The sequence below is a fragment of the Enterobacter sp. 04-C-12-SI-ECC genome, assembly GCF_047530715.1.
GTDB lineage: Bacteria > Pseudomonadota > Gammaproteobacteria > Enterobacterales > Enterobacteriaceae > Enterobacter > Enterobacter bugandensis.
In genome coordinates, this window is the sequence record NZ_JBLKDI010000002.1 from 115,344 (window position 1) to 167,753 (window position 52,410).

Annotated in this window: 77 protein-coding genes, 2 tRNA genes and 1 other annotated feature (2 of these 80 running past the window's edge); of the genes, 33 read left to right on the forward strand and 46 right to left on the reverse strand. The window is 48.2% G+C overall.

What is annotated here, in order from left to right; all coding sequences use genetic code 11:
* The 28 genes from terL to ACMWL8_RS03830 form a co-directional block, all read right to left on the reverse strand.
* Positions 1–191: the beginning of a phage terminase large subunit gene (gene terL / locus ACMWL8_RS03695; protein ID WP_353433607.1), read on the reverse strand. Its footprint begins 1,369 nt before the window's first position; the window shows 191 of its 1,560 coding nt (coding positions 1–191); it begins with the start codon at positions 189–191; its stop codon lies off the left edge, out of view.
* Positions 188–631, reverse strand: coding sequence for a hypothetical protein (locus tag ACMWL8_RS03700; protein ID WP_032667338.1), 444 nt, complete (start codon positions 629–631; stop codon positions 188–190). Before ACMWL8_RS03700 ends, terL begins: the two co-directional genes overlap by 4 nt.
* Positions 632–701: 70 nt before the next feature.
* Positions 702–968 carry a hypothetical protein gene (locus ACMWL8_RS03705; protein WP_353433608.1) on the reverse strand — a complete coding sequence of 89 codons (267 nt, stop codon included), beginning with the start codon at positions 966–968 and terminating at the stop codon, positions 702–704.
* Positions 969–1,218: 250 nt separating this feature from the next.
* On the reverse strand, positions 1,219–1,740 hold the full coding sequence (locus tag ACMWL8_RS03710; RefSeq protein WP_353433609.1) for a Rha family transcriptional regulator: 522 nt from the start codon (positions 1,738–1,740) through the stop codon (positions 1,219–1,221).
* A 179-nt stretch (positions 1,741–1,919) separates the two neighbouring features.
* On the reverse strand, positions 1,920–2,390 hold the full coding sequence (locus ACMWL8_RS03715; protein ID WP_045259828.1) for a lysis protein: 471 nt from the start codon (positions 2,388–2,390) through the stop codon (positions 1,920–1,922).
* Positions 2,387–2,827: a lysozyme gene (locus ACMWL8_RS03720; RefSeq protein WP_045259827.1), complete on the reverse strand. Its 441-nt coding sequence runs from the start codon at positions 2,825–2,827 to the stop codon at positions 2,387–2,389. Before ACMWL8_RS03720 ends, ACMWL8_RS03715 begins: the two co-directional genes overlap by 4 nt.
* Positions 2,814–3,119: a phage holin family protein gene (locus ACMWL8_RS03725; RefSeq protein ID WP_122008274.1), complete on the reverse strand. Its 306-nt coding sequence runs from the start codon at positions 3,117–3,119 to the stop codon at positions 2,814–2,816. The genes ACMWL8_RS03720 and ACMWL8_RS03725 overlap by 14 nt, the downstream gene beginning before the upstream one ends.
* 446 nt (positions 3,120–3,565) lie before the next feature.
* Positions 3,566–3,641, reverse strand: a tRNA-Arg gene (locus tag ACMWL8_RS03730).
* A gap of 3 nt (positions 3,642–3,644) precedes the next feature.
* Positions 3,645–3,719, reverse strand: a tRNA-Asn gene (locus ACMWL8_RS03735).
* Positions 3,720–3,816: 97 nt separating this feature from the next.
* On the reverse strand, positions 3,817–4,314 hold the full coding sequence (locus ACMWL8_RS03740; RefSeq protein WP_155020009.1) for an antiterminator Q family protein: 498 nt from the start codon (positions 4,312–4,314) through the stop codon (positions 3,817–3,819).
* Entirely contained in the window at positions 4,314–4,430 is a 117-nt protein-coding gene (locus tag ACMWL8_RS03745; protein WP_286783846.1) for a hypothetical protein, read from the reverse strand. Before ACMWL8_RS03745 ends, ACMWL8_RS03740 begins: the two co-directional genes overlap by 1 nt.
* On the reverse strand, positions 4,427–4,810 hold the full coding sequence (locus tag ACMWL8_RS03750; RefSeq protein ID WP_164954839.1) for a hypothetical protein: 384 nt from the start codon (positions 4,808–4,810) through the stop codon (positions 4,427–4,429). Before ACMWL8_RS03750 ends, ACMWL8_RS03745 begins: the two co-directional genes overlap by 4 nt.
* Complete coding sequence (locus tag ACMWL8_RS03755; RefSeq protein WP_129324739.1) at positions 4,807–4,992, reverse strand: hypothetical protein; 186 nt, start codon at positions 4,990–4,992, stop codon at positions 4,807–4,809. The genes ACMWL8_RS03750 and ACMWL8_RS03755 overlap by 4 nt, the downstream gene beginning before the upstream one ends.
* Positions 4,980–5,177 carry a protein ninH gene (locus ACMWL8_RS03760; protein WP_200523636.1) on the reverse strand — a complete coding sequence of 66 codons (198 nt, stop codon included), beginning with the start codon at positions 5,175–5,177 and terminating at the stop codon, positions 4,980–4,982. The genes ACMWL8_RS03755 and ACMWL8_RS03760 overlap by 13 nt, the downstream gene beginning before the upstream one ends.
* Positions 5,174–5,779, reverse strand: a complete 606-nt coding sequence (locus ACMWL8_RS03765) for a recombination protein NinG (RefSeq protein WP_414751557.1) — start codon at positions 5,777–5,779, stop codon at positions 5,174–5,176. The genes ACMWL8_RS03760 and ACMWL8_RS03765 overlap by 4 nt, the downstream gene beginning before the upstream one ends.
* On the reverse strand, positions 5,772–6,074 hold the full coding sequence (locus tag ACMWL8_RS03770; RefSeq protein ID WP_414751558.1) for a hypothetical protein: 303 nt from the start codon (positions 6,072–6,074) through the stop codon (positions 5,772–5,774). The genes ACMWL8_RS03765 and ACMWL8_RS03770 overlap by 8 nt, the downstream gene beginning before the upstream one ends.
* The gene (locus tag ACMWL8_RS03775; RefSeq protein WP_368526246.1) at positions 6,064–6,240 is read right to left on the reverse strand and encodes a protein NinF; all 177 of its coding nucleotides are present in this window, start codon (positions 6,238–6,240) and stop codon (positions 6,064–6,066) included. The genes ACMWL8_RS03770 and ACMWL8_RS03775 overlap by 11 nt, the downstream gene beginning before the upstream one ends.
* Positions 6,233–7,177, reverse strand: coding sequence for a DNA cytosine methyltransferase (locus ACMWL8_RS03780; protein WP_414751559.1), 945 nt, complete (start codon positions 7,175–7,177; stop codon positions 6,233–6,235). Before ACMWL8_RS03780 ends, ACMWL8_RS03775 begins: the two co-directional genes overlap by 8 nt.
* A 204-nt stretch (positions 7,178–7,381) precedes the next feature.
* Complete coding sequence (locus tag ACMWL8_RS03785; RefSeq protein WP_414751560.1) at positions 7,382–8,047, reverse strand: hypothetical protein; 666 nt, start codon at positions 8,045–8,047, stop codon at positions 7,382–7,384.
* Entirely contained in the window at positions 8,044–8,481 is a 438-nt protein-coding gene (locus ACMWL8_RS03790; RefSeq protein WP_414751561.1) for a recombination protein NinB, read from the reverse strand. The genes ACMWL8_RS03785 and ACMWL8_RS03790 overlap by 4 nt, the downstream gene beginning before the upstream one ends.
* Positions 8,462–8,626 carry a hypothetical protein gene (locus tag ACMWL8_RS03795; protein ID WP_200895775.1) on the reverse strand — a complete coding sequence of 55 codons (165 nt, stop codon included), beginning with the start codon at positions 8,624–8,626 and terminating at the stop codon, positions 8,462–8,464. Before ACMWL8_RS03795 ends, ACMWL8_RS03790 begins: the two co-directional genes overlap by 20 nt.
* A gap of 2 nt (positions 8,627–8,628) precedes the next feature.
* Entirely contained in the window at positions 8,629–8,895 is a 267-nt protein-coding gene (locus tag ACMWL8_RS03800) for a hypothetical protein (RefSeq protein WP_414751562.1), read from the reverse strand.
* Positions 8,896–9,347: 452 nt separating this feature from the next.
* The gene (locus tag ACMWL8_RS03805; RefSeq protein WP_414751563.1) at positions 9,348–9,644 is read right to left on the reverse strand and encodes a hypothetical protein; all 297 of its coding nucleotides are present in this window, start codon (positions 9,642–9,644) and stop codon (positions 9,348–9,350) included.
* Positions 9,641–10,486, reverse strand: coding sequence for an ATP-binding protein (locus ACMWL8_RS03810; protein WP_414751564.1), 846 nt, complete (start codon positions 10,484–10,486; stop codon positions 9,641–9,643). The genes ACMWL8_RS03805 and ACMWL8_RS03810 overlap by 4 nt, the downstream gene beginning before the upstream one ends.
* Positions 10,487–10,488: 2 nt before the next feature.
* Complete coding sequence (locus ACMWL8_RS03815) at positions 10,489–11,334, reverse strand: replication protein (RefSeq protein ID WP_414751565.1); 846 nt, start codon at positions 11,332–11,334, stop codon at positions 10,489–10,491.
* Complete coding sequence (locus ACMWL8_RS03820; RefSeq protein WP_414751566.1) at positions 11,321–11,965, reverse strand: GIY-YIG nuclease family protein; 645 nt, start codon at positions 11,963–11,965, stop codon at positions 11,321–11,323. The genes ACMWL8_RS03815 and ACMWL8_RS03820 overlap by 14 nt, the downstream gene beginning before the upstream one ends.
* A 34-nt stretch (positions 11,966–11,999) precedes the next feature.
* Positions 12,000–12,290, reverse strand: coding sequence for a CII family transcriptional regulator (locus tag ACMWL8_RS03825; RefSeq protein ID WP_062677034.1), 291 nt, complete (start codon positions 12,288–12,290; stop codon positions 12,000–12,002).
* A 114-nt stretch (positions 12,291–12,404) separates the two neighbouring features.
* Entirely contained in the window at positions 12,405–12,602 is a 198-nt protein-coding gene (locus ACMWL8_RS03830) for a Cro/CI family transcriptional regulator (RefSeq protein WP_013098070.1), read from the reverse strand.
* 100 nt (positions 12,603–12,702) lie between these two features.
* Between ACMWL8_RS03830 and ACMWL8_RS03835 the strand changes: the two genes are divergently transcribed.
* Positions 12,703–13,416, forward strand: a complete 714-nt coding sequence (locus tag ACMWL8_RS03835) for a LexA family protein (RefSeq protein ID WP_395121789.1) — start codon at positions 12,703–12,705, stop codon at positions 13,414–13,416.
* A gap of 142 nt (positions 13,417–13,558) precedes the next feature.
* Positions 13,559–14,506, forward strand: coding sequence for a P63C domain-containing protein (locus tag ACMWL8_RS03840; protein ID WP_032655965.1), 948 nt, complete (start codon positions 13,559–13,561; stop codon positions 14,504–14,506).
* 135 nt (positions 14,507–14,641) lie between these two features.
* Here the strand turns inward: ACMWL8_RS03840 and ACMWL8_RS03845 are convergent, their stop codons facing one another.
* Positions 14,642–14,839, reverse strand: coding sequence for a hypothetical protein (locus tag ACMWL8_RS03845; protein ID WP_414751567.1), 198 nt, complete (start codon positions 14,837–14,839; stop codon positions 14,642–14,644).
* A gap of 425 nt (positions 14,840–15,264) precedes the next feature.
* Here ACMWL8_RS03845 and ACMWL8_RS03850 point away from each other — a divergent pair, with 425 nt between their 5' ends.
* The 20 genes from ACMWL8_RS03850 to ACMWL8_RS03945 all read left to right on the forward strand — a co-directional run bounded on the left by ACMWL8_RS03850 (position 15,265) and on the right by ACMWL8_RS03945 (position 22,503).
* Positions 15,265–15,630, forward strand: a complete 366-nt coding sequence (locus ACMWL8_RS03850) for an antitermination protein (RefSeq protein WP_353433620.1) — start codon at positions 15,265–15,267, stop codon at positions 15,628–15,630.
* Positions 15,631–15,634: 4 nt separating this feature from the next.
* Positions 15,635–15,862, forward strand: a complete 228-nt coding sequence (locus ACMWL8_RS03855; protein WP_353433621.1) for a hypothetical protein — start codon at positions 15,635–15,637, stop codon at positions 15,860–15,862.
* A gap of 35 nt (positions 15,863–15,897) precedes the next feature.
* Positions 15,898–16,176: a hypothetical protein gene (locus ACMWL8_RS03860; protein ID WP_353433622.1), complete on the forward strand. Its 279-nt coding sequence runs from the start codon at positions 15,898–15,900 to the stop codon at positions 16,174–16,176.
* Complete coding sequence (locus ACMWL8_RS03865) at positions 16,176–16,394, forward strand: DUF551 domain-containing protein (protein ID WP_353433623.1); 219 nt, start codon at positions 16,176–16,178, stop codon at positions 16,392–16,394. Before ACMWL8_RS03860 ends, ACMWL8_RS03865 begins: the two co-directional genes overlap by 1 nt.
* A 150-nt stretch (positions 16,395–16,544) precedes the next feature.
* On the forward strand, positions 16,545–16,796 hold the full coding sequence (locus ACMWL8_RS03870) for a hypothetical protein (RefSeq protein WP_353433625.1): 252 nt from the start codon (positions 16,545–16,547) through the stop codon (positions 16,794–16,796).
* Between the two features lie 84 nt (positions 16,797–16,880).
* Positions 16,881–17,051, forward strand: coding sequence for a hypothetical protein (locus tag ACMWL8_RS03875; RefSeq protein ID WP_414751568.1), 171 nt, complete (start codon positions 16,881–16,883; stop codon positions 17,049–17,051).
* A complete protein-coding gene (locus ACMWL8_RS03880; protein ID WP_164474123.1) occupies positions 17,048–17,212 on the forward strand; it encodes a hypothetical protein in 165 nt (54 codons plus the stop codon). The genes ACMWL8_RS03875 and ACMWL8_RS03880 overlap by 4 nt, the downstream gene beginning before the upstream one ends.
* Before the next feature lie 81 nt (positions 17,213–17,293).
* On the forward strand, positions 17,294–17,602 hold the full coding sequence (locus ACMWL8_RS03885; RefSeq protein ID WP_353433627.1) for a hypothetical protein: 309 nt from the start codon (positions 17,294–17,296) through the stop codon (positions 17,600–17,602).
* Complete coding sequence (locus ACMWL8_RS03890; protein WP_353433628.1) at positions 17,599–18,510, forward strand: recombinase RecT; 912 nt, start codon at positions 17,599–17,601, stop codon at positions 18,508–18,510. Before ACMWL8_RS03885 ends, ACMWL8_RS03890 begins: the two co-directional genes overlap by 4 nt.
* Positions 18,494–18,976, forward strand: a complete 483-nt coding sequence (locus ACMWL8_RS03895; RefSeq protein ID WP_045259804.1) for a siphovirus Gp157 family protein — start codon at positions 18,494–18,496, stop codon at positions 18,974–18,976. The genes ACMWL8_RS03890 and ACMWL8_RS03895 overlap by 17 nt, the downstream gene beginning before the upstream one ends.
* Before the next feature lie 224 nt (positions 18,977–19,200).
* Positions 19,201–19,377, forward strand: a complete 177-nt coding sequence (locus tag ACMWL8_RS03900) for a DUF2737 family protein (protein ID WP_353433629.1) — start codon at positions 19,201–19,203, stop codon at positions 19,375–19,377.
* A complete protein-coding gene (locus ACMWL8_RS03905; protein ID WP_052682937.1) occupies positions 19,374–19,784 on the forward strand; it encodes a hypothetical protein in 411 nt (136 codons plus the stop codon). The genes ACMWL8_RS03900 and ACMWL8_RS03905 overlap by 4 nt, the downstream gene beginning before the upstream one ends.
* Positions 19,781–20,026: a hypothetical protein gene (locus tag ACMWL8_RS03910; protein WP_353433630.1), complete on the forward strand. Its 246-nt coding sequence runs from the start codon at positions 19,781–19,783 to the stop codon at positions 20,024–20,026. The genes ACMWL8_RS03905 and ACMWL8_RS03910 overlap by 4 nt, the downstream gene beginning before the upstream one ends.
* The gene (locus ACMWL8_RS03915; RefSeq protein WP_353433631.1) at positions 20,023–20,292 is read left to right on the forward strand and encodes a hypothetical protein; all 270 of its coding nucleotides are present in this window, start codon (positions 20,023–20,025) and stop codon (positions 20,290–20,292) included. Before ACMWL8_RS03910 ends, ACMWL8_RS03915 begins: the two co-directional genes overlap by 4 nt.
* Positions 20,289–20,771 (forward strand): ead/Ea22-like family protein, encoded by a 483-nt coding sequence (locus tag ACMWL8_RS03920; RefSeq protein WP_414751569.1) that lies wholly within the window; start codon positions 20,289–20,291, stop codon positions 20,769–20,771. The genes ACMWL8_RS03915 and ACMWL8_RS03920 overlap by 4 nt, the downstream gene beginning before the upstream one ends.
* Positions 20,768–21,262, forward strand: coding sequence for a hypothetical protein (locus tag ACMWL8_RS03925; protein ID WP_353433632.1), 495 nt, complete (start codon positions 20,768–20,770; stop codon positions 21,260–21,262). Before ACMWL8_RS03920 ends, ACMWL8_RS03925 begins: the two co-directional genes overlap by 4 nt.
* Complete coding sequence (locus ACMWL8_RS03930; protein ID WP_353433633.1) at positions 21,255–21,581, forward strand: hypothetical protein; 327 nt, start codon at positions 21,255–21,257, stop codon at positions 21,579–21,581. The genes ACMWL8_RS03925 and ACMWL8_RS03930 overlap by 8 nt, the downstream gene beginning before the upstream one ends.
* A gap of 133 nt (positions 21,582–21,714) precedes the next feature.
* Positions 21,715–21,954: a hypothetical protein gene (locus tag ACMWL8_RS03935; RefSeq protein ID WP_353433634.1), complete on the forward strand. Its 240-nt coding sequence runs from the start codon at positions 21,715–21,717 to the stop codon at positions 21,952–21,954.
* A gap of 146 nt (positions 21,955–22,100) precedes the next feature.
* The gene (locus tag ACMWL8_RS03940; RefSeq protein ID WP_045259798.1) at positions 22,101–22,301 is read left to right on the forward strand and encodes a hypothetical protein; all 201 of its coding nucleotides are present in this window, start codon (positions 22,101–22,103) and stop codon (positions 22,299–22,301) included.
* Positions 22,302–22,311: 10 nt separating this feature from the next.
* The gene (locus tag ACMWL8_RS03945) at positions 22,312–22,503 is read left to right on the forward strand and encodes a helix-turn-helix transcriptional regulator (protein WP_114191335.1); all 192 of its coding nucleotides are present in this window, start codon (positions 22,312–22,314) and stop codon (positions 22,501–22,503) included.
* Here ACMWL8_RS03945 and ACMWL8_RS03950 read toward each other — a convergent pair.
* Positions 22,484–23,662 carry a tyrosine-type recombinase/integrase gene (locus ACMWL8_RS03950; RefSeq protein WP_414751570.1) on the reverse strand — a complete coding sequence of 393 codons (1,179 nt, stop codon included), beginning with the start codon at positions 23,660–23,662 and terminating at the stop codon, positions 22,484–22,486. The two genes, ACMWL8_RS03945 and ACMWL8_RS03950, sit on opposite strands and share 20 nt — an antisense overlap.
* A gap of 181 nt (positions 23,663–23,843) precedes the next feature.
* On the opposite strand from ACMWL8_RS03950, the gene sbcB reads away from it, so the two are divergent.
* The gene (gene sbcB, locus ACMWL8_RS03955; protein WP_063942197.1) at positions 23,844–25,268 is read left to right on the forward strand and encodes an exodeoxyribonuclease I; all 1,425 of its coding nucleotides are present in this window, start codon (positions 23,844–23,846) and stop codon (positions 25,266–25,268) included.
* A gap of 57 nt (positions 25,269–25,325) precedes the next feature.
* On the opposite strand, the gene plaP is transcribed toward sbcB, so the two are convergent.
* The 4 genes from plaP to ACMWL8_RS03975 form a co-directional block, all read right to left on the reverse strand.
* Complete coding sequence (gene plaP / locus ACMWL8_RS03960; protein WP_028013759.1) at positions 25,326–26,684, reverse strand: putrescine/proton symporter PlaP; 1,359 nt, start codon at positions 26,682–26,684, stop codon at positions 25,326–25,328.
* On the reverse strand, positions 26,674–26,736 hold the full coding sequence (gene yoeI / locus ACMWL8_RS03965; protein WP_099458931.1) for a membrane protein YoeI: 63 nt from the start codon (positions 26,734–26,736) through the stop codon (positions 26,674–26,676). The genes plaP and yoeI overlap by 11 nt, the downstream gene beginning before the upstream one ends.
* Positions 26,737–26,955: 219 nt before the next feature.
* Entirely contained in the window at positions 26,956–27,885 is a 930-nt protein-coding gene (locus ACMWL8_RS03970; protein ID WP_045260392.1) for a LysR substrate-binding domain-containing protein, read from the reverse strand.
* A gap of 41 nt (positions 27,886–27,926) precedes the next feature.
* Positions 27,927–28,751: an SDR family oxidoreductase gene (locus ACMWL8_RS03975; RefSeq protein ID WP_028013761.1), complete on the reverse strand. Its 825-nt coding sequence runs from the start codon at positions 28,749–28,751 to the stop codon at positions 27,927–27,929.
* Positions 28,752–28,926: 175 nt separating this feature from the next.
* On the opposite strand from ACMWL8_RS03975, the gene hisL reads away from it, so the two are divergent.
* The 9 genes from hisL (at position 28,927) to hisIE (ending at position 36,143) form a co-directional block, all read left to right on the forward strand.
* Positions 28,927–28,977 carry a his operon leader peptide gene (gene hisL / locus ACMWL8_RS03980; protein WP_001364200.1) on the forward strand — a complete coding sequence of 17 codons (51 nt, stop codon included), beginning with the start codon at positions 28,927–28,929 and terminating at the stop codon, positions 28,975–28,977.
* Positions 28,953–29,076 (forward strand) — a sequence feature (His leader region). Its footprint overlaps the gene before it by 25 nt.
* A gap of 45 nt (positions 29,077–29,121) precedes the next feature.
* Positions 29,122–30,021, forward strand: coding sequence for an ATP phosphoribosyltransferase (gene hisG, locus ACMWL8_RS03985; protein WP_000886595.1), 900 nt, complete (start codon positions 29,122–29,124; stop codon positions 30,019–30,021).
* A 5-nt stretch (positions 30,022–30,026) separates the two neighbouring features.
* Positions 30,027–31,331 (forward strand): histidinol dehydrogenase, encoded by a 1,305-nt coding sequence (gene hisD / locus ACMWL8_RS03990; protein ID WP_045260436.1) that lies wholly within the window; start codon positions 30,027–30,029, stop codon positions 31,329–31,331.
* Complete coding sequence (gene hisC / locus ACMWL8_RS03995) at positions 31,328–32,389, forward strand: histidinol-phosphate transaminase (protein WP_045260393.1); 1,062 nt, start codon at positions 31,328–31,330, stop codon at positions 32,387–32,389. The genes hisD and hisC overlap by 4 nt, the downstream gene beginning before the upstream one ends.
* On the forward strand, positions 32,386–33,453 hold the full coding sequence (hisB, locus tag ACMWL8_RS04000; RefSeq protein WP_028013764.1) for a bifunctional histidinol-phosphatase/imidazoleglycerol-phosphate dehydratase HisB: 1,068 nt from the start codon (positions 32,386–32,388) through the stop codon (positions 33,451–33,453). Before hisC ends, hisB begins: the two co-directional genes overlap by 4 nt.
* Entirely contained in the window at positions 33,453–34,043 is a 591-nt protein-coding gene (hisH, locus tag ACMWL8_RS04005; RefSeq protein WP_028013765.1) for an imidazole glycerol phosphate synthase subunit HisH, read from the forward strand. Before hisB ends, hisH begins: the two co-directional genes overlap by 1 nt.
* Positions 34,043–34,780, forward strand: a complete 738-nt coding sequence (gene hisA / locus ACMWL8_RS04010; protein ID WP_045260394.1) for a 1-(5-phosphoribosyl)-5-[(5-phosphoribosylamino)methylideneamino]imidazole-4-carboxamide isomerase — start codon at positions 34,043–34,045, stop codon at positions 34,778–34,780. The genes hisH and hisA overlap by 1 nt, the downstream gene beginning before the upstream one ends.
* Entirely contained in the window at positions 34,762–35,538 is a 777-nt protein-coding gene (gene hisF, locus ACMWL8_RS04015) for an imidazole glycerol phosphate synthase subunit HisF (protein WP_045260395.1), read from the forward strand. Before hisA ends, hisF begins: the two co-directional genes overlap by 19 nt.
* The gene (hisIE, locus tag ACMWL8_RS04020) at positions 35,532–36,143 is read left to right on the forward strand and encodes a bifunctional phosphoribosyl-AMP cyclohydrolase/phosphoribosyl-ATP diphosphatase HisIE (protein WP_045260396.1); all 612 of its coding nucleotides are present in this window, start codon (positions 35,532–35,534) and stop codon (positions 36,141–36,143) included. The genes hisF and hisIE overlap by 7 nt, the downstream gene beginning before the upstream one ends.
* A gap of 41 nt (positions 36,144–36,184) precedes the next feature.
* Here hisIE and wzzB read toward each other — a convergent pair whose 3' ends face one another.
* Entirely contained in the window at positions 36,185–37,165 is a 981-nt protein-coding gene (gene wzzB, locus ACMWL8_RS04025) for an LPS O-antigen chain length determinant protein WzzB (RefSeq protein ID WP_045260397.1), read from the reverse strand.
* 192 nt (positions 37,166–37,357) lie between these two features.
* On the opposite strand from wzzB, the gene ACMWL8_RS04030 reads away from it, so the two are divergent.
* Positions 37,358–38,362: an NAD-dependent epimerase gene (locus tag ACMWL8_RS04030; protein WP_045260398.1), complete on the forward strand. Its 1,005-nt coding sequence runs from the start codon at positions 37,358–37,360 to the stop codon at positions 38,360–38,362.
* A 51-nt stretch (positions 38,363–38,413) separates the two neighbouring features.
* On the opposite strand, the gene ugd is transcribed toward ACMWL8_RS04030, so the two are convergent.
* From ugd to ACMWL8_RS04085, 11 genes are all read right to left on the reverse strand, one after another.
* A complete protein-coding gene (gene ugd / locus ACMWL8_RS04035; RefSeq protein WP_045260399.1) occupies positions 38,414–39,580 on the reverse strand; it encodes a UDP-glucose 6-dehydrogenase in 1,167 nt (388 codons plus the stop codon).
* A 225-nt stretch (positions 39,581–39,805) separates the two neighbouring features.
* Positions 39,806–41,212 (reverse strand): NADP-dependent phosphogluconate dehydrogenase, encoded by a 1,407-nt coding sequence (gndA, locus tag ACMWL8_RS04040; protein WP_028013772.1) that lies wholly within the window; start codon positions 41,210–41,212, stop codon positions 39,806–39,808.
* A 340-nt stretch (positions 41,213–41,552) separates the two neighbouring features.
* Positions 41,553–42,770: a transporter gene (locus ACMWL8_RS04045; RefSeq protein ID WP_045260400.1), complete on the reverse strand. Its 1,218-nt coding sequence runs from the start codon at positions 42,768–42,770 to the stop codon at positions 41,553–41,555.
* 2 nt (positions 42,771–42,772) lie between these two features.
* A complete protein-coding gene (locus ACMWL8_RS04050) occupies positions 42,773–44,101 on the reverse strand; it encodes a hypothetical protein (protein WP_045260401.1) in 1,329 nt (442 codons plus the stop codon).
* Between the two features lie 115 nt (positions 44,102–44,216).
* On the reverse strand, positions 44,217–45,587 hold the full coding sequence (gene cpsG, locus ACMWL8_RS04055) for a phosphomannomutase CpsG (RefSeq protein WP_045260402.1): 1,371 nt from the start codon (positions 45,585–45,587) through the stop codon (positions 44,217–44,219).
* Between the two features lie 70 nt (positions 45,588–45,657).
* Positions 45,658–47,094: a mannose-1-phosphate guanyltransferase gene (gene cpsB, locus ACMWL8_RS04060; RefSeq protein WP_045260403.1), complete on the reverse strand. Its 1,437-nt coding sequence runs from the start codon at positions 47,092–47,094 to the stop codon at positions 45,658–45,660.
* Entirely contained in the window at positions 47,076–48,095 is a 1,020-nt protein-coding gene (locus ACMWL8_RS04065) for a glycosyltransferase (protein WP_072049685.1), read from the reverse strand. The genes cpsB and ACMWL8_RS04065 overlap by 19 nt, the downstream gene beginning before the upstream one ends.
* Positions 48,092–49,252 carry a glycosyltransferase gene (locus tag ACMWL8_RS04070; protein WP_235428250.1) on the reverse strand — a complete coding sequence of 387 codons (1,161 nt, stop codon included), beginning with the start codon at positions 49,250–49,252 and terminating at the stop codon, positions 48,092–48,094. The genes ACMWL8_RS04065 and ACMWL8_RS04070 overlap by 4 nt, the downstream gene beginning before the upstream one ends.
* A 79-nt stretch (positions 49,253–49,331) precedes the next feature.
* The gene (gene rfbA, locus ACMWL8_RS04075; protein ID WP_045260404.1) at positions 49,332–50,198 is read right to left on the reverse strand and encodes a glucose-1-phosphate thymidylyltransferase RfbA; all 867 of its coding nucleotides are present in this window, start codon (positions 50,196–50,198) and stop codon (positions 49,332–49,334) included.
* A complete protein-coding gene (gene rfbB / locus ACMWL8_RS04080) occupies positions 50,198–51,283 on the reverse strand; it encodes a dTDP-glucose 4,6-dehydratase (protein ID WP_045260405.1) in 1,086 nt (361 codons plus the stop codon). The genes rfbA and rfbB overlap by 1 nt, the downstream gene beginning before the upstream one ends.
* Before the next feature lie 104 nt (positions 51,284–51,387).
* Positions 51,388–52,410, reverse strand: the 3' portion of a protein-coding gene (locus ACMWL8_RS04085; protein WP_052682980.1) for a polysaccharide biosynthesis protein. Its footprint extends 864 nt past the window's final position; the window shows 1,023 of its 1,887 coding nt (coding positions 865–1,887); its start codon lies off the right edge, out of view — the gene reads right to left on this strand; the stop codon is at positions 51,388–51,390.

Consider the following 52,410-nt stretch of genomic DNA (forward strand, 5'->3'; position numbering starts at 1 on the left):
CGGCGCTTGCCAGCGACGATATCCTCAATCACCTGCGCAATGTATCGGTGATGCCAGTTAACTGACCACTTCTCACCTTGCAACAGCTGAAAGAATATGCGGTTAAAGGCCAGAAATGAGCGCTCGGACAGGACTTTGATGGCTTGGCGTTCTGCTTCGCTCAAATCTTCCCATTCGAGTATTTGGCTCATAGTTTGCTCAATATGCTGTTAAGCGCCTTTTCGTCTACGGCTACGGAATGTGATTGCTGGATAGGTCCGCCGTCCTTGCCGACAAGCTCATTCACGACCTTGTCGCCATATTTCTTTGGTGCCATTCGAGAAAGCACCCACTTCCGCGTGTCTATCTGAAGGCGAGCTTTAGCAACCGCCGCGCCGTCCTCTTTCACATCATCAGCAAGCTCCAGCATCTCCTCGAAAATGGAGTCCGCTCTCGTGTCAGTGGCTTTTGCGTATTGGTCTCGAAACTCTTCATGTTCTTTTAGCCAACGAAATACTGTTGCCTTGCCAGGCATTCCTGGTCGGGAGCATACAGTGCGTAGGCTTTCACCTTCGGCTAGCTTTGCGCATATATCAGCTGCCACCTCTGGTAAATAGTCAGAAGGGCGGCCCGTTTTCTTTTTGGTCGCCATGTCGATTCCTTGTGGTTGTCATTATCGAAGCCCCTCGTAAGGAGCTTCTGTAATAACTGCTGCTATTCGCTTACCAGACTTCTGGATGAGGCATGTGCTTTTTTAATGCTTCAGCATCCACTTTGAATACACGAGGTGAATACATCGCCAGAAGAGAATCTGAAACCAACTTTGCTCTGTTGATGGCAGCCGTTCGAATTATGTCTTGCGTTTCTTTCTCAGCTTCGTATCTACTTGCCGCCTCAATGTCCTCATCGAGCTTTTGAAGAAGCCAGTCGAAAGCCTTTTCCTGAAACTTTGCTGGCACCATTTCAGCTAATTCGTTTTTATTACCCATTTCGAGTTCCTGTTAATTTGTTGTGATTTAGCCGTCTGTTCCGGCTGCCAGTGACTTTTCTTCTACCATCGCAGTCACCGCGAGCATGTGCGTAAACCCCGCCTCATGGATTAAGCGGGTAAATCGCGGTATGCCCTGTTATTGATTAACACCATCCACTCGCACGTAGGGAGACCGCTTAGGCGGCGTGGTCTTCGTTAAGATGGTGAGACAGCGACAGGACGACGCGGGAGAAAATTATTAGAGGTAGTTAGCTACCAATGAGGAGTTCTGGCTGAGTGACCTGCATGATGTGTTCATGCTCCAATGCCAAAACGCGCTTCTCTTTCTTCCGTTCGTTCATCAACCGGCTGCCGATCGTTCCTTTCAGCTTTGAGCGCGTTTCTTTGATGGCGTAGCGGTGCTGCATTTCTTCTCCCATCGCCATGCGTCGGTTTAGCTGCTCGGCCATCCAGTTAAAGGCATTGATATAACACTCCTTTACTGCGGCAGCTGTTTTGCCAGTGAATCCCATCACGAGCATCATGCATCCGTCGCGGGTGATGTTATACATAGGCTGAACATCGCCATTTTTATCAATAAAATCAATGGGCGCAAAATTGCGCCGGGTGAAGTCATCGGAGCATTTCAGGTTACGTATGGCGCGCAAAACGTCTTTATGTCGCTTACCAAAGTAGTCAGCCACCTTGAGTGATGTGGTGATTATCTTGTTATCGAGAGTCGTGACCATTTCACGAAAATCGAAAGCTGGAATAACTGACGGATTATTCATAGCGTGTACCTTTCTTTGAGATGAACCTTTGCCGCATAGGAAATCAGCCCGTCGAGGCTCGCCAGCACTAACTGACTTCCTCAAAGGCTCATTTCAAAGGGTATGGTTCGACGTAGTTGGAGTGCGCTGCGGTGTGCGGTGAAATACGGATACAAAAAAGCCCCGCTATTGCGAGGCTGTTATTTGAGGCACTGCTCTTTGATGTAGTCCTGCAGGTAGTCGACCTGCTTCGTCACTGTGACGATTCGCTCTCTGAGGGTGAAATAATCCCGTTCAGCGGAGTCAGTAAGTCGGGGGCCGGTAGCATCGCCCAGGCCGCCGGTGCTGGTCGTTCCGTTCGCGGGACAGTTTGCGTTGAGCTGCAGCCGCTTACGGCCAGCAATGACATCGCTATGCAGACGCTCAATGGTTTCTTTCGCATCAGCCAGTTCTCCGGTGTATTTGGCATCCAGCGCAGCCGCATCTCGCTGGCGCACCTGCATATCTTTGATGGTGGCGTTAGCTAAGCTGAGATTCTTGGTGGCTTTGTCTCGCTGGTCTTTGTAGGTGATGGCATTGTCGCGGTAGTGGTTCACGAAGAACGCCAGCACGCCGATTACCGCTATAACCAGCAACTGCAACCAGTAGCGTTTAACCAGCGCACCAATCACGACAGGAACAGAGCGCGCTCTGCCTCGCGGCGACGGGTAAGCCCGTTCAGGACTTTACCGCCAGCTTTATTCCAGCGCAGGAACTCATCGGCAGCACCAGCATAATCACCGGCGTTGAGTTTTCGTAGGAGAGTCGATGTCGACAATGACCGGGCGCCGAGGTTATACGTGAACGACACCAGAGCATCGAATTGCCCTTGAGTCAGCCCTACTTTAACCAGGCGGGACACGTCGCTTTCGTAGCTGACCAGTCCGGTCTTCAACAATCGCTCCGCAGTCTCCTGCTTAATCGTCATCCCGGCGCGGATCGGTTTACCGTCGACTGGGTGAGTCCAGCCATAGCCGATCGTCCACACTCCGACGCTGTCCTGGTACGCGGTGAGCTTGCAGCCTTCGGACTGCTTGATCAGGGCAATGCCTTTGTCACTGGTTTGCATTCTTCATCCCCGTCAGGCGTTCCCAGAAATAGGTCAGAGCCACGGAGCCCATCGCCCCGCTAATGCCTGACGTAACCAGAATCATGTAAAGGCTCAGCCCACTTTCTACGCTGATTAGGCCACCAATGAGACCGGTAAAGCCGGACACTGCAATTTGTGCCAGCGCATTAATCCAGCTCCAGGTAGCTTTGTTCTGCTTAACGTCAATAAGGTATCGGACCAGGCCGCCCCAGCATGACAGAGCAAGGACAATAAGCCATGACACTCCGGCAATGCTTTCTTTATCTTGCATACGTTTAGCCATATCACCTCCGAAAAACGGGGTGCTGTTTGTGTAGTGGGGAAAGGCCGTCAGACACGATAGATACGTGGCATCAGGAATTGATTGTCTGCGGCCTGAATAAAAAACCCGGCGACAGGCCGGGAAGATGAGGGTAAGGCAATGTCGGCTCTATGGCCGAAGGGTCCCAGGTAGTGGGTTTGGTTTGTGGTGGCCGGCGCTGCTATCCGGCATTCACGGCTATCGCTTTACGACGCCATCAGGACATTCACCACAACGGACAGAGCACTCATGACTCGCATCATGTGGCGCAACCCCACGGCAGGGAGTCGAACCCTACAAATGCTCTTTCCTGTTGTGCACTCCGTTTCGTGGAGCGGACGGCATAACGTATTCGCGAATTCAGTTATGCACCTGATGCAAGATAAAGCCGCCGAGATGACGACTTGTTTTGCTGATGGCTCGCCTGGCTGGATTCGAACCAGCGACCAACCGCTTAGAAGGCGGTTGCTATTTCCTCTGAGCTACAGGCGAATTTGGCGGGACAGGAAGGATTCGAACCTTCGACCATTCGGTTAACAGCCGAACGCACAACCGCTGTGCTTCTGACCCTGAAACGAAAAAGCCCCGCACGATGGCGGGGCTTGGTATTCATTCATGTCACACACAACAATGGCAACATATACGAATTAGTTTGCTCATTTGTTCATTAAATTGCAAGCACGTTGTGTGATTTATTTGCAATTTTCCTCACATTTTCGCGATTGTTAAACGCATTTTGCAGCGGTTGGTACAAACAGAACAGTGAGGCATTGATGATTTGCTTCACCTCTCTACGGATTGTCGAGATGCTTGGGTGTTTATACTGATTGCCGCCACGCGTCTTCATCAGGCGAGGCTTACTTACTGCATGCTGCCATGATGCAATTCGGATCTCGCTGGAGTTACAAACGTAGTAGGCGAAGACAACCCGCCATGCATTTTCATCCACATTCTTCAGATAGTGACGAATGACAGCATCAATGAGCATCCCGTCATCATCACTACATACCGGTCGTGATGCTTGCTGGGGCTCGACGGTAGCCATGAATCTGGCAATCATGTTGATCATCGCTTTATCAATCTTGCCGGTCTGGCACCATGCGCCCCACAACTGGAGCCACTGGTCTACCCATTGATGCTGGTCGTTGGTTAATTCCAGTTTCATTATGCGGCTTCCTTCTGTGGCTGATTGGTTTTGGTCTGGCTGTGCTTTGCTACTGGCGGCATGTTGGCGCGCTTAACGCTTTCTGCCTGGTATCGGATAATCTGGTCACGCGTCATTCGTCCACCCTCTCGTTCTGCCACAGAGGAAGTGGAGACTTATCACCGGCGCGGCGAATGCGGGACTTGGCGTTCTTCTCAATCTGAATGAGCTTTTCGATGTTCTGGCGGCGCTGCTTTTCCTCGCGGCGAAGATACTTAACGCTTTCCCAGTAGCGAGACTCCTGGTCGCAAAGTGTCATCAGGTAGTCGAATGGATCGATTAGCGTTTCGCATTTCCGGCAGCGTAGCGTTCGCTCTTTTCCGTTTATCGATACAGCCGAGTGCAGACACATGACCTTTTGGCCTTCTCGCTGAATGACCAGCCCATCCTGCATGTCTTTATTCTTTGACGGGAAAGCGACAACCTTGCCCAGTTCAATTTCGGTTTCTGTGCTCATGCTGCCTCCGGGTCATGGTCTGGCTTATTCGTACCAAGTCGATTGCGCACTTCCCTCAACTGCTCGCGCACATACTCAAGACTGCGTTCAAGCTCATGCTCTTTGCCAATAAGCACCTGCTCGGTATGTATATCGCGCTGACGCTGCCATTTGACTTGCTGGATGTTAGTTACTGAGCACATGTTTTACCTCGACCGCCTTGATGAACCATGAGAACGCCGTTAACGATGGCGTGGAATTGAGCTTTGGTGTCTCGTGAATACCTGAGGATGGTGTTTCGACTGCAAGCTAATTGCCTGGCTGCTTCTGACTGATTCCCGCGCACTTCAACGAGGATGTCAGGGATGGTTTTTATAGTGGGTGTCATGCGGCCTCACTTCTGCTTTCACGCAGGTCTTTAAGCTTCTGCTGATACTCTGCCTTAATCGCTTTGCACTCTTCAGTAGTCCAGCGATGGCGCTTATGGTCAGATTCGATTTCTTCTACAGCTGCATGCCCGATGCGTTCAATGAGCATCACGCGATATGGAACCAGGTTCCCGCTCTTGTGCTGATTGCATACGACGCATTGCTTATGGATATTGCGTTCATCAAATCGGAGTTGAGGTGCCGCAGCAGTTGTCCGGTAGTGCCCGGCATCCCACTGAGCAGACGTGAACGTTCCGCACGAGATACATGGTAAGTCGCGGTCTCTTTCTCTGATGAAGGCGTTTACTGCTTGTTGGGCTTGTTTAATCCAGTAACTGCGGGGCTTTAAGGCGAGCTTTCGAATCTTTAACTTGTCTTTCTGCTGCTGATATTCTCGTCGTCGTTTCTTGTCTGCTGCTTTCTCTGCTTTTTCTCTCTCCTTGCTTCTTCGCTCCAGTGCTAATTCAGTTCCGTGTTCCGGGCTACACCACCACTGATTAGAGAATGCCGGGTGAAACCATTCATTACAGACTTTGCATTTTCGCCGGGGCGATTTAGCCATTGGTCAATTCCTTCTGTCGCTCATCTTCGTGAGAAAAGTCTTCTCCGTCTATTGGCATTAGCCAGTTTGCCGGGCAGCTTACGCAATGCCATTTTGCAACCAATCCTCCCGGGAAAATCCCTTTTATCTCACCACCAGATGCTGGCTCAACATTCCACGCCTCAAGCTCTCTGCCATCTAAAATCCCCCTAACTATGCCAAGATATTTAACTAATCTGACAGTCACTCCTATGTTCTCAGGAATTCTGCTCTTTATGATTAGAGCTAGTCCTCCAACTCGCAATTCACTCATCATCTTCCTCCGTCATAAATCCGTTAGGGTCGCGATACGCTATTGCCAGTGATGCACATTCTTCACAGCAATGAACCTCGCCATCTGATAGCTCCTTCGTGCAGCCAGCGCACAACGTTCGACGTATGCTCTGCTGCTCGTAGGATTGGGCTTCTGATTGGCTAAGCATGAATAACCTCCATGCAACTTTTTACAAATGACGTTGCTACTTCTGCGTTTATTGCGTTCCCATATCCAATAATGCGCTGGTCTTGATTGCGCTTTGCCATTCCTCCCAATGTGGACTTGCCTCGTCCCAGGCTTTTGGCAATGCCATTAACCATCGGGAATGAGCCGGGTCTAACTGGACGATATTTTTCATCTCTACAGTAAAGCCAGTCTGCATCTCTCCAGTAGCCGTTAACCGGTAATGTGTGCATAGCTTCACCGTGCCTGGCAGTTTCAGGCAGATTCTCGGATTGCCCTCCTTGTCTTTCCCGCTGTAGCAATGTGTTGAACCAGTTGCATCGTTCGCCAAAGGCGTTTGCCAGCCCGCTAACCTCACGCATCCAGAGAGGTTCTGAATTCCCCTGCGCGTCTCTGGCTGAAAGTTGATGTTCGTCGTTGGAGTAGGCCATCCAATACAGTCGCTGCCTGATGTGCGGAGAACCGAAGCCCGCAGCGCAAATATCGGTGCCTGCCGAGGTGTAGTTCGCACCTTCCAGGTCAGTTTGTACAAGGTCGAGCCAAGCGAGGCCGTCTGAGCTTGCAACTTGTTCGCCAATGACGATGCCAGGTTTGCATTTCTCAATAAGCCAGAAGAACGCCGGCCATAGGTGCCGCTCGTCATTAACCCCTTTTCCTTTGCCTGCCGCGCTGAAAGGTTGGCATGGGCAGCTTCCAGTCCAGATTGGCTTATCATCAGGCCATCCTGCTTTTCTAAGTGCATAACTCCAGACACCGATTCCGGCAAAGAAGTGATGCTGGGTAAATCCTCGCAAATCGCCTGGTGTGACATCTTCAATGCTCCTTTCGTCTACATAACCGGGTGCAATCTCCCCGGCGTCAATTAGGTTGCGTAACCATTGAGCCGCATATGGATCTATCTCGTTGTAATATGCAGTCATTGCCATATCCTCTGTTGATACTGACTCCTACCCTTTGGCTCGCTGGCGTACTCAGGAAGCAATGCCGAAACCACCCATAACCGAGGGTCTGCGCTTAGCGTTCGTTGAGTTTTTACGTTGCGGGATTGGTAGGCGGTGATTAACTGAGTTGCTTCTTCGTTTGTAAGATCGTGATGATGAAACCATGACATTTTTGGCATGGTGTCACTCCTGTTTTGCTTTAACTCTTGGTTTGTATGGCATCGCAATGGCATCAAAAGAAGTCATTCCCTTTGCTAAGCGGCGCTGGAGTATGTGGTAAGGGAGTTCGTACCTGCTTGCGGCCTCTGCTATGCACATATCACCGTCAGGGGTTTCAATGATGACGTTTGTTCTACGGTTTCTTGCTTGCTCCTTCGATGTTGCCCATCGGCAGTTTTCTGGAAAGTAACCTTTGTTTACGTCTATGCGATCGATGCTGTGTTTGCTTGATGGTCTATCTCCCATATCTGAGTAGAAATGCTCAAAAGAGTTAAGCCATCTTTCACACACCGTTATTCCCCTTCTTCCATAACTGTCATATCTATCTGAATTCGGATTGGTTACCCTTTGCTTTAAGGCAGCCCACGCTCTGTATTCTGGAGTTGTTTTATGTCCGTGAGTGGTAAAAGTTTGTCTGCCTATCTCCCGCTGAAAGCACCCGCAGCTCTTCGACCTGCCGGTTCTTACCAATGAGAGGTCGTACTCTTTAACCGTCCCGCATTCACAAGAACAAACTACGCGAGCCCTATAGGATTTTCTTCCTGACTTGAAGATATAAGCCTTCGATTTTGCCAAAGACAAAATGGTTAACTTATTAAACTTTTCTCCGATTACTAATTCGTTTCTCATGCAGCATCTCCAAATCTGGCTTTCCACTCCAGCGCTAATCTAGCTTCGTCAGACCACTTAACATTCTTCTCAGCCCCGAATGCCTGGATAAGCTCCAGAAGCTCTGCAAACTCCCCTACGCGCATCTTGCTGGTTGACTGTCCTATCACTACGAATCCGTTACCGGCGAGGTTAGGAACAACGTCCTGCTGCTTTAACGCTGCGGTGAAGATGCACTTCCAGCTCTCAGCATCCAGCCAGCGACCATGCCATTCGACCTGCAAAGAGATATCGCGCAAAGTGGCCCACAAACGTTTGTTCTGGACTGCTGAGCGAGTTCTTTCTGAGATGGTTACGATTACTGGCTTGTCGTAGGAGGGTAAAACTTGCTGTATGGCTTGAATGGCGTTCTGCTGATGAATTGGGCTTCTTAGTTCAAACGTTAGTTTCCTCACCCTTCACGCTCCTGTAATCGTCAAGTGCGGCTGCAATGGTTCCGATCGGGTCATGGTCTTGCCCGATAATCTCGTTTACGTTTTCATCTTCTTCCACATCGAAAAAGAATCGCAGGGCTAACATTATTTCTTCGTATGCGCTCATACTCACTCCTTCACTTTGATTCCAGCTGCGCTAAGAATGTCTGTTACCTCACCCATTACAGAGTCATGCCATTCCTTTTCAGACTCGCTATAGCAACACGAACAGGCCTCTGGGAGTTCGATTTCGATAGCTTCACGAGATGCCTGCCAGCCGCAAAATACGGCACGGGTTAATTCTGATGCATACACCCCATTATCAAACTTGGCTAGCCCACCATTTATCAGTCCACCACGACACGCATTCTCAAAAGCCTTTCTTGATTCGTCCATATTCCTCTCCATCACTTTACAAGCGTTAGTCTTGGGCGTTCATCGTCATAATCTGACAGCGTCACTGTGACTCTCTTTGACTCGAACTCATGGATGTATTCATCACGTTGAGCAGCAGCCATTCGACCCCATACGTAACTAAGAGCGTAATTAATCGGGTCTTCCCCGCATGAACAAAGCGCATCTATCGCCTCACCAAATTTCTTCTCTGCCTGACTCTTTCTCATCATTTCTCTCCATCAGCGTGCTGGGGTGTTAGTAAACAAAATCACATTCGAATTCATGAGAGCATTCAGGGCATTCAGTTTCGTAACCCTCACTTTCTTGACCTGCATGATTTACGCCTGAGCATTCCCAAAAGTCCGCCTCATCAGTCAAGTCAAAGTAATGACCACATTTTGGGCAGCTTACATTCAGGCTTATTCGCCAATGAGCTATTGCATGTCTCTTTTTCATGCTCTTACTTCCCTCAATCTCTGGTTGATAAATGCAGTCAGTGGGTTAGGTAAATCGTGGTCAACGATGGGTTCCCCACTACTGTTAACCATGTTCTTCTTCTCGTATTTGTAATACCGGTAGCTACCCCTTGGCCCTTCTCTGCGTAAAATCTTCTCGCGAACCATATGGCACAACACTGAAGTTACTGACCTCTGTGGTACTGAAGTGTGCTTGATGATTTCTGGAGATTTGGTGCCCGGGTTGTCGATGACGAATTTCTCTATGGCCTCAATCTGAACTTTCTGCCTCATGATTTGCTCCTGTAGCTGTCCCATGTAAACGCCAGCGTGCACCCTCCGCCATCGTTCATGCGGTCAATGACACGCTCACCAATGAATGCAGCAAGTTCCTCTTTGCTCTGGTTGCTTATCAGGATGGTTGGCTTCATGCGCTCATAGCGGGTGTTGATGATTTCGAACATAATGAGTTTCTCGGCGTCGCTGCCAAACTGCACGCCAACCTCGTCGATAATCAGCAAGTCAGGCTTGGTGAAATAGCGGATCACCTCATCCTCTGTGCGTGATGATGTTTTAGACCAGGTTGATTTGTACTCTCGTGCAATTTTCAGCGCGGTTGTAAATACCGCTGAGCTTTGATGTTCCGTAATGGCGTGTCGTGCGATAGCCAGTGCAAGGTGATTCTTGCCAGTACCAGGCTTGCCGCACATCACCAGTCCTCCACCCTTCTGCAGGCGCTCAGGCCATTTGTTGGCGTATGCCTGGCAAACTCTTAACGCTTTCTTTGCATCATCGTTGACCGGCTCGTAGTTCTGCAGGGTGCAGTTAGCGAAGCGATCCGGTATTGCCAGGTTGCTTAGCAGGATTTCGATGTTTCGTTTACGTGATGCATCGTCGATTTTAATCTTCTCAGCTTGCAGACCTATAAGCTCATCCCTCAGGCACTCCGGGCAGTCTGACGGCCGTGAAGGCAGTTTTATCGGCCCCGTTGAATGTCGTGTGCGCTGGGAATACTCGCCATGTTTTTCACAGATTCCCGTGCCAATTTCCACTTCGGTGTGTTCGATAGCGATAGGCGGAGCACTCAGCTCTGCAAGTTTCTTCTCCAGCTGAGAGATTTTTTCGTCCAGTGTCATGTTCACTCCTGAGCCCATGATGGGATATCAGTTTGTCCATAGTCTTTGGTGGCGAAGCTTTCCGGAATAGCACGCTGTTGCGATCTCAACGGTGCTTGCCCTTTTGGCTGCTTAGGCTCAAAGATTCCTTGCCAGCCGCTCGCTATGCTCTGATTGATAATTTCTTCAGGTGTATATCCCTTCACCCTGCTCCTACCGAGAAGATTGATTGCCATTGTCACGCTCTGCATGGACTTAATCGATTTCCCGATCTCCTTACGATACTTAACCCATGCGGACCATGTTTCTGAAGAAAGCCATTCAGGCAACTCAACTGATAATGGGTCGAACTTCGGAGAAACTTTTTTGGGGGATATAGGGGGTTTATTAATATTGTCTTTAGTTGTCTTTAAAGAATGTCTTTTGTGTGTCTCTAACTTCGAGACTCGGCCTGTCTCTATCTTAGAGACATTCTGTGTCTCTAGTTTAGAGACTAAATTGCTAACTTGGAGACACTTGCTGAATTGCCACGCAGATACCTCCTTGTTCACGCCGATTTGATAGCCATCCATAAACAGGCAATTCATTGAAATCAGCTCTTTTTTAGCCTTGTTAACGTTCTGCCTAGACAGCCCGGTTAACTGAGCAATTTGCTCGTCCGCTATGCGATCTGTTTTCTTGTTGAAGCCGTATGTTTTACGAATGTATGCCAGCATGACTTTCAGCTGGCGAGCGGTTAAATCAGCACTTGCGATAGCTTCCAGCAGCTCGTTAGCGAATCGGGTGTAACCGTCATCGATATCAGCCACTCTTCGCTCCTGTTCTACAGGCTCATTCTTCGGCAGGTAGAAAACTTCAGCTAAGCTCATTCTGCCCCTCTCTTTCGTAATGCTGTGTTTCAAGAGACTTAACAAGCGAAATACTCCCATCGGTGTTAATAACTATCGATGAGTTGTATTGGCTTATAAGTCGCTTTGTGTACTCTAGTCCTGAACGGATTAGGAAGTTCTTTATGGCTGGTATATGCCCCATCACCCCACCGAGCCCTAACTCAATTAGCTCCTCATCAAGATCAAGCTCTGGTTCATCGCAAAACGAGATGAATGTGTCGTAAATTGCATACTCTGCAACATCACCATCTCGCTCAGGACCAACAATGGTTCTAATCTCATCCAGTGAATGAGAAAGCTCACGATCACTCAGCCTGAAGAATTCACGGTTAGGGCTAACACGCTCTTTGCCCCATGCTTCGTGGATGATCTTTTCATCTTTTGCTGGATTCTTTGAATGGAAGGCAGCAACAACCTTAAATGGCTGAGGGACGCCAGTTGAAGTGGATATCTCTTTTGCTCTGGCATCAGGTGAGTTGCGAGTCATGCCGATTTTATAAACTCCAGGCATTGACTCGTTTGATAGGACATAAATAAAACCATTAACTTTGAAATCATCAGGCACCTTCATGCTGTTCAGCACCTGGAATTCTTCAATTTCATGTGACATAATTACTCCTGTTACTTGGCGTAACACAGTGTCTCTAGAATTCGATACTGATTTGCTCAGAGCGTCCGGCCACCACCGGGCGCTTTTTGCTTTCTGGCATCACAGCTGCAATAGCCTGTCTTGCCACTTCACGAATCAGGCTTGTCTCCCAGACCTTCTCCAGAAGAACGAACGTCACCGCCATATCGTGGATGTTTAATCGACTCACCTTTGAATCAGCCCATCCCGCCATCTTTGCGAAATTTGTCTGACCCATTGATACGAGTCTGGCACGAAGCTCTGTTTCCACTTCGCGTACCTTTTTGCTGTGATTTGCTAGTTCCATAAAATATTATTTTCCTCAGTTAAATAGTTAGTTACGCATCGGTTGATGCGATTTGAAGTTTGAGGTTCGCTTTTCAGCGACGTAGGACGAATGTCCGTTGTGGGGTGTTACTACTTAGGCGGCTTTCTTATTGCTTGGGAATGGCTTCACTTCTTCCGCATCAATGCTGCCGTCAGGTTTAACTGTTAAAAAAATCTTTCTACCAGAGCGAATAGCCTTGTTAATTGCACTTTGGTAAACGCCAAGATCTTGTGCGGTCTTGGTTTGACCAAAACGCAGGGCATAATCTTTCAGGGTTATGCGCTGTTCCATACAACCTCCTTAGTACATGGATTCATTATCACCGCTAGAGGTAAAATAGTCAACACGCACGGTGTTAGATGTTTATCCCCTGCGGTGATAAATTTGACGTATGAGCGCTAAAAAGAAACCACTAACCAAAGAGCAGCTTGAAGACGCTATGCGTTTGAAGGCTATATACGAGAAAAAGAAATCAGAGCTTGGCCTATCTCAAGAAGGCATTGCTTTTTCCATGGGGATCGGGCAATCAGCTGTTGGGGCGATTTTAAACGGCGTAAATGCCCTTAATGCGAACAATGCAGCCATGCTGGCAAACATTCTTCAGGTAGGAATAGAGGAATTTAGTCCGTCAATAGCCAAAGAGATTTCTGACTTGTACAGAGCCATAGGCGCAGATGTACAGAAGAGAAACGAGTATGAGTATCCAGTCTTCTCGCATGTGCAAGCTGGTATGTTTTCTCCTGAATTTCGAACGTTCACTCAGCGAGATGCTGAGGGATGGGTGAGTACAACGAAGAAAGCCAGTGATGCTGCGTTCTGGTTAGAGGTAGATGGGCACTCAATGACTGCCCCTGCCGGTTCACGCCCAAGCTTCCCTGAAGGAATGCTTATCCTTGTTGATCCAGAGGAGCCGGTTGACCCAGGTGATTTCTGCATTGCGAGGCTGGATGGTGATGAGTTCACCTTCAAGAGACTGATTAAGGATAGCGGACAGGCATTCCTTCAACCGTTAAACCCCCAGTTTCCTATGATTCCATGCAATGAGAACTGCCGAGTTGTTGGGAAGGTAGTAGCCAGCCAGTGGCCTGACGAGACGTTTGGGTGATAGTTCTGATAAGAGAGAGGTCGCAGAAATGCGGCCTTTTTTTTGCCTGCAATAATGCAAGCATAAAAATAAAAATATTTCTTGCTTGTATGGTTACACAGTGATTATGATGCAAGCACATTTCACAGCAAGAGTGCTTACAATGTCAGAAAATAAAAAAGAACCAACTGGAAAAGCAAAAGGCGGGGTTGCTAGAGCTAAATCCCTCACTGCAAAACAAAGAAGTGATCAAGCCAAGAGCGGAGCTATTGCCCGCTGGGGTTATAAAGCCACTCACATGGGAAATTTCAAAGAGCAGTTTGGGATTGATGCCGAGTGTTATGTTTTAAACGATGAGTTGAAAACACCAGTTGTAACCAAGACCGGATTAGCTCAACTTCTCCAGATAGGCTCTCTTGCTCGCGATATAGACAGACTAATGTCGGCTCCATTCATGAGCGAGATGCGCGATCCAGATTTAGAGGATAAATTAGAAAAACCCCTTAAATTTCAATTAGAGGCGCGATCCAATAATTCGACAATTGCGCATGGATTTGACATCGGTGTAGTAATAGACATAGCAAAGCTCCTAGTCAAGGCGAAAGAAAAAGGGGTTTTGCCAGCTAATAGAATTGCAGCAGCAGAAGCCGCACAAAGACTTATGAATGCTTCTGCTAAATCTGGTATTCGCGGCGTTGCATATGCCGTTTCTGGTTATGAGCCTGCGGCGCAGGCGGTAATCGAAGCTTTCAAAATGTACGTTCGAGAAGAAGCTCGTGCTTGGGAAAAAGAATTCCCTGATGAGCTTTACTATGAATGGTACCGGCTATACGAACTGAAAAAACCAGAAAAAGGCGGACATCCAGGAAATTTCCGCTGGTTTACTGAGAGGCATATCTACGAAACATTAGCAAAGAGCGAAGGCAAGATTCTCGATATCGCCAAGGAAAATCGCGAGGAAAACGGTAAGAGAGGTGACAAAATCCATATGTTCCTTTCTGATGTGGGCGTGAAAGCACTACGTAGACACATTGGCAAAATTATCGGCATGGCATCCATGTGCGAAACAAAAGAACAATATGAAAGCGCTCTTGAGAGAGTCTTCAAATAAAGTCGCAACCCGGCCACCGTGCCGGGTTTTTATTGCCCACCTATAAAGCTATCCGCCATTCTGCCGATAACTATTCAGCCTGAAGCTGATAACAATAACTATCGCAACACTACCTGCCCGCCCGTGCGGGCTTTTTTATTGCCCTTTCCGCACTATCTCCGCTGCATCCTTGTTAACCCCTTCCCCAATCACGTTACCCATCTCTTTTCGGTACTGCTCCAGCTTTTCAACGGCAGCTTCCTGAGTTATTGGTTGATTGGCGAGCGATAGCTCCATAATCGCCCGCCCCATAGCTGTAACCATCATGTTCACGCGATCCTCGTCCAGATTCATACCAATCCCTCGTTCATTTTTAACTCGAAGCAGTATCGCACTAAGCTTTTATGAAAATAAATAACCATGAAATACATACACATAACCATTTGCGGTAATAAAATATCTCTCGCGGTGTTGACTGCAATACCACTTACGGTGATACTAAGCACATCAGCAGGACGCACTACTCACCAGGACGGTGAACATACAACGATTCAGAGATGAATCTACGAGGCTGAAAAGCCTAACAACCAAAGTGAACTTTGGGATGTGGTGAAGCAGGAAGCAATTTCGCAGGCATCGAATACCCAGCAGGAATGGCGGCGCAGCCACCTGTTAATAAATCGATGGTGCCTGGCCTGATCAACCAAGCGAAAAGTCCAGCGGGGTTTGTGGTTCGATTCCACATTCACCACATCACCAAAGTTCATCAGGAGGTCACTATGACACGCAGAACAGCTTTCAATGGCTCAGCATCAGGTCGTCGTCGTGAGCGTCGTGCAGCGCTCCAGAATGAGATTACGGCAAGCTCAGAAGTGATGCATCGCCCTACTCTCAGCCGTGCTCAGATTCAGGCTAAAGGTAAACACGAAACACCTAAGCGCATTGAAGACGCTAAGCCGATCAAATTCATGGTGCAGGACGCGTTCTGGCAGCTTGAAGAGTACAAACGCAACCTTGAGCGTGCAGCGATTGTGTATGCGAATGAGTTCGGACGTAAACAGGATGTGAGCGGAGCTGTATGTCTGCCAGAAGTGGCGCTTTTCGCAGCTGGTCATCGTAAGAGTAAACAGGTTACAGCGAGGTGATTTTGTGATTGAGCAACTTAATTTCTACATGACTCAAGCATCTACTGAATTGCTTGAAAGTCGCCGTGAATACATTGAGAGAGTGATTGTCGCGAAACTAAAGCGTGGCATTGAAGAGCAGAAAGAATGGTCTCCTGAGCTTAGGAGTGAACCTGATTCATTAGAGCTTATCGATGCTTACGAGGATGGAATTAAGTTCTTTACTGAAAAGGGATTCAACAAGGACGCATAGTCGGCCTTATTTTGGCAGCAAGCACAGAGGTGAATATGAAAGAGTTTAAGGGGTCAAAACAGGAATGGGTGCGTGATGGCAGGATGGTGTACGCACTGGAAGATGGCGAGAATCGATTCTATGCAGGATTTGCACCGGGTCGAAACTGCTTGAAAGGTGAAGCGGAAGCAAATGCGCAGCTTGCTATGGCAGCTCCTGATTTGCTCGAAGCACTGCAAAATATGGTTACTGCTTATGAGCACGAAGCAAGCATTGATAATCCTGCGTTATTAGCAGCTCGCGCAGCCATCAGCAAGGCTCTTGGGGAGGGGTGATGGAGTGGATTAAGTGCAGTGAGAGGATGCCTAAAAAGAACGACAAGGTGCTTATATTCATCGACTTCAACAGCGAATATGTTCCCCCAAGCATTCACGATGCTGAATTTACTGGAGCGACATTCAGACGAGGCGGAGCAACAGTAAACATTTTCCCGCTGGAGGATGGTTATGGGGTAACTCACTGGATGCCATTACCTGAACCACCAAGCGAATAGCAGCTGATAGCTAATTCTATGAGTTAGCTATTGGGTGTAATACCGCACCGTACTATTGAGGACGACTCGATAGTTCTGATTATTGGAAATCCCTCGTTATGTCTTTGCCGCCAGCAGTCAGGGCGGCATTCTTTTTGCCTGGAGGAAAGTATGGAAATTGATATTCGCAAAGGCGGTATCAGCGGACACGCAACATGGCGTGAAGTTCGCATTAAAGAAGGTGGAACAACTATTAACTTTGACGTTTCAGAAGGAAATGAACTGAATTCGTTCAGGGAAGCGATTCTTTCTGCAGTTTTTGGTGACATGAGCACGGATGAGGTTATCAAGTATCTGAATGAAAGCGGATACAGCGAAGAGATTATTGAGCGTTACGAAGACGAGAAATCAGAAGCCGCCTGAGTGCGGCTTTTCCATGCCCGCATATCAACAGAGATTCACGAGTCTCTATCGCTATGCAATCACACACAACATAAGGAACTACCCATGCAGACATTAAATCTCGCAGGGGCTATCCCGATGGGTAGCTTCAACGCAATCACGTCCATTCAACACTCACGCCGCAATATTCTGACCGGCGCAGACTTCAAGCAGCCTCGCGTTAAGAGCTTGCTGGAGCGTCTGGTTGAGCTTCTGAATCAGAAGGAGCAGCCATGAGCAAACCTACTTACGAAGAGCTGGAAGAAGCTCTGAAAGAGCTACGAAGAATGGCTTTTGCTCGTCGCACTAACTCACATAACTGCGGGCCATTCCAGTATACGGATTTATGCGAGGACATCATTGAGATAACTCAGCTGATTAAGGTCGCCAAGCAATGAGCATTGCAGATACCTGGTCAGAAGATGCCTTTGTCCGCCTTATGCAGGACATGTTGAAACAGCCAAAAGAGGATGCAGAAGATGCGCCTGACGATGACAGACAAAACAGAGATTAAGCAAATCATCGCTAGTTTTAGCGACGATGACAATGCAGCGATTGATAAGCAGGTTGAGATGCTGTGCGCGAACATGCGACCGGTGCTCAACATGCTGGCAGCACACAAACCAGACGACCACACGAAGGCAGCTGTGGAATGGCTTGGCGAAGATGACTGCAACTATCAGGAATTCGCTGCCGAGGTTATGTGGGACATATTCAGACCGCGCGTAGAGGTTGAGTATGCGATTGGCATATTCCTGCGCCGTCATGCATTAGGGGAAGCAGCATGAGCAATATCGTTGAGTTTGTTAAGCAGCAGGAGCCGCTATTCTGCGGCGCGTTAACTGAGCAGACAGTTACATGGGCAAAGGAAAGTCAGTTCGCGATTCAGTACTTCCAGAAGAATGACTTCCTCGCCAAAACTGCCCTATCAAACCCTACCAGCGCACAGAACGCGATTATCAACGTAGCAGCCATTGGAATTACGTTGAACCCGGCAAGCAAGCTGGCTTATCTGGTTCCTCGTGACGGCATGGTATGCCTCGATATCAGCTACATAGGGCTGCTGCATATTGCAATGGAGTCAGGTGTTATCTCATGGGGTCAGGCAAAGCTAGTTCATGCTAACGACACCTATGAGTCAAACGGCCTAGATAAGGCACCGACACACAAATACAACGCCTTCGGGGAGCGTGGAGACATCGTTGGTGTTTACTGCACGGTTAAGACTCCTGCAGGCGATTACCTTACGGAAGAGATGAGCCTTGCAGAAATTGAGGCTGTCAGGAAGACAAGCAAAGCCGCATTCAGCGATAAGGGCCCATGGGTTAATCACTGGAATGAGATGGCACGAAAAACCGTTGTTAAACGCGCAAGTAAATACTGGCCGAAAGCCTCTCGCCTTGATAGTGCGATTCACGTTCTTAACGAAGAGGAAGGAATTTGGACTGAACCGGTAATGCCGCATAAGTCAGAGGAAGATATTCGAGAGGATGAGCGGAAACGTCAGCAGGAAATCATCGAACACGTTCAGACGCTTTGCGATGATATGACTCATGCTGAAACCATGGATGACCTTAAGCGCATCTTCGCTGACGCATACAAGCGCACTTCAGGCATGAAGCTACAGCAAAACGTGCAAGCCATCTACCACGAGTGCAAGTCAAAACTGGAGGCCGCCAGTGAGCAAGCTGTATGAGATTGCCAACGGTTACGCCAGGCTGATGGATTCCGACTTTGAGGCCGGCGAGATAGCCGACACGCTGGAAGGCATGGAAGGAGAGCTTACAGACAAGATTGAGCAGTTACTGGCTATCTGTAAGAACGAAACCGGATACGCAGAGCGCCTCAAGGAAGAGGCTAAGGCACTCAATGAACGCGCGTCAGTAATCAACAACAAGGTCGATAACATCATGGCCTACATCGCGTCATCGCTTGAAATGATGGGAAAGAAAAGGATTCGCGCTGGCATCCATCAGGTAACTGTTCGCGCTCCTGTGGAGTCAGTTGAAATCACAGATGAAGGCTCCCTACCGCCTGAATACGTTGAATACGTCACTACGGTCAAAGCCGACAAGCTAGCTATCAAGCATCAACTGAAGGCTGGTAACGCTATTCCTGGCGCTTCACTCAAGCTCGGTAAGCCAACACTGCTAATCAAGTAGGTGCGCAATGTACAAGCGTAAACAAACCTACGAACTACGCTCAAACCAACTTAGCCACGGACGGCCATGGGGTGAATCTGATATAGCATCAGCCAGGGAAAAAGCCGGAACCATTCACTCAAAACTCATTGCAAGACAAATCAACCGCTCATACGAATCCCTTCGCCAGATGTGCAAGCGCGAAGGCATTAGCTTACGCCGCATTCGAAACTGAGGCTCAAATCATGATTGGAAACTCATACGCACTTCAGGGCTTCTACCCTGAGGAGATTGTCGCACGCCACCGCTTCAAACCCATCAACGATATCCCACGCGAAGAAATGCTGAAGAAGAACTCATTCCCCAGCGTGAACGAGAAAAAATTCCTGACAGCGTGGTTAAACCAGAGGGCGAAGAAATGAGCGTGAAACGTTATGCAGCACATACCAATATTGATGATTTCAAATCAGATTGGCATGAGAGCAAAGACGGGCCGATGGTGCGGCACGAAGACTACGCCGCACTTGAAGCCAGATGCGCGGCGTTGGCTGCGGAGAATGCGGGGCTGGATAACTTCATTGCGTCGAGCTGTTTTGTTTATGCAGGGGAGCTGGGTTACTGGCCCGCCATCGACCACTCGCCAGAGATTCCAGTAACTAATCAGTTGAGTTTGGTTGAGTCCAGATTTTTAACTGACGTAATGACTGCTGCTGGGCTTTTGTCTTGCGGTAAGCGAGATAAACAATTAGCCCAAAGACTAGCTGATTATTGTGTTTCAAAAAGAATGGGTTCTAATCCCGCCCAAATTCGCAAAGGAGTGCAGTCATGATTCCCGCATCAGAATGCGCCGCTGCGCGGCTGATAAATTTTTACATTAACGACGCCTCTCGGGAGTGCATCGAAGGACGAAGAGCGTATCTGTGCCAATGTCTTTTGCCTCGCCTGAAAGAAGGGCTTTCTTCAATGCGTGCATGGAAAGAGAAAACCGATGACGACATAGAACTAATCAGCATTTATCAGAAAGGCGTTGATTTTCTGACAGAAGCTTTAAATACGAAGGTGGAAAAATGAACTTAACAGAGGGGCAGTTACTTTTCCGTCTTCAAGATTTTCACGGAGCGGAACAAGAGGCGTTAGGGATAGGTGACTATGAGTTTGCACAGGAAAGCGCTGATATTGCAAACGCGTTACGAGAACTTTTGAAAGCACGTCGAAAAATTGAGGAGCTTACTGAAGTTATTGAACAACGGAATGCCGAGTGCGTCAGACTTCATGCTCAACTGGAGTCTCTTGCCGCCAACAAGATACTTCTCGACTCACAGGAGGCCGCCCAATGAGCAACATCGACAAACGCGCTTTACGTGAAGCAGCCAATGCGGCAAACGCAGCATCATGGGGGGATTGGGAGTCTTACAAGCCACACAAAGGTGCGCGCGGCTATGAGGTGAAGGTTGGAGTGAAAGCGGTAGCGCAACATTGCCTCAAGGTTGATTCAGTTTTCATCGCTGCAGCCAACCCCGCCACCGTGCTGGCGCTGCTGGATGAGCTGGAAGCAAAAGACTCAACCATAGCCACTCAGCAGCAGGAGATACGAACGCTTCTTAATGCGTTAGGGCAATCATCAGAGAAGAGAAATTCTGACCTTCCTGACCAGAAGCGAATTATTGGTTGGCGAGCATCAGACTACACCGACGAGACATCTGACCCTGAGCTAGCTAAAAACTGGGCCGCTGCAATTGGTGTGCTGCCGATTTTTGAAGGCGACGTGAATACAAAATTAAGCGCCGCCGCAGCCGGTAAAGGAGAGGCATCATGAACACCTTCACCAAAGAGCAGTTAATCGAAAAGCTTCAGCACAGAATTTCTGTCGCATCAGGATTTCCGGAGTCAGAAAAAGCGCAAATGGATCTTGAGCTGGCGCGTATCGCGCTGGCATCGCTCGAAGCGGATGGTACCCTCGCCAATGAGGGCACCCTAACAGCCACGCAGTTTAAGCCGGTAGCAGACCTGTACGGCTTAACCTCGCCAACCGGCAGCGAAACATCATTCACTTTCGACGCTGTTGAAGCTCGTGATTTCATTGATGGTGGATGGTCTTGTCAGGAGTACGTGGAGCTTGAACGCTTTCAGGAGGCTGTGAGCGGCAACTCTCCGGTGATTCCGGGTGGTTGGGTGATCCTTCCTGCTGAGCCAACCCAGGCAATGATGAATGCGTGGCTTTCAGAGGTCGCCAACTGGCGCGGACATGCAGCCGGATATAGGGCCATGATTGCAGCAGCGCCGCAGCAGGAGGCTAAAAATGTCTAAATTGAAGCCAGGGAATGTTTATGTCGAAATATCTCACAATCAGGCTGGAGGCCTTTCCCTCTGCGTAAGCAACGATGATGGCGGGTGCCGAATCTCCGGTGCCAAGGTTGGCGGATGTGAAACTCTGAAGTGCTTTGAGGTTAATGCGGAGGAGCTAATCGCGCAGATTCGTGAGCACGCGAAAAAGGCAACTGGAGAGCCTGATCATATTGACGAAATCGCTATTCAGGCAGGGATTGACCCAGCCGTTGCTGATGCTTACATGCAGGGATATCACGACGCTGAAGCGCGGAGAGTTGAGCGGCAGGATGCAAACTGATGTGATATAAAACCCATTCATGGTGGTGGGCTGCATATTACGAAAGCATCTGCCTTTCTTTAATGGCCTTATCTTGCATAGAAAATGCTAAAGGTCTTGATGAGTTGGCATTGATTCAAAAGAGGGTGAAATCATGAAACACTTACGCTATGACTGTGCGAGTGCTGGTTATGCAGGAGAGGCCAGGCACCCACAAGTAGTAATGCGCGAACTTGGAATCACCTATGAGCTTGCCATTCCTCAAAGTCTGGGTGATCAGTGGTGGCTGTTTAACTGCGACCATGGCGATCTTCCTAGCTACATCAAAGAAATGAAATGTGACGATTGGTTAGCAGAACAATATCAACTCCCTGATATCTACAAAAATGCCTAACCCATTCTACGCATAACAAACCCGCACCCTGCGGGTTTTTCTTTATCCGGAGTCACCATGCACGCCAATCCAATTATCTGGCTCATAGTCGGAATTATGGCTCTGAGCGCTATCTCTTCACTCATTCACATGTCAGAGGGCTTGTTATGGCTAAATTTGCTGTGGGCGCGTTAGTACAGCTTAAGTCTGGAGGCATCAGAGGGATGGTTGAGAGCCAGATTGAGCCGGATAGCGACCATCCGAAAGCGTGGTGCAAATGGGATGACGGCAACTACTCGGTGCATCACGAACACGAACTTCGCGCGGCTACTGTTGATGAGCCTCGCGTTTATAAGAAATTAGCGTAAGGAGATGACGATGACCGATACCAGCCTGATTCCAGAAAAAGAAGTGATGAGCAAACTTGGGGTTTCATCACGCCAGACAATCTGGAACTACACCAACCGGCACGGATTTCCGAAGCCAGTCAGGACCCACCCGAAAGCGTACCTGCGTGAAGCTGTTGATGGATGGATCCTAAATGGTGGCGTTAACCAGAAATGTTCCTGATGTGCCAGAACAGCTTATCAGCGTGAAGCTCATACGCTTTGCGCTGAGCCTCAATCCAGTCGTGTTTGTTATACACGGCCATCACCCCGCCAAGTTCATGCCCGAGCATCCTCTCAGTAACATGGGGCTCGACATCCATTTCAGACAGCCTTGTTACAAGCGTCCTCCTGAAGTCGTGGGTTCGCCAGTATCCAAGGTCCATCCCTCCCCTTATTCGATTAACGAACCGGTTGGCGGCCGCTATGCTGATCGGTTCGTTTATATCCTCCCCGGGGAAAAGCACATCATTGTAAGTTGTCATGGCCTTTTCGAGGAAAGGCATAATCTGTTCGAAGATCGGGCGTCGGATGACGTTGCCCATTTTGCTGTGCTCTTTCGGAACGGTCCATATATTGTCCAGCAGGTCAAATTCTGTCTTGGTTGCCAGCCTGAGCTCTGAGAGCCTCGCCCCCCAAAGCATCAGCATCTGGTGAAGAAGCTTGTTTGAGGTAGACGCCCTGCTTCTTTCAATAGCCATCCAAATCTGAGCCAGCTCGTTATACGACAGAACGCGGTCGCCCACAGCAGCACGGGAGCCAAAGTCTCTTGGCTGGATGCTCATAATTGCGCAGCTATCTATCACCTGACGCCGCATGCACCAGCTTATTGCCGATCTTAACTGACTGAGCACCTGACGCGCACGGCGCGGATTATCCCTTTCCTCTTCGGAGAGGAGATCTACCCACTGCTTCACAGTAATGGAGGATGCCGGTCGATTCGTGAAAGCGTCATGCATCCGCTTCATAACCGTTGATCGGTATAGTGCCTGGGTCTTTTCTCGGAGTGTTGTAGAGACGTAATTGTCGAACCAGTAGTCGAGGCATTGGGCGACCGTCAGGGAGTTCTGCGTCTTCTCCTCAAAGTAGGAGCGCGGATCTGTGCCGGAGAAATAAAGGTTTCGTAAATCAGATGTGATCTGCCTGGCATCCTTTAACGACACCGAAGGGTAGCGGCCAATGCCGAGACGATGAGGTTTACCATGCCAGCGATACCGGTACTGGAACTGGATGACCCCCTTTGGAGAAATGCGCACGCTGAGACCATCAGCATCAGCCACTTCTTGTGGGCCCGAATATGGTTTACCATGAATGGTACGCAGTTTTGTGTCGCTGATAGCCATAAATAATATTTGGTACGCTCAGAAATAGTGGTTTGGTACACTTCTGGTACGCAATATCACATGGACATCGAGACACAGTAAACAACTATATTTAACGTTCGTGGACAAACTCAGGTGAGAAAAGGGTTGTTTTTCGATTGATAACAGGCAGTTAATTAACTATTGTGGACAATATTAAACAATGGCAGACACAGATAAACAACCTACCTTCCTATTCCACGACTACGAAACCTTTGGCACGCATCCGGCGCTGGACCGACCGGCGCAGTTTGCCGCCATCCGCACCGATGACGAATTCAACATCATTGGCGAGCCTGAGGTCTTTTACTGTAAACCGGCTGATGACTACCTGCCGCAGCCCGGCGCGGTAATGGTCACCGGGATCACGCCGCAGGAAGCACGGGAAAAAGGCGTTAACGAAGCAGAGTTCGCCCGCCGTATCCACGATCTGTTTACCGTGCCTAATACCTGCGTGGTCGGTTACAACAACATCCGCTTCGATGATGAAGTGACGCGCAATATCTTCTATCGCAACTTCTACGATCCGTACGCCTGGAGCTGGCAGAACCGCAATTCACGCTGGGATCTGCTCGACATCATGCGCGCCTGTTATGCCCTGCGCCCTGAAGGCATTAACTGGCCGGAAAATGAGGAAGGGCTGACCAGCTTCCGGCTGGAACACCTGACGCGCGCCAACGGCATCGAGCACAGCAATGCCCACGATGCGATGGCAGACGTTTATGCCACCATTGCCATGGCGAAGCTGGTGAAAACCGCACAACCCCGGCTGTTTGAATATCTGCTGAGCCACCGAAGCAAGCAGAAGCTCATGACCCTTATCGACGTACCGCAGATGAAGCCCCTGGTGCATATCTCCGGCATGTTTGGCGCCTGGCGCGGCAATACCAGCTGGGTTGCGCCGCTGGCGTGGCACCCGGATAACCGTAATGCGGTTATCATGGTGGACCTGGCGGGCGATATTTCGCCGCTGCTGGAGCTTGACAGCGATACCCTGCGCGAACGGCTTTACACCCCGAAAAATGAACTCGGGGATCTGCCTGCGGTGCCGGTTAAGCTGGTGCACATCAATAAATGTCCGGTGCTGGCGCAGGCGAACACGCTGCGTCCGGAAGATGCCGACAGGCTGGGCATTAACCGTCAGCACTGCCTGGATAACCTGAAAGTGCTTCGCGATAACCCGCAGGTGCGCGAGAAAGTGGTCGCCATCTTCGCCGAGGCGGAGCCGTTCGTGCCGTCCGAAAACGTGGATGCCCAGCTCTACAACGGCTTCTTCAGCGATGCCGACCGCGCAGCCATGAATATTGTTCTGCAAACCGAGCCGCGTAACTTACCTGCGCTGGACATCACCTTCGCCGATAAGCGCATCGAAAAGCTGATGTTTAACTACCGGGCGCGCAATTATCCCGGCACGCTGGATGAAGCAGAACAGGCGCGCTGGCTGCAGCACCGTCGAAACGTGTTTACGCCAGAGTATCTGCAGCATTACGCGCAGGAGCTTGAGTCGTTATACAACCAGTATGAAGGCAATGCAGAAAAACAGATCCTGTTAAAAGCCCTGTTCCAGTACGCGCAAGAGATAGTCTGAAGTGAGATATAAAAAAACCGGAGACAAGGTCTCCGGTTTTTTTTGATACGTTAAGACTTAAGCAACGTCTTCGTACTGAGGAACCGGGTTACGGAAGCTCTTCGTAACGCAGGCCAGGTACACCAGACCGATACCTGCCCAAATCAGGCCAAGCACCATCGAGCTCTCTTCCAGGTTAACCCACAGCGCGCCCACGGTCAGGGCACCGCACATCGGCAGGAACAGATACTGGAAGTGATCTTTCAGCGTCTTGTTACGCTTTTCACGGATCCAGAACTGAGAGATAACCGACAGGTTAACAAAGGTGAACGCCACCAGCGCACCGAAGTTAATCAGCGCCGTTGCCATCACCAGGTCAAAGTTAATCGCCAGAAGCGCGATCGCACCGACCAGGATAATGTTCATCGCCGGGGTACGCCAGGTTGGATGCACGTAGCCGAAGAAGCTTTTCGGGAATACGCCATCACGACCCATTACGTACATCAGACGCGCAACGCCTGCATGCGCGGCCATACCGGACGCCAGTACGGTGATGGTGGAGAAGATCAGCGCGCCGACCTGGAACGCTTTACCCGCCACATAGAGCATGATTTCCGGCTGAGACGCATCCGGATCCTTGAAGCGCGAGATATCCGGGAAGTACAGCTGCAGGAAATAGGTCGAGAAAATAAAGATCAGACCGCCAATCAGCGCCGTCAGGAAGATGGCACGCGGGATCACGCGCTCTGCATCCTTCGTTTCCTCAGACAGGTTGCTAATCCCGTCGAAACCGGTAAAGGAGAAGCACAGAATCGTCGCCCCGGTAATCATCGGGATCACATGCGCATCACCAGACCAGAACGGTTTGCTGCTCGCCAGGGTGCCCGCGCCTTCGCCGTGGAATACACCATAGATCACCATGCCAAGAATCACGGCAATCAGGACAACCTGAAGCACAACGATAACGGAGTTAAAGTTGGCAACGGACTTGATGCTGCGCAGGTTAAAGGCCGTCATAAAGGCTACCAGCGCCACGACGAAGATCCACGAGGGAATCGATGGCACCAGCGCTTCAAAATAGATTTTTGCCAGCAGAATGTTGATCATCGGCGCGAACAGGTAGTCGAGCAGCGAAGACCAGCCCACCATAAAGCCAACCGTCGGGCTGATGGATTTCTGGGCATAGGTGTAGGCGGAACCTGCAGACGGATAGCGACGCACCAGTTTACCGTAGCTCAGCGCGGTAAAGAGGATCGCAATCAGCGCAAAGCCGTAAGCCGTCGGCACATGACCGTCAGTGAGGCCCGATACGATACCGAATGTATCGAACAGCGTCATCGGTTGCATATAGGCAAGGCCCATCATAACAACCGGAATCAACGTAAGCGTTTTACGTAATTCCACGCGAGAGGTGTTTGGAGTTGCGTTATGCGACATAGTTATTCTCCTTTACGGTGATAACCGCCACGTAAGCGAAAAATTGCCCCATTTCTTTCTTCCTCAGCGACAACAACTGTCGGATTTTAGTAAATATCTATCCGGTACGAAGCCCGGCCTCTTGGTTTTTAGTTTCGTTTCGTACATGCAAAAAAAAATAACCGACGCCTTTTATATCGTCGATTATTCATTTGGTTGCAGCGGCGGCATTTTGCCCCACATCGGATACAAAAGGCAATACTTTGCAACGCACCGGGTCATTTTCTTTTTTCTAACTGGCTGATTTCTCGGCGCTCCCCTGAGAGTAAACTGCAGCGATAGCACTATTTGCTAAAATTTCGTCCCGCCACCAGGCGCTGGCCAGCCCGGCGGTTTGTTCATTCCAGCCGACCCACACCGATTCGTTACTGCTTTGCGCAAGCACCTGTTTTTCAACAAGCGCACCGCTATCAATAAAGCGCTGCGCCAGATAGCGCGGCAAATAGCCGCAGCCCAGACCGCTAATTTGCAGCTCCAGCTTGGTTTTAAAGTCAAAAACGGTAATGGCCTCCTGCTCATCCAGCAGCTGCGAGGAAACCGCACATTCGGGGCGCGAGCTGTCCCCGACTACTATTGCGCGGTACCCCTTAATAACGCGGCGGTTAAGAGGCTCAGGCTCCTGAGCCAGCGGATGATGGGGCGCCACGGCAAATACCTGCTCCAGCACGCCCAGGCGGGCAAAACCAAAGTCACTCAACTGGGGAGGCTCGTGCAGGGCACCGACAAAGATGTCCGCCCTGCCCTGGGTTAAAGCCTCCCAGGAGCCGCCCAGCACCCCGTTGATGAAGATCAGCCGGGTGACGCTGTGATGCTGGTAAAACGCTTCAATGAGCGGCGTCAGCAGAGAAAACGGAAAGGTATCATCCACGCCAATCACCAGTTCATTCTCCCATCCCTGATGGAGCTTGACGGCCTGCTTTTCCAGCTCGCGAACGGTATGAAGAACGTCACGACCTTTTTCCAGCAGCATCTGCCCGGTGCGGGTAAACCGCGCGCGGTGCCCGGTGCGATCGAGGATCTGAATATTGAGGTCGCTTTCCAGTTTTTGAACGGTATAGCTCAGGGCCGAAGGGGTTTTGTAAAGCTTTGCCGAGGCAGCCGCAAAGCTCCCCTCTTTTTCCAGTGCATCCAGAATAATAAGAACATCCAGCAGCGGTTTCATGCTCGCCCCCTTCTGGTGTGCGATTGTCTCCGCTGCGGGGCTTATTCCATGGGCATCACCAGCGGATCGGGATACTGATACTCAAACCCCAGCTCATGGCAAATGCGATTGCCATCAACAATTTTGCCTTTACTTTCGTTCTTTGCCTCACCAAAAACCGGCGGAGCCAACCCAAGCTGGCGTGCCATGAGCGGGTAAAACGTGCTGCGCGCCGGATGAGACGGTGCACATATATTATAGATGTGTCCGCCTTTTGGAGCCTGTAAGAGTAGCTCAATCGCGCCAATAACATCTTCAAGATGCACAAGATTCACGCCATGCTGACCGTCTGGTGCCGTCTTACCGGCAAAGAAGCGCCCCGGATGACGCCCCGGGCCAACCAGCCCCGCCAGACGAACGATATCGACCTGCGTGCCGGGAAGGTTATGCAGCCAGTCTTCCAGCTCTTTCAGGACCTGACCGCTCGCGGTTACGGGACGGCGCTCGGAACTCTCTTTCACCACGCCCTCAGCATCGCCATAAACCGACGTCGAGCTGGTAAAAATAATGCGCGGGACGTGATGCGCCAGCGCGCTGTCGACAATCTCCTGCATCGCCTGCAGGTAGAATGATTCGCCCGGGCCACTGCGCCGTGCGGGTAGCGTAATCACCAGCGCATCTACGTTCATCAGCGTGTCCAGATCGTCCGCATCACACACCAGCTCCGGCTCCAGACGCAGTTCAACGCCATCAATACCGCACATGCGTGCCGCTTCGACCCCATCCCGGGTGGTCTTGCTCCCGGTCACCTGCCAGCCTTTCGCGGCTAATGACATCGCCAGCGGCATTCCCAGCCATCCTAAACCGACAATCGCGACCTTTTTCATGCGAATTCTCCTGACTCTCACTCGTCTTTCATAAGGCTACGCCAGCCCGGCAGAACACACAATTCATAGCATCAATATGAAATGAATTAATGATCAAAAAAAGCCCTTGCAATATGTCGTACAACTGGTTTAGGTTAAAAGACATCAAATGAATAAGCATTCATCGAGAATTTATATGACACGCGTTCAATTTAAACACCACCATCATCACCATCATCCTGACTAGTCTTTCAGGCGATGTGTGCTGGAAGACGTTTGGATCTTCCAGTGGTGCATGAACGCATGAAAAAGCCCCCGGAAGATCTTCTTCCGGGGGCTTTTTTTTGGACCAAATTCAGACAGGTTAAAACAGGTTAACGAGGAATAAAGAATGTTAGATAACTCACGTTTACGCATAGCTATTCAAAAATCAGGCCGTTTGAGTGACGATTCACGCGAACTGCTGGCCCGCTGCGGGATCAAAATCAACCTGCACACCCAACGCCTGATTGCTCTGGCTGAAAACATGCCGATCGACATTCTGCGCGTGCGTGATGACGATATTCCCGGCCTTGTGATGGACGGCGTCGTTGACCTCGGCATCATCGGTGAAAACGTGCTGGAAGAAGAGCTGCTGACCCGCCGCGCGCAGGGTGAAGACCCGCGTTACTTCACCCTGCGTCGTCTGGACTTCGGCGGCTGCCGCCTGTCGCTGGCAACGCCGGTTGATGAAGCGTGGGACGGCCCGGCCGCGCTGAACGGCAAACGTATCGCCACCTCTTACCCTCACCTGTTGAAGCGTTATCTCGACCAGAAAGGCGTGCAGTTTAAATCCTGCCTGCTGAACGGCTCTGTTGAAGTGGCACCGCGTGCGGGTCTGGCGGACGCCATCTGTGACCTCGTCTCGACCGGCGCGACGCTGGAAGCGAACGGTCTGCGCGAAGTGGAAGTCATCTACCGCTCTAAAGCGTGCCTGATTCAGCGCGACGGCGAGATGGCCGACGCCAAACAGCAGCTGATCGACAAGCTGCTGACCCGTATTCAGGGCGTGATTCAGGCGCGTGAGTCCAAATACATCATGATGCACGCTCCAACCGAGCGTCTGGATGAAGTCATCGCCCTGCTGCCGGGCGCTGAGCGACCAACCATCCTGCCGCTGGCGGGCGATCAGCAGCGCGTGGCGATGCACATGGTGAGCAGCGAAACCCTGTTCTGGGAAACCATGGAAAAACTGAAGGCGCTGGGCGCAAGCTCCATCCTGGTGCTGCCAATTGAGAAGATGATGGAGTAATGGCCATGAGCTTTAACACAATCATCGACTGGAATAATTGTAGCGACGAGCAACAGCGCGAGCTGCTGATGCGCCCGGCAATTTCCGCCTCTGAGGGCATCTCACGCACCGTGGCGGAGATCCTGGATAACGTTAAGGCCCGCGGCGATGACGCGCTGCGTGAATACAGTGCAAAGTTTGATAAGACGGAAGTCGGAGCATTACAGGTTACTGAGCAGGAAATCATTGATGCCAGTAATCGTCTGGGTGACGACATCAAGCAGGCGATGGCCGTCGCGGTGAAAAATATTGATACCTTCCACACCGCGCAGAAGCTGCAGACCGTGGATGTCGAAACCTTGCCCGGCGTGCGCTGCCAGCAGGTGACGCGCCCGGTTGCGTCAGTGGGGCTTTATATCCCTGGTGGTTCAGCGCCGCTGTTTTCGACCGTATTAATGCTCGCCACGCCGGCGCGTATCGCCGGATGCCAGAAAGTAGTGCTGTGCTCGCCGCCACCGATCGCCGATGAGATCCTCTACGCGGCAAAACTCTGCGGCGTACAGGCGGTCTATAAAGTGGGCGGCGCGCAGGCGATTTCGGCCCTGGCGTTCGGGACAGAGTCCATTCCTAAGGTCGACAAAATCTTTGGCCCGGGCAATGCGTATGTGACCGAAGCCAAGCGCCAGGTCAGCCAGCGTCTCGACGGCGCGGCCATCGATATGCCTGCCGGTCCGTCTGAAGTGCTGGTCATTGCCGACAGCGGCGCAACGCCGGACTTCGTGGCCTCCGACCTGCTTTCACAGGCAGAACACGGCCCGGACTCGCAGGTCATCCTGCTGACGCCGGATGCCGATATGGCGAAACGCGTGGGCGAAGCCGTGGAGCGTCAGCTTGCCGACCTGCCCCGCGCCGACACGGCACGTCAGGCGCTGGCGGCCAGCCGCCTGATTGTGGCGCGCGATCTTGAGCAGTGCATTACCATCTCCAACCAGTACGGCCCGGAGCACCTGATCATTCAGACCCGCAACGCGCGCGATCTGGTCGACAGCATCACCAGCGCGGGCTCGGTGTTCCTCGGCGACTGGTCACCGGAGTCCGCGGGGGATTACGCCTCCGGCACCAACCACGTGCTGCCAACGTATGGCTATACCTCTACCTGTTCCAGCCTCGGCCTGGCGGATTTCCAGAAACGCATGACCGTGCAGGAGCTGTCCCGCGAGGGGTTTGCTTCACTGGCTTCTACTATTGAAACCCTGGCCGCCGCCGAGCGTCTGACCGCCCACAAAAACGCCGTGACGCTGCGCGTTGCCGCCCTGAAGGAGCAAGCATGAACATTGAAGAATTAGCCCGCGAAAATGTCCGCCGCCTGACGCCTTACCAGTCTGCGCGTCGTCTGGGCGGAAACGGGGACGTCTGGCTGAACGCCAACGAATTCCCGACTGCGGTGCAGTTTGAGCTGTCGCAGCAAACGCTGAACCGCTATCCGGAGTGTCAGCCAAAAGCGGTGATTGAAAACTACGCCCAGTACGCGGGTGTGAAGCCGGAGCAGGTACTGGTCAGCCGCGGCGCGGATGAGGGCATTGAGCTGCTGATCCGCGCGTTCTGCGAGCCGGGCAAAGACGCGGTGATGTACTGCCAGCCCACGTACGGCATGTACAGCGTCAGCGCCGAAACCTTCGGCGTGGCGTGCCGCAACGTCCAGGCGCTGGAGAACTGGCAGCTCGATTTACAGGGCATTGCCGACAATCTCGACGGCGTGAAGGTCGTCTTCGTCTGCAGCCCAAATAACCCCACCGGGCAGATTATTAACCCGCAGGATATTCGCACCCTGCTGGAGATGACCCGTGGTAAAACGCTGGTGGTGGCCGACGAGGCCTACATCGAGTTCTGCCCGCAGGCGACGCTGACGGGCTGGCTGGAAGAGTATCCGCATCTCGTTGTGCTGCGCACGTTGTCAAAAGCCTTCGCCCTCGCGGGCCTGCGCTGCGGGTTTACGCTGGCGAATAAAGAGGTCATCGACCTGCTGCTGAAAGTGATCGCCCCGTACCCGCTCTCAACGCCGGTTGCCGATATTGCGGCACAGGCGCTGACGCCTCAGGGTATCAACGCGATGCGCGAACGCGTGGCGCAGATCCTGGAGGAACGTCAGTACCTTGTCACCGCGCTGAAAGACATCCCTTGCGTCGAGCAGGTGTTCGACTCGGAAACCAACTACATCCTGGCGCGCTTCACCGCCTCCAGTGCCGTATTTAAATCTTTATGGGATCAGGGCATTATCTTACGAGACCAGAATAAACAACCTTCCCTGAGTGGCTGTTTACGTATCACCGTAGGCACCCGCACAGAGAGCCAGCGCGTCATTGACGCCCTGAAAGCGGAGAAAGTATGACCCAGAAGATCCTTTTTATCGATCGTGACGGCACCCTTATTTCGGAGCCACCAGCCGATTTCCAGGTCGATCGTTTCGACAAGCTGGCTTTTGAACCGGACGTGATCCCGGTGCTGCTTAAGCTTCAGAAAGCGGGCTATAAGCTGGTAATGATCACCAACCAGGACGGTCTGGGTACGGACAGTTTCCCGCAGGCGGACTTTGACGGCCCGCATAACCTGATGATGCAGGTGCTGACCTCTCAGGGCGTGGTATTTGATGAAGTGCTGATTTGCCCGCACATGCCAGCCGACGAGTGCGACTGCCGTAAGCCAAAGGTGAAGCTGGTTGAGCGCTATCTGGCCGAAGATATGCTGGATAAAACCAACAGCTACGTCATCGGCGATCGCATCACCGATATTACGCTGGCGGAAAACATGGGCATCGCGGGGCTGCGCTACGATCGTAACGACCTTAACTGGGCAAAGATTGGCGAGCAACTGACAAAACGCGACCGCTATTCCCACGTTGAGCGTAACACCAAAGAGACGCAGATTGATGTAAAGGTATGGCTGGACCGTGAGGGCGGCAGCAAGATCCACACCGGCGTCGGTTTCTTTGACCACATGCTGGACCAGATTGCTACCCACGGCGGTTTCCGCATGGAGATCGCGGTAAAAGGCGATCTTTATATTGACGATCACCACACCGTGGAAGATACCGGCCTGGCGCTGGGTGAAGCCCTGAAGCTGGCGCTCGGCGACAAGCGCGGCATCAACCGTTTCGGCTTCGTCCTGCCGATGGACGAGTGCCTGGCGCGCTGCGCCATGGACATCTCGGGTCGTCCGCACCTGGAATACAAAGCTGATTTCACCTACCAGCGCGTCGGCGATCTTAGCACCGAAATGGTGGAGCACTTCTTCCGTTCCCTGTCCTACACCATGGGACTGACGCTGCACCTGAAAACCAAAGGCAAAAACGATCACCACCGCGTGGAGAGCCTGTTTAAAGCCTTTGGCCGTACGCTTCGCCAGGCGATCCGCGTGGAAGGCGATGCCCTGCCCTCGTCGAAAGGAGTGCTGTAATGAACGTGGTGATTCTGGATACCGGATGCGCCAACCTCAACTCCGTGAAATCGGCCATCGCGCGCCACGGCTATGAGCCGGTGGTGAGCCGCGATCCGGACATTGTATTGCGCGCTGACAAGCTTTTCCTGCCGGGCGTTGGCACCGCACAGGCGGCGATGGACCAGATTCGCGAACGCGATTTGGTCGATTTGATCAAAGCCTGTACCCAGCCGGTGTTGGGGATTTGCCTGGGCATGCAGCTTCTTGGCCGCCGCAGCGAAGAGAGCAACGGCGTTGACCTGCTGGGCATTATCGACGAAGACGTACCGAAAATGACCGACCACGGTCTGCCTCTGCCTCATATGGGCTGGAACCGCGTGTACGCCAAAGCGGGTGACCGGCTGTTTCGCGGCATCGAAGACGGCGCGTACTTTTACTTCGTGCACAGTTACGCCATGCCGGTGAACGTCAATACCATCGCCCAGTGCACTTACGGCGAGGCGTTTACCGCGGCGGTGCAGAAAGACAATTTCTTCGGCGTGCAGTTTCACCCGGAACGCTCTGGTGCCGCGGGCGCGCAGCTGCTGAAAAACTTCCTGGAGATGTGATGATTATTCCCGCTTTAGATTTAATCGACGGCACGGTTGTCCGTCTTCATCAGGGCGATTACGGGCAGCAGCGAGACTACGGAAACGATCCGCTGCCGCGCCTGCAGGATTATGCCGCCCAGGGTGCAGAGGTGCTGCACCTGGTGGATTTAACGGGCGCGAAAGATCCGGCGAAGCGCCAGATCCCGCTGCTGAAAAAACTGGTTGCTGGTGTTGACGTGCCCGTGCAGGTTGGCGGCGGCGTACGCACCGAAGACGACGTGGCGGCTCTGCTGGATGCGGGCGTGGCGCGCGTGGTCGTAGGGTCAACCGCCGTGAAAGATCCTGAGACGGTGAAGGGCTGGTTCCGCCGCTTTGGCCCCGACGCCCTGGTACTGGCCTTGGACGTGCGCATTGACGAACAGGGTAATAAACAGGTGGCGGTCAGCGGCTGGCAGGAAAACTCCGGCGTGACGCTGGAAGCGCTGGTCGAGACGTATCTCCCTGTGGGCCTGAAGCACGTGTTGTGCACGGATATTTCCCGCGACGGAACGCTGGCGGGTTCCAACGTTTCTTTATATGAAGAAGTTTGCGCCCGTTATCCGCAGGTGGCATTCCAGTCATCTGGCGGCATCGGTGACTTAGCCGATATCGCCGCGCTGCGCGGAACGGGGGTACAGGGCGTGATTGTGGGCCGGGCCCTGCTGGAAGGTAAATTTACGGTGACGGAGGCGATTCAATGCTGGCAAAACGGATAATTCCTTGTCTTGACGTGCGCGATGGTCAGGTTGTGAAAGGCGTGCAGTTCCGCAACCATGAGATCATTGGCGATATCGTCCCGCTGGCGAAACGCTATGCCGATGAAGGCGCTGACGAACTGGTCTTCTATGATATCACCGCCTCCAGCGATGGCCGCGTGGTCGATAAAAGCTGGGTCGCGCGCGTGGCGGAAGTGATTGATATTCCGTTCTGCGTGGCGGGCGGGATTAAGTCTGCTGATGACGCCGCCAAAATTCTCTCTTTTGGCGCCGACAAGATTTCCATCAACTCCCCTGCTCTGGCCGAGCCGGAACTGATTACCCGCCTGGCCGATCGCTTTGGCGTACAGTGCATAGTGGTTGGGATTGATACCTGGTTCGACGCCGCGACCGGCAAATATCACGTTAACCAATATACCGGCGATGAAAGCCGGACGCGCGTGACGCAGTGGGAAACGCTCGACTGGGTGCAGGAAGTGCAGAAGCGCGGCGCAGGTGAGATTGTGCTGAACATGATGAACCAGGACGGCGTGCGTAACGGTTACGATCTCGAGCAGCTGAAGAAAGTTCGCGCGGTGTGCCACGTTCCGCTGATTGCCTCCGGCGGCGCGGGCACCATGGAACACTTCCTGGAAGCCTTCCGCGATGCGAACGTGGACGGTGCGCTGGCCGCGTCCGTGTTCCACAAACAGATTATCAATATTGGCGAGTTAAAAACGTACCTGGCCGACCAGGGCGTGGAGATCAGGGTATGTTAACAGAGCAACAACAGGCGCAGCTGGACTGGGAAAAAACTGACGGATTATTGCCGGTGGTTGTACAGCATGCCGTCTCAGGCGAAGTTCTTATGCTGGGGTATATGAACCAGGACGCGCTGGCAAAAACGATCGACAGCGGCAAAGTGACGTTTTTCTCGCGCACGAAGCAGCGCCTGTGGACCAAAGGGGAAACCTCGGGGCACTTCCTGAACGTGGTCAGCATGACGCCAGACTGCGATAACGACACCCTGCTGGTGCTGGTGAACCCAATCGGCCCAACCTGCCATAAAGGCACCAGCAGCTGCTTCGGCGAGGCGAGTCACCAGTGGCTGTTCCTGTATCAGCTTGAGCAACTCCTGGCGGAGCGTAAATCTGCGGATCCTGAGAGCTCCTATACCGCGAAGCTGTATGCCAGCGGGACTAAGCGTATTGCGCAGAAGGTGGGTGAAGAAGGCGTTGAGACGGCGCTGGCCGCGACCGTACACGACCGGGAAGAGTTGACGAATGAAGCGTCGGATTTGATGTATCACCTGCTGGTGCTGCTGCAGGATCAGGAACTGGATTTGACGGCGGTGATTGAGAATCTACGAAAGCGTCATAAATAAAAAAACCGGGGATTTTCCCCGGTTTTTTTTTAATCTGCAAATCAGGCTTTTGGCTTATAGTTGCGTAATGCGTTACGCCCTAATACCACACCGGAACCAATCATTCCGCCCAGCAGCACGGCAAGAATCAGCACAATGGCTTTTTTCGGGCTATCGCGACGAACGGGCAGATCCGGCTTCATGACGTAACGGTAGACGTGTATTGTGTCCGGCTTAACGTTCAGGTTTTGGATGTCCAGCAGGTTTTGCCTGGTCTGATAGTATGCAGCAGAAAAGACCAGGGGACGAGAGGCTTCGTTTTCAATCATCGATTTCAGCCCTACGCTTCCCAGGAGGAACATTGTTTCCTGGGTCACATCCTGAGTTTGTTGAATCTGTGGCGAGGAGATTTTCGCCGCCTCAGCGTTTTTCAGCGCTTCGGTAATTTGTTTAATACGCAGGTCTTTCTGCTCCTGAGCGACCTTCTCCTGGTTTACCAGAGAATCGTTCAGGGTTTTAATCTGCTCTTTGATGCTGTTTTGCAGGTCAACCGTGAGCTCTTTGGAAGTTTGCTCATCAACCTGCTGGATATATTGCGCAAGCTGCTTCTGCGCCGCTTCTGCGGAAGTACTGGTATAGGAAACACTCAACGGGAGCGATTCCCCTTTAACAGCAGGCTCAATTGTCAGTTTTTCAGGTTCGTCCTGATTTTCCAGTGCCTGTGCCAATGCAGAGAAGGAAGAATTGAAACGACCAATAGCGCGTGTTTGAACATCAAGCATTGAGGGTGCAGCGCTACCGTAGAGGATATTCAGCGCATTAGAATATGTTGCAATTTGAGCGACATCAGGTTGCGCAATAATTGCGGTTGAGGTCCACTTTTCTTTCGCGAAAGTAAGATAACCGACAGCAAGTGCAATAAAAACAACAACAAACGTTGCTATCATCCACTTCCCACGCCACAGCTGCAGCACTAAATCAAGTAAATCAATTTGCTCAGGGTCATTGCTTCGGATGACCTGGCTATTGTTGTTGTGCGTCATACATTCCCTAACAGATGAAAAAGGGCAAACATAATTGTGTTTTTATAGTTTATCTATTGCTGGGGATTTTTCTATAAGAATCCGATGAGTTATATCGGAAAGATGCGTTATGTAACTCGCCCCCTTCGCGCTATCATAGTCACCATGTGATGCGTTATCGCATCTGTAAGCGTTGGGTATTTGAGGAAAGATATGAAATTTCTGGTAACGGGTGCAGCGGGTTTTATCGGTTCGAATGTCAGCAAACGCCTCATTGAGGGCGGTCATGAGGTTGTCGGTATTGATAACCTGAACGACTATTACGATGTTAATTTAAAGCTGGCACGTCTGGAACGGCTACAATCTGAGCGATTCACCTTCCACAAGATGGAATTAGCTGACCGGGAAGGTATGGCTGCGCTTTTCGCTGACGAGAAGTTCGATCGCGTTATTCACCTGGCCGCACAGGCAGGCGTACGCTACTCCCTGGAAAACCCGCATGCGTACGCCGATGCCAACCTTATTGGCCACCTAAACGTGCTGGAAGGCTGCCGCCATAACCACGTTCAGCATTTGCTGTATGCCTCATCCAGCTCCGTATATGGCCTCAACCGTAAGATGCCCTTCTCCACTGACGATTCCGTAGATCACCCGGTTTCACTCTATGCCGCGACCAAAAAAGCCAATGAGCTGATGTCGCACACCTATTCGCATCTCTACAACCTGCCGACCACCGGACTGCGCTTCTTTACCGTATACGGTCCGTGGGGACGCCCGGACATGGCGCTGTTTAAGTTTACTAAGGCGATGATTGAAGGCAAAAACATCGATGTCTATAACTACGGCAAGATGAAGCGCGACTTCACCTACATCGATGATATCGCTGAAGCAATTATCCGTCTGCAGGATGTTATTCCCCATCCTGACGCAAACTGGACCGTCGAGACCGGCTCACCGGCAACCAGTTCAGCACCTTACCGGGTTTACAACATCGGTAACAGTTCGCCCGTAGAGCTGATGGACTACATCACCGCGCTGGAAGAGGCGCTGGGTAAGAAAGCCGAGAAAAATATGTTGCCACTCCAGCCGGGCGACGTCCTGGAAACCAGCGCCGACACGAAAGCGCTCTATGACGTGATCGGTTTCAAACCGCAAACCTCGGTTAAAGACGGCGTGAAGAACTTCGTTGACTGGTACCGCGAGTTTTACAAGGTCTGAAGATAAAAAACCCGGTAAATCAGCCGGGTTTTTTATTTTAACGTAATAGAATTAGTCGCTACCGAACAGATCGCGGGTATAGACTTTGTCAGCGACGTTAGCCAGCTCTTCGGCCATGCGGTTCGAGATGATGACATCCGCTTCCTTCTTAAAAGCATCCAGATCGCGGATCACGCGGGAATTAAAGAACTGATCTTCCTGCATGGCCGGTTCATAAATAATAACCTCAACGCCTTTCGCCTTGATGCGCTTCATGATCCCCTGAATGGAAGAGGCGCGGAAATTATCGGAACCGCTCTTCATGATCAGACGATACACGCCGACCACTTTCGGCTGGCGCGCAAGAATAGAATCGGAGATGAAATCTTTACGCGTACGGTTAGCGTCAACAATCGCAGAAATGAGATTATTCGGTACAGCCTGGTAGTTTGCCAGCAGCTGCTTGGTGTCTTTAGGCAGGCAATAGCCGCCGTAGCCAAATGACGGGTTGTTGTAGTGGTTACCAATACGCGGGTCGAGGCAAACCCCTTCAATAATCTGGCGGGTATTCAGTCCAAGACTTTCTGCATAGCTGTCGAGCTCATTGAAGTAAGCGACTCGCATTGCCAGATAGGTATTCGCGAAAAGCTTAATTGCCTCCGCTTCGGTGGAGTCTGTGAACAGCACCGGAATATCTTTCTTCACCGCACCTTCCTGAAGCAGCGCAGCGAAACGTTCAGCGCGCTCAGAGCGTTCGCCAATAACGATACGGGAAGGATGCAGGTTATCGTAAAGCGCTCTCCCCTCACGCAGGAACTCAGGCGAGAAGAAAATATTATCGATACCAAACTTTTCTTTGATGGATTTGGTAAAGCCGACAGGAATGGTTGATTTAATAACCATCACCGCATCAGGATTGACCGCAATAACATCTTTGATAACCGCTTCTACGGTTGAGGTGTTGAAGTAGTTGGTTTTTGGATCGTAGTCAGTAGGCGTCGCAATGATGACGTAATCCGCATCGCGGTATGCATCTTCTTTATCTGTCGTGGCGCGGAAATTCAGCGGTTTGTTGCTGAGATAGTCCTGGATTTCTTTGTCGACAATCGGCGATTTCTTCTGATTGAGCATATCCACTTTGGCCTGCACGATATCCAGCGCAACCACTTCATGGTTCTGAGCAATCAGAATGCCGTTAGAAAGACCGACATACCCTGTTCCGGAAATTGTTATTTTCATTCGCTAATGACTTCTTTTAGTTAACTGTATTGATGGCCGGCAGACCATCGCGATAAACATAACTGTTGGGCTTTGTACCTCCTGGCAAACAGCGCTGTCAAGGCAAACCAGGAGTAATCACAACGAGGGGGATGAGATTCAGACTACTTCGAATAATGCGCGGCATTTTTTGCATAAAAAAACCCGGAGACAGGCTCCGGGTTTGATGATAGCGAGTAAGTTAACTTATTCCATCCATTCGGTGTGGAACACGCCTTCTTTATCCGTGCGCTTGTAAGTATGCGCGCCGAAATAGTCACGCTGTGCCTGAATCAGGTTGGCAGGCAGAACGGCAGCGCGGTAGCTATCGTAATACGCCACCGCAGCGGAGAAGGTTGGAACCGGGATACCGTTCTGTACAGCGTAGGCAACCACGTCACGCAGCGCCTGCTGGTACTCGTCTGCAATCTTCTTAAAGTACGGTGCCAGCAGAAGGTTAGCGATACCTGCGTTTTCAGCATAGGCATCGGTGATTTTTTGCAGGAACTGCGCACGAATGATGCAACCCGCGCGGAAGATCTTCGCGATCTCGCCGTAGTTCAGGTCCCAGTTGTTCTCGTCAGACGCCGCACGCAGCTGTGAGAAGCCCTGCGCGTAGGAGACGATTTTACCCAGGTACAGGGCGCGACGAACTTTCTCGACGAACTCCGCTTTGTCACCGGCTGGTTTAGCCTGTGGACCGGACAGCACTTTGGATGCCGCAACGCGCTGTTCTTTCAGAGAAGAGATATAACGCGCAAAGACGGATTCGGTGATCAGAGACAGCGGTTCGCCCAGATCCAGAGAGCTCTGGCTGGTCCATTTACCGGTACCTTTGTTCGCGGCTTCATCCAGAATAACATCAACCAGGTATTTACCCTCTTCATCTTTTTTCGTGAAGATATCTTTGGTGATGTCGATCAGGTAGCTGTTCAGCTCGCCTTTGTTCCACTCGGTGAAGGTTTCAGCCAGCTCTTCATTAGAGAGATTCAGGCCGCCTTTAAGCAGGGAGTATGCTTCTGCAATCAGCTGCATATCGCCGTATTCGATGCCGTTGTGCACCATTTTGACATAGTGACCCGCACCGTCCGGACCGATATAAGTCACACACGGCTCGCCATCTTCCGCAACAGCAGCGATTTTAGTCAGAATAGGCGCAACCAGTTCGTACGCTTCTTTCTGGCCACCAGGCATGATAGATGGGCCTTTCAGCGCGCCCTCTTCACCACCGGAAACACCGGTACCGATGAAGTTGAAGCCTTCAGCGGACAATTCACGGTTACGACGAATGGTGTCCTGGAAGAAGGTGTTACCGCCATCAATGATGATGTCGCCTTTTTCGAGGTAAGGCTTCAGGGAGTCGATAGCTGCATCGGTACCTGCGCCTGCTTTCACCATTAACAGGATACGACGAGGCGTTTCCAGAGACTCAACGAACTCTTTCACCGTATAGAAAGGAACCAGTTTCTTGCCTGGGTTCTCGGCAATGACTTCTTCGGTCTTATCACGGGAGCGGTTGAAAACGGAGACGGTATAACCACGGCTTTCGATGTTGAGCGCCAGGTTGCGCCCCATCACTGCCATACCGACAACGCCGATCTGTTGCTTGGACATTACATACTCCTGTCAGGTAACATTATTATTGAGCAAGCACAATCTATAAATTCTATCTTATATTTTTGAGAAGAGAAAGCATTTGCAATATCATTTTTACAATAATGACACAAAATGCATATTAAGAAATAGATGCTCTGATCTTTGGGGTTTAGTTGAAAATAAATTACAAATAATCAATGATATATTCCAGTACAATAGAGCACCTAACAATTACTTACATTTAGGCTCATTATAATACTCACTTTAAATGGTTAACACCCTACACATCCAAACCAACAAAGATACCAACGGAAATATAAATTATATCATTTGCAATCAAAAGGTCGAAAATGAGAAATCAGATTTTTTTCTTTGTTAACAACCCAATACTTACAGCTAATAAAATCATACTTGTAAATTCCACCGATGCTATTGTAAAAATTGCTCCAATGGTACCATATTGATGAACTAGCATATACATTAGTGGAATAGCTATACACATACAGATTATTGCGATGTATAGACCAAAACGATACAACCCCTGAGACTGGATGATTGATGTTAATGCGCCATTCATACATTTGATTCCGGCAATTAACAGAAACCCGAGTATCATTATGTTATTATTTTGATTATCAAGTATTAAGTACCGACCAAAGAAAGATAGAACTGCATAGTAACACACTGTACTTAACGTTATATATCCAAGAATCATGTAGATAAAAGGATAAACTTTAGTGATGTTTCCGTGACTTCTTAAATCCAGGCGACTAAACTTCGCATAAGCCACAGTAGAAAACAATGATGAAACCATTACTAATGGATCTACAAGACGAAAAATCTGTCCATACGCAGCCAGACCTTCAGGGACTATATTTTTTATATATATATTATCCAGTCTACTGTAAATAATCACCACCATGGCGTTTAGGCCTATACTTACAGTATGCCGATACAAGGTAAATACATCTTTCGGGGTAATATTCCCTACAGTTCGAATACTTTTCCAGCCAACTTTTCTAAATAGATGAATTGTAACTGCTGAAACAAAAAAACTTTCTGCAAGCAAATAATCCCAGGCAGTAAAAGGGATTTTGAAAATAAACTGAGCGCCGTAACTTAAAAAAGTTAAAACCAGTGCTAACGCTATTGAAGGAGATAAAGCCTTATTCAAATTTTGTGATTGGAAGTAGCTATTAGATAAGTTAAAGAGAAGCGCAAAAAACAATGATAAAGAAACCGGAATATATATATCCCTATCGTATCCAAATGCATAACAGATTACCAAAAACAATATTGATACGAATATCCCGATAGATATTTTTTGAAAGAATACCTTTTTTAATAATTTAATAGGGTTTTCTACATCCGAGTATTTCTTGATTACAAAAATATCCACACCAAAATCAGATACAACTCTTAATATCTCGAGCGTACCAATTAAAAATATAAATGAACCTCCTGTATCAACACCAAGCTCTCGAGTGATCAACACAATAGCGAGTGTTTTTGCCCCAAAATAACTTATCTTGTTAAAGAGAGCAAAGACACCATCACTAAGAATATCTTTTAGCATTTTCAATTTCTACTTTTTAGTTGAATCAACAAGTTTGCAATTAATATAATTGGTAATGATTTTAAAACATAAGCAAATGGCAAAATTAATTCTCCACGTACAGAGTAAAAGAAGCCAGTCATCATAGCCAGAGCAAAGAAATTAAAAATAGCATAATTACTATTTAAACCTCTTTGAATTATCGAAATCATAATCAATAGATAGGCAAGATAAACAAACAAACTGAAATGTAAACTAATGATACTTGCTTCAAGAAGCCCAGAAGATGACAAAGCTATCCCGTTATCAACATTCCCAAGCACTATTGTTGAATATTCATGAGCAATTTGAGCATCACTTATGAAGCCAAAACCACTCAGAGGAAACACTTGCGATATTATCGTGTTCGGATTGAGTAATGCCCAACCGTTTTCATCGGGCAAAGAGTATATATTTTGTAAACCTGCGAGCGTAGACGACAGAGAGTCGAGTACAATTCCAAGATAACTAATAAAATTGATTTCATATCCTTCACGAAGGTATGAAATTATTGAAAACCCGACAAAACCAATTAATAAATATTGTAGCTTGGATATTCTAGCGAATATTGCTGTTATTTTTTTCCTGTTTGAGTACAATGAGAGAATTATAATACAGATAAAAGCAAAAAAGAATTTATTTCTTATCCCGATGATAAGATCAGATGCAAGCAAAATAAATGCAAACACCTTATATTTCTTCGATGACTTATAATAAAAGACAGCTAAAGCCATTATAGATGAAAAACCACTAATAGCGCGTATAAGAAAAGGTATGCTTGCAAGTAATTCTTCACTATCTGTATAAATGGCTAAATGACCTAAGCCTGAAGACAATATAAACCTTAAATAAAAAATAATTTTAATTAACTGACAGGCACCTACAATGAGAAATATAACTTTAAATAAACCATTTATAGTCTTTATTTGTTGCCTGTGAACACTTTTAATAGCTGTAAGATAGAGTATGATATTTATCAACATACCCCATATACAAGCCAATTCAAAACCATTTGAGGCTTTCTTAAAAAAATACAAATAAAAAGAAGGAATACCTATAATCAAAGAAAATACAAAAGCAAACATCAATTGCAAAGAGATATACTTCACTCTATGCATATAGAAATAGAGCATTTCACCAAATAAAAAAACAGCGCAAAAAGTCGCAAAAATGTCCTCTACAATTTCATAAAATGAGGGACTTGCCGATACTGTCAAAAAAATCAACAATAAAGAAAAAGTAAGCAGGAAATATATAAACGCTGAACGCACACTTATTTTGAAGTGATTATTTGTTAAACTCTTCTCATTCATAGGAATTTTATACTTCCCAACATACACGATTAAAGTATCAGATATTATTAATAATGTATAAATATTATATCAAGGGGGGGGCACAAATACATGTGCCCCTCATAAAGAACACAAACTATGCTCGAATTTTATTCAGTAACTCTTCTGTTTTGAGTTCCATTAAAGCAGTATTACCTCGCGACTCCACATTCAAGCGGATAACAGGCTCTGTGTTTGAGCTTCGGAGATTAAAACGCCAGTCAGAAAATTCAATGCTGATTCCATCAGTATAGTCTACTTTCAGGGCATCATTTTTATAACACTCAAGTATTTCAGAAATAACTTTTTCTTGATCTTGAACGATACTATTAATCTCTCCACTGGCCGGGAAAGATTTCATTCGATCATGGACAAGTTCTGCCAACGTTTTATTTTTAATACTCACCAACTCGGCTACAAGTAGCCAAGGAATCATTCCACTATCACAGTAAGCAAAGTCACGAAAATAATGATGGGCACTCATTTCACCACCATAAACTGCATCTTCCAAACGCATGCGTTCTTTTATAAAAGCATGTCCTGTTTTCGACATAACCGGAGTACCGTTTGCTTGCAGAACCACATCTATAGTATTCCATGAAAGACGGGGATCATGTATGATGCGCGCGCCAGGTTGCTTTTCGAGGAAAGATTCTGCAAGCAACCCGACAATGTAATAACCCTCAATAAAATTACCTTCATTATCGAACAGGAAACATCTGTCAAAATCACCATCGAATGCAATTCCCATATCTGCCTTGTGATGAATAACGGCTTCTCTTGTATCGGCACGGCATTCATGAAGAAGAGGGTTTGGAATACCATTTGGGAAATTCCCATCAGGCTTATTGTGAATTTTCACAAATTCAACTGGAATCTGCATTTCCTTGAAACGTTTTTCGATCTGATCAATAACCGGGCCTGCAGCTCCGTTACCTGAGTTGATAACAAGTTTCAATGGTTTAATATTTTCAGGCTTGATATAGCTGAGGATATGATCTATATATTCTTTTTTGGTATCTATTTTTTTATAACTTCCACGCTTCGTGGTATCTACTGGTAAAAAATGATTATCTTCAGCTAGACGTTGTATATCTCGCAGCCCAGTATCACCACTGATAGGTCGGGCTCCTTCGCGAACTAACTTCATTCCATTGTAATCCATGGGATTATGACTTGCTGTTACTTCAATTCCACCGTCAACACCGAGATGGAATGTAGAGAAATAGATTTCTTCGGTCCCTGTCATTCCAATATCAAGTACGTCAACTCCAGCGTCCTGCAAACCTTCGGCCAGGGACATTTTTAGAGATTCACTTGTCAGGCGAACATCGCCTCCTAATACTACGGTCTTAGGTTTCAAATATTCACCGTAGGCTCGACCGATTCGCTTTGCAATATTATTATTAAGTTCATCACCTAATCGGCCACGTATATCATATGCCTTGAAACAAGTCAATTTACCCATTTTTTTCCTCATCTATCTTTGGTAAATCATTACCATAAACTTTCATATAACTTATTTGCTGTGAATATTTCTAAATTCGTCCATAGCGGTCTGAAAGACGAATAACGTCATCTTCTTCTAAATAGGAACCAGAACGCACTTCAATCAGTTCAAGCATGATTTTCCCGGGGTTCTCAAGAGAGTGAACAATCCCAAGTGGGATATAAACGGATTGATTTTCAGACAGAATTTTTTCTTCACCGTTTATTTTTACTTTCGCAGTTCCAGACACAATCACCCAGTGTTCAGAACGGTGATGATGCATTTGTTCTGATAGCCCCTCCCCCGGTTTTACGCTAATACGCTTAACCTGATAGCGTTCTCCGGTATCAATTGAATCATATTTACCCCATGGTCGAAAAACTTCGCGGTGTTTGTGATGTTCTAAACGCCCCTCAGCCTTTATTTTCTCGACTATCTTTTTTACATCCTGTACAGCATGTCTATCAGCAATCAGAACTGCATCTTTGGTCTGTACAACAATAAGGTCTTTCACTCCCACAGTGGCAACAAGACCGGATTCTGAATGTATGTAACTATTTTTAGTTCGGAAACTCATTACATCACCACGATGGACATTCCCATCGATGTCATGTGGGCTAATATCCCATAATGATGACCATGATCCAACGTCGCTCCACCCGGCATCCATTGGAACCACAACGGCGTCCCCAGTTTTCTCCATCACAGCATAGTCAATCGACTCATCCGGACAAGCTAAGAATGACTTCTCATCAACTCGGGTGAAGTCAAGATCGGGATTGATAGCACTCATTGCGTTTTCGCATGCATCAAGAATATCAGGCCTGAACTTTCTTAATTCTGCCAGATAGCTATCAACCTGGAAAAGAAACATACCGCTATTCCAATAGTATTGTCCGCTCTTCACATAAGATTTTGCTGTATCCAGATCGGGTTTTTCTACAAATTTTGAGACCTTATATGCTTCATGACATCCATTCTGACTAATACTATCACCGCGGAGAATATAACCATATCCAGTCTCAGCTCTATCAGGAACAATCCCAAAAGTTACAAGTTTGCCTTGTTTTGCACAAGGAATTGCTTGTTTAATCGCATCTCGGAAAACTTCCTCTTTCTCGAAAATATGATCGGCAGCAAGCACCAGTAATAATGGATTGCTTTCAGCGTCATTTTTTTTCGCTGCTAACGCAGCAAGTGCGACAGCTGGTGCTGTATTTCTGCCTGCAGGTTCAAGAATAATATTTTTAGTCAGCTTATTGAGTTGCAGTAATTGTTCTGCCACGATAAAACGATGTTTTTCATTACATATAACTATAGGATTACTACAATCAAGCCCATCCAGGCGGTTGATGGTTGATTGCAACATCGTGTAATCGCCCTTTACCGGTATGAACTGTTTTGGATAAAGTTCACGGGATAGTGGCCATAAACGACTACCTGTGCCGCCAGCCATTATAATAGGTATCAATTTGCTAGTAGCCATTTTTCAATCTCTTCCTCTAAAATAATATGATACTTAATCTTATAACCTGCAGTGTCATTTTTTACATATGCCAACTGATATTTCTCGCAAAAAGAATAATCGTCATACAAATAAACACTTTCGTCTCTATGTTCTCTAAATGCAGAAATATTTGACGCTAAAACACTTTTTCCGCATATTCTTCCTTCAATAACTGGCCTTCCAAATCCTTCATGAGTCGAATGAGCCCAAACCATTGAAGCATTCTTTAGTTTCGATAATAATTCGTCATCCGTAAGAATTGGCAGCACCTGAACATTTTCAATTTCTAATTCTTTGAGAATATTTAATGCCCATTCTCTATAAGAACCTAATCCTATAACTTTAAGCTTGTGTGAGGTCGCATATGTGCATCTTTTCCATAAATGCATCGCGTGGTCAAATTCTTTATTAGAACCATTTCCTGAAATCAACACTGCATAGGATTCAGTATTGCATTTTTGATCACTATTTTGTGTTAATTTAGCTTCCAATTGATAAAAAGAATTAGGGAAAAGATAAACATTACACTCTTTTAACCAATTGACATTCATTCCAATTCTTTTTGTTGTTGCTGAGACAAATGCAACATCTCTCTTCAAGAAAGCATGAAATCGTTGAGTCAGTACAATGTATAATGCGGAAACACTGAGTCTTGTCTTAATTCTTTTATTAGGGATAAAATCATGAATTATCAATAGCGATTTTTTTGAAAAAGCTGATATTAAAGAACATGAGTTATAAGGATATATGACTTTTTCATACTGTCCCAAAATAGTTAAAATAGGAACAATAACTTGTTCACAGAAAACAAACAGTACGTCTATAATAGCTCTAGGTAATTTATGTGCAAACTTTGGACAACTCCACTCATTAACTATGCATCCTTTCTTTTCTAATGCTGTAATTAAGTTCGATGAATAGATTGGAATACCTCTGTATAATATTCCCTTATAAAAATTGAATAACAATACTTTTTTCATTTCATTCCTGTCACACAGTTTATAAGATTCCAGTTATAATCTTTCTTCAATACATCTATCGCACAAAGAGAATTTTTATTAATCACCTCATCTTTACGCTCAAAAAATTCGATAGAACGCATAAATTCAGATTTGCTATTGGCAACTATAGCGTATTCACTGAGTTTTGGCATTGAATCCAGGACTATATTAGTAGTTATTACTGGTAGGCCCAATGCAAATGCTTCTAATACTTTATTCTGAAGCCCGGAACCGTCGAAAATAGGAAATACAGCTATATCCATACTCGCCAGCAAGTTTTTCAAATCATCGACATACCCATGAATGATAATTTCATTTGGTTTATGCAAAGCCAAAACTTGTTTACATGGTTGAGCACCGACAATATGGAGCTTGAATTTCCCTTTAGGTAGCTCGCTGTACAAATTAGCTAAAAAGATTGCAGCTTTAACATTAGGATAATAGCTCATATTACCCCAAAAGGCTAAATTTATAATGTCATCGTCATTTTTTTTAGTTCTGTTTATTGTAGGAATGCTCACGCCATTAGGTATAATTTTAAAATCTTTTCTACCTATATAATTAGCATCTCTTTCTGAAATTATAAGTCCTGCATCAATTACTTCGTATATTGTTCTCTCAACGACAGATAGTTTTTTACTTTCGAAATCGCATATTTTCTTCATAAAAAATTTTTCTGTTGCAGCTCTATTTTGCATATTTAATGAAAGAGCATCAACAAAATCACAATAAATTAACGACTTAATACCTTGTTCTTGTCTTAAAGAAATAGTTTTATATATAAGATATTCTAATCTAACTAACTGAAAAATTATGATGTCATAATTATTTGCAATCAAAAGATTCTTTAATTTGCCCCAAGACTTTTTATCATTATACATCGCACACTGCAACGCAGTTTTTCCAGAATTTATAATTATATTCTTTATTTTTCTAATCTTAGATAAATTACCAGAATCACAAAAATTAATACAATTACTAACACTATCATTTGAAATGTTTGCTTTTTCTACAGAAAAAACATCAACTAAATTGTTTTTCGAAAGCTCTTTTATTTGATTATAGGCACGGAGAGCATCCCCTGTAATGATTGGCCAAGGAAAACGCGCAGTTACAAATAAAATTTTCTTCATCATCCAACCTATCTGATTCTTATATTATATAAGGCACATAAATGCAAAAGATGTCATACAGCATCAAATTGATAAATTATTTTTATCTATTAATCAATTTTAGCAAATATGCACCATAGTTTGTTTTCCCTAATATCTTCGCTCTTGTATATAAATCTTCATCGCTTAGCCAGCCATTTCTCCAGGCTATTTCCTCCAGGCACGCTATCATCATACCCTGACGCTTCTGTACCGTCTCAACAAAGCTTCCTGCCTCAATCAAACTGTCATGAGTACCCGTATCAAGCCAAGCAAACCCTCGACCTAACAACTCTACTGTCAACATATTATTTTCTAGATAAACTTGGTTTACAGTTGTAATTTCAAGCTCACCTCGGGATGACGGCCTTATATTTTTTGCTATATCAATAACTTTATTATCGTAGAAATACAGACCTGTCACTGCCCAATTGGATCTAGGCGTTTCCGGTTTTTCTTCAATACTCAAGGCCGCGTAATTTTTGTCAAATTCGACGACACCAAAACTCTCTGGATTCATAACCTGATAACCAAATACAGTAGCGCCCTTACTTCTACTTGCTGCTGTTTTTAATTTAGGTGTAAACCCTTGACCGAAGAATATATTATCCCCAAGAACCAAACAAACAGAATCATTACCAATAAACTTGTCACCAATGATAAATGCTTGAGCTAAACCATCAGGGCTGGGTTGGATTGAATATTTTATGTTTATGCCAAAATGATTACCATCACCGAGCAGACGTATAAATCCTGGTTGATCTTCTGGTGTAGTAATAATCAAAATGTCTTTTACTCCAGCCAACATTAATACAGAAAGCGGGTAATAGATCATCGGTTTGTCATAAACAGGGAGTAATTGTTTCGACACGCCCATCGTAATTGGATATAATCGCGTGCCTGAACCTCCCGCTAAAATAATCCCCTTCATTACTTATTGCCCCCGTAATTTTGCTTTATCCAGGAGTGGTAATTTCCGCTATTAACATTTTCTAACCATTGTCTATTGGCTAGAAACCACTCGACTGTTTTACGAATCCCGCTTTCAAAAGTCTCCAGTGGTTTCCATCCCAGTTCCGTGCTAATCTTTGTAGCATCAATTGCATAACGACGGTCATGACCAGGTCGGTCTTTTATGAAGGATATTTGTTTTCGATAAGAGCCGTTTTTTGGGATAAATTCATCCAACAAATCACAGATGGTAAGTACCACATAGAGGTTTTTCTGTTCATTATGACCTCCTATATTATAAGTCTCACCGATTTTACCTTGCGTCACAACTTTATATAAAGCACGGGCGTGATCTTCAACATACAGCCAGTCACGTATTTGATCTCCGTTGCCATACACTGGCAAAGCTTTACCTTCCAGAGCATTAAGAATAACCAATGGGATTAATTTTTCTGGGTAATGATACGGGCCGTAGTTGTTTGAACAGTTGGTTACGATGGTAGGTAAGCCGTAGGTTCTCAGCCATGCGCGGACTAGATGATCACTGGAAGCTTTTGAAGCAGAATACGGGCTGCTCGGAGCATATGCAGTTTTTTCAGTAAACAGCGGCACTTCAGTGTTCTTTGCGACTTCATCTGGATGTGGGAGATCGCCATACACTTCATCTGTAGATATATGATGGAAGCGGAATGCCTTTTTTCTCTCCGCGCTCAGTTCGAACCAGTATTTTCGGCTAGCTTCTAATAGCACATAAGTGCCGATAATATTAGTCTCGATAAAGGCTGCAGGACCATTTATTGAACGATCAACATGACTCTCAGCCGCCAGATGCATCACAGCATCAGGTTTATGACATGACAAAATACGTTCAATTGCCACGTTATCGCAAATATCAGCTTGTTCAAAATAATAACGATCGCTATCTGCTACAGAGGCTACCGTTTCAAGATTGCCGGAGTAAGTCAGTTTATCAACATTAATCACAGTGTCCTGCGTATGATTAATAATGTGTCGTACAACTGCAGATCCGATAAAGCCAGCTCCACCTGTGACCAGTATTTTCACGTTTATTTCGCTCTTAATGTTTTCTGAAACAAAAGATGACGTACCTACTTCTCTATTTACTTAAGATAAGTAAACAGGGTAGACAAAGGCGACGATACACTTTTTTAATTCACATTTTCATTCCAGAGTAAATCACAGATACCATCAGTTGGATTGAACGCGGCAGGTGCCTGCAAGAGTATCTCACGCACGCGTTCGTAGTCGAACTCGCTGCATGCTTTGTCGAGATCGTGGAGAATAATGCTCATCTCACTCCACGGCAACATCACCTCGTTAGCAGTCCTGATACGCGGGTGCTGCGTAACGGATACATTGTCTCCGATAAGCAACTCTTCATACAGTTTCTCACCAGGCCGCAGACCCGTTGTTTTTATCGCAATATCACCATAAGGGTTTTTATCATCGCGAACGGTAAGCCCTTGCAACGTAATCATGCGGTGCGCAAGGTCGATGATCTTGACGGGTTCCCCCATATCCAGAACAAAAACATCGCCGCCCGTGCCCATGGCTCCCGCCTGGATAACCAATTGAGCCGCTTCAGGAATGGTCATAAAGTAACGCGTGATATCTTCGTGAGTCAGCGTCACCGGTCCACCTGCAGCAATCTGTTTTTCAAATAACGGCACAACTGAGCCTGATGAGCCTAACACGTTGCCGAAACGAACCATACTGAAGCAGGTTTTACTGGATTCCTTCGCCAGCGCTTGCAGCACCAGCTCCGCCATGCGCTTGGTCGCCCCCATGGTGTTGGTAGGGCGAACGGCTTTATCAGTCGAAATCAGAACAAAGTTTTCAACACCGCAACTTGCCGCAGCCTGAGCGCAGCTCAACGTACCAAAGATATTATTGCGCACGCCATCAAGTACGTTGAACTCGACAAGCGGTACATGCTTGTACGCCGCAGCATGATAAATTGTGTCGACGTTGAATGCTCTGATTAACCTTTCGAGATGCTCTTTATCCTGAACGTTTCCGAGGATCGGATAGATTTTAACCTTAAAATCCTGACCCAGATTCAGGTTACGCAGTTCGGAATCAATGGAATAGAGGGAGAATTCGGACAGTTCGAACAGAATAAGCTGGTTTGGCTTATTTTTAATTATCTGTCGGCATAGTTCAGACCCTAT

Excerpts from the sequence above, each read along its gene's own strand:
- ACMWL8_RS03700 (WP_032667338.1), bottom strand. The coding sequence starts at position 631 with ATGGCGACCAAAAAGAAAACGGGCCGCCCTTCTGACTATTTACCAGAG.
- ACMWL8_RS03705 (WP_353433608.1), bottom strand. The coding sequence starts at position 968 with ATGGGTAATAAAAACGAATTAGCTGAAATGGTGCCAGCAAAGTTTCAG.
- ACMWL8_RS03710 (WP_353433609.1), bottom strand. The coding sequence starts at position 1,740 with ATGAATAATCCGTCAGTTATTCCAGCTTTCGATTTTCGTGAAATGGTC.
- ACMWL8_RS03720 (WP_045259827.1), bottom strand. The coding sequence starts at position 2,827 with ATGCAAACCAGTGACAAAGGCATTGCCCTGATCAAGCAGTCCGAAGGC.
- ACMWL8_RS03725 (WP_122008274.1), bottom strand. The coding sequence starts at position 3,119 with ATGCAAGATAAAGAAAGCATTGCCGGAGTGTCATGGCTTATTGTCCTT.
- ACMWL8_RS03740 (WP_155020009.1), bottom strand. The coding sequence starts at position 4,314 with ATGAAACTGGAATTAACCAACGACCAGCATCAATGGGTAGACCAGTGG.
- ACMWL8_RS03745 (WP_286783846.1), bottom strand. The coding sequence starts at position 4,430 with ATGACGCGTGACCAGATTATCCGATACCAGGCAGAAAGCGTTAAGCGC.
- ACMWL8_RS03750 (WP_164954839.1), bottom strand. The coding sequence starts at position 4,810 with ATGAGCACAGAAACCGAAATTGAACTGGGCAAGGTTGTCGCTTTCCCG.
- ACMWL8_RS03755 (WP_129324739.1), bottom strand. The coding sequence starts at position 4,992 with ATGTGCTCAGTAACTAACATCCAGCAAGTCAAATGGCAGCGTCAGCGC.
- ACMWL8_RS03760 (WP_200523636.1), bottom strand. The coding sequence starts at position 5,177 with ATGACACCCACTATAAAAACCATCCCTGACATCCTCGTTGAAGTGCGC.
- ACMWL8_RS03765 (WP_414751557.1), bottom strand. The coding sequence starts at position 5,779 with ATGGCTAAATCGCCCCGGCGAAAATGCAAAGTCTGTAATGAATGGTTT.
- ACMWL8_RS03770 (WP_414751558.1), bottom strand. The coding sequence starts at position 6,074 with ATGATGAGTGAATTGCGAGTTGGAGGACTAGCTCTAATCATAAAGAGC.
- ACMWL8_RS03775 (WP_368526246.1), bottom strand. The coding sequence starts at position 6,240 with ATGCTTAGCCAATCAGAAGCCCAATCCTACGAGCAGCAGAGCATACGT.
- ACMWL8_RS03780 (WP_414751559.1), bottom strand. The coding sequence starts at position 7,177 with ATGACTGCATATTACAACGAGATAGATCCATATGCGGCTCAATGGTTA.
- ACMWL8_RS03785 (WP_414751560.1), bottom strand. The coding sequence starts at position 8,047 with ATGAGAAACGAATTAGTAATCGGAGAAAAGTTTAATAAGTTAACCATT.
- ACMWL8_RS03795 (WP_200895775.1), bottom strand. The coding sequence starts at position 8,626 with ATGAGCGCATACGAAGAAATAATGTTAGCCCTGCGATTCTTTTTCGAT.
- ACMWL8_RS03800 (WP_414751562.1), bottom strand. The coding sequence starts at position 8,895 with ATGGACGAATCAAGAAAGGCTTTTGAGAATGCGTGTCGTGGTGGACTG.
- ACMWL8_RS03805 (WP_414751563.1), bottom strand. The coding sequence starts at position 9,644 with ATGAGGCAGAAAGTTCAGATTGAGGCCATAGAGAAATTCGTCATCGAC.
- ACMWL8_RS03810 (WP_414751564.1), bottom strand. The coding sequence starts at position 10,486 with ATGACACTGGACGAAAAAATCTCTCAGCTGGAGAAGAAACTTGCAGAG.
- ACMWL8_RS03815 (WP_414751565.1), bottom strand. The coding sequence starts at position 11,334 with ATGAGCTTAGCTGAAGTTTTCTACCTGCCGAAGAATGAGCCTGTAGAA.
- ACMWL8_RS03820 (WP_414751566.1), bottom strand. The coding sequence starts at position 11,965 with ATGTCACATGAAATTGAAGAATTCCAGGTGCTGAACAGCATGAAGGTG.
- ACMWL8_RS03825 (WP_062677034.1), bottom strand. The coding sequence starts at position 12,290 with ATGGAACTAGCAAATCACAGCAAAAAGGTACGCGAAGTGGAAACAGAG.
- ACMWL8_RS03830 (WP_013098070.1), bottom strand. The coding sequence starts at position 12,602 with ATGGAACAGCGCATAACCCTGAAAGATTATGCCCTGCGTTTTGGTCAA.
- ACMWL8_RS03835 (WP_395121789.1), top strand. The coding sequence starts at position 12,703 with ATGAGCGCTAAAAAGAAACCACTAACCAAAGAGCAGCTTGAAGACGCT.
- ACMWL8_RS03840 (WP_032655965.1), top strand. The coding sequence starts at position 13,559 with ATGTCAGAAAATAAAAAAGAACCAACTGGAAAAGCAAAAGGCGGGGTT.
- ACMWL8_RS03845 (WP_414751567.1), bottom strand. The coding sequence starts at position 14,839 with ATGAATCTGGACGAGGATCGCGTGAACATGATGGTTACAGCTATGGGG.
- ACMWL8_RS03850 (WP_353433620.1), top strand. The coding sequence starts at position 15,265 with ATGACACGCAGAACAGCTTTCAATGGCTCAGCATCAGGTCGTCGTCGT.
- ACMWL8_RS03860 (WP_353433622.1), top strand. The coding sequence starts at position 15,898 with ATGAAAGAGTTTAAGGGGTCAAAACAGGAATGGGTGCGTGATGGCAGG.
- ACMWL8_RS03865 (WP_353433623.1), top strand. The coding sequence starts at position 16,176 with ATGGAGTGGATTAAGTGCAGTGAGAGGATGCCTAAAAAGAACGACAAG.
- ACMWL8_RS03870 (WP_353433625.1), top strand. The coding sequence starts at position 16,545 with ATGGAAATTGATATTCGCAAAGGCGGTATCAGCGGACACGCAACATGG.
- ACMWL8_RS03875 (WP_414751568.1), top strand. The coding sequence starts at position 16,881 with ATGCAGACATTAAATCTCGCAGGGGCTATCCCGATGGGTAGCTTCAAC.
- ACMWL8_RS03880 (WP_164474123.1), top strand. The coding sequence starts at position 17,048 with ATGAGCAAACCTACTTACGAAGAGCTGGAAGAAGCTCTGAAAGAGCTA.
- ACMWL8_RS03885 (WP_353433627.1), top strand. The coding sequence starts at position 17,294 with ATGCGCCTGACGATGACAGACAAAACAGAGATTAAGCAAATCATCGCT.
- ACMWL8_RS03890 (WP_353433628.1), top strand. The coding sequence starts at position 17,599 with ATGAGCAATATCGTTGAGTTTGTTAAGCAGCAGGAGCCGCTATTCTGC.
- ACMWL8_RS03900 (WP_353433629.1), top strand. The coding sequence starts at position 19,201 with ATGATTGGAAACTCATACGCACTTCAGGGCTTCTACCCTGAGGAGATT.
- ACMWL8_RS03905 (WP_052682937.1), top strand. The coding sequence starts at position 19,374 with ATGAGCGTGAAACGTTATGCAGCACATACCAATATTGATGATTTCAAA.
- ACMWL8_RS03910 (WP_353433630.1), top strand. The coding sequence starts at position 19,781 with ATGATTCCCGCATCAGAATGCGCCGCTGCGCGGCTGATAAATTTTTAC.
- ACMWL8_RS03915 (WP_353433631.1), top strand. The coding sequence starts at position 20,023 with ATGAACTTAACAGAGGGGCAGTTACTTTTCCGTCTTCAAGATTTTCAC.
- ACMWL8_RS03920 (WP_414751569.1), top strand. The coding sequence starts at position 20,289 with ATGAGCAACATCGACAAACGCGCTTTACGTGAAGCAGCCAATGCGGCA.
- ACMWL8_RS03925 (WP_353433632.1), top strand. The coding sequence starts at position 20,768 with ATGAACACCTTCACCAAAGAGCAGTTAATCGAAAAGCTTCAGCACAGA.
- ACMWL8_RS03930 (WP_353433633.1), top strand. The coding sequence starts at position 21,255 with ATGTCTAAATTGAAGCCAGGGAATGTTTATGTCGAAATATCTCACAAT.
- ACMWL8_RS03935 (WP_353433634.1), top strand. The coding sequence starts at position 21,715 with ATGAAACACTTACGCTATGACTGTGCGAGTGCTGGTTATGCAGGAGAG.
- ACMWL8_RS03940 (WP_045259798.1), top strand. The coding sequence starts at position 22,101 with ATGGCTAAATTTGCTGTGGGCGCGTTAGTACAGCTTAAGTCTGGAGGC.
- ACMWL8_RS03945 (WP_114191335.1), top strand. The coding sequence starts at position 22,312 with ATGACCGATACCAGCCTGATTCCAGAAAAAGAAGTGATGAGCAAACTT.
- ACMWL8_RS03950 (WP_414751570.1), bottom strand. The coding sequence starts at position 23,662 with ATGGCTATCAGCGACACAAAACTGCGTACCATTCATGGTAAACCATAT.
- sbcB (WP_063942197.1), top strand. The coding sequence starts at position 23,844 with ATGGCAGACACAGATAAACAACCTACCTTCCTATTCCACGACTACGAA.
- plaP (WP_028013759.1), bottom strand. The coding sequence starts at position 26,684 with ATGTCGCATAACGCAACTCCAAACACCTCTCGCGTGGAATTACGTAAA.
- ACMWL8_RS03970 (WP_045260392.1), bottom strand. The coding sequence starts at position 27,885 with ATGAAACCGCTGCTGGATGTTCTTATTATTCTGGATGCACTGGAAAAA.
- ACMWL8_RS03975 (WP_028013761.1), bottom strand. The coding sequence starts at position 28,751 with ATGAAAAAGGTCGCGATTGTCGGTTTAGGATGGCTGGGAATGCCGCTG.
- hisG (WP_000886595.1), top strand. The coding sequence starts at position 29,122 with ATGTTAGATAACTCACGTTTACGCATAGCTATTCAAAAATCAGGCCGT.
- hisD (WP_045260436.1), top strand. The coding sequence starts at position 30,027 with ATGAGCTTTAACACAATCATCGACTGGAATAATTGTAGCGACGAGCAA.
- hisC (WP_045260393.1), top strand. The coding sequence starts at position 31,328 with ATGAACATTGAAGAATTAGCCCGCGAAAATGTCCGCCGCCTGACGCCT.
- hisB (WP_028013764.1), top strand. The coding sequence starts at position 32,386 with ATGACCCAGAAGATCCTTTTTATCGATCGTGACGGCACCCTTATTTCG.
- hisH (WP_028013765.1), top strand. The coding sequence starts at position 33,453 with ATGAACGTGGTGATTCTGGATACCGGATGCGCCAACCTCAACTCCGTG.
- hisA (WP_045260394.1), top strand. The coding sequence starts at position 34,043 with ATGATTATTCCCGCTTTAGATTTAATCGACGGCACGGTTGTCCGTCTT.
- hisF (WP_045260395.1), top strand. The coding sequence starts at position 34,762 with ATGCTGGCAAAACGGATAATTCCTTGTCTTGACGTGCGCGATGGTCAG.
- hisIE (WP_045260396.1), top strand. The coding sequence starts at position 35,532 with ATGTTAACAGAGCAACAACAGGCGCAGCTGGACTGGGAAAAAACTGAC.
- wzzB (WP_045260397.1), bottom strand. The coding sequence starts at position 37,165 with ATGACGCACAACAACAATAGCCAGGTCATCCGAAGCAATGACCCTGAG.
- ACMWL8_RS04030 (WP_045260398.1), top strand. The coding sequence starts at position 37,358 with ATGAAATTTCTGGTAACGGGTGCAGCGGGTTTTATCGGTTCGAATGTC.
- ugd (WP_045260399.1), bottom strand. The coding sequence starts at position 39,580 with ATGAAAATAACAATTTCCGGAACAGGGTATGTCGGTCTTTCTAACGGC.
- gndA (WP_028013772.1), bottom strand. The coding sequence starts at position 41,212 with ATGTCCAAGCAACAGATCGGCGTTGTCGGTATGGCAGTGATGGGGCGC.
- ACMWL8_RS04045 (WP_045260400.1), bottom strand. The coding sequence starts at position 42,770 with ATGCTAAAAGATATTCTTAGTGATGGTGTCTTTGCTCTCTTTAACAAG.
- ACMWL8_RS04050 (WP_045260401.1), bottom strand. The coding sequence starts at position 44,101 with ATGAATGAGAAGAGTTTAACAAATAATCACTTCAAAATAAGTGTGCGT.
- cpsG (WP_045260402.1), bottom strand. The coding sequence starts at position 45,587 with ATGGGTAAATTGACTTGTTTCAAGGCATATGATATACGTGGCCGATTA.
- cpsB (WP_045260403.1), bottom strand. The coding sequence starts at position 47,094 with ATGGCTACTAGCAAATTGATACCTATTATAATGGCTGGCGGCACAGGT.
- ACMWL8_RS04065 (WP_072049685.1), bottom strand. The coding sequence starts at position 48,095 with ATGAAAAAAGTATTGTTATTCAATTTTTATAAGGGAATATTATACAGA.
- ACMWL8_RS04070 (WP_235428250.1), bottom strand. The coding sequence starts at position 49,252 with ATGATGAAGAAAATTTTATTTGTAACTGCGCGTTTTCCTTGGCCAATC.
- rfbA (WP_045260404.1), bottom strand. The coding sequence starts at position 50,198 with ATGAAGGGGATTATTTTAGCGGGAGGTTCAGGCACGCGATTATATCCA.